Annotated in this window: 52 protein-coding genes (1 of these 52 running past the window's edge); 34 read left to right on the top strand and 18 right to left on the bottom strand. The window is 64.9% G+C overall.

Annotated features, from left to right (window positions below):
• Positions 1 to 1,275 carry the 3' portion of an NAD(P)/FAD-dependent oxidoreductase gene (locus CH296_RS01915; protein ID WP_094683898.1) on the top strand. The gene continues 411 nt to the left of window position 1, outside the view, so the window shows 1,275 of its 1,686 coding nt (coding positions 412-1,686); the start codon falls outside the window, past its left edge; its stop codon occupies positions 1,273 to 1,275.
• A gap of 5 nt (positions 1,276 to 1,280) precedes the next feature.
• Here the strand turns inward: CH296_RS01915 and CH296_RS01910 are convergent, their stop codons facing one another.
• Together CH296_RS01910 and CH296_RS01905 are read right to left on the bottom strand one after the other, a co-directional pair.
• Positions 1,281 to 1,991: a YoaK family protein gene (locus tag CH296_RS01910; RefSeq protein WP_094656479.1), complete on the bottom strand. Its 711-nt coding sequence runs from the start codon at positions 1,989 to 1,991 to the stop codon at positions 1,281 to 1,283.
• A 28-nt stretch (positions 1,992 to 2,019) separates the two neighbouring features.
• Positions 2,020 to 3,516, bottom strand: a complete 1,497-nt coding sequence (locus CH296_RS01905; RefSeq protein WP_094683897.1) for a PucR family transcriptional regulator — start codon at positions 3,514 to 3,516, stop codon at positions 2,020 to 2,022.
• A 130-nt stretch (positions 3,517 to 3,646) separates the two neighbouring features.
• On the opposite strand from CH296_RS01905, the gene gabT reads away from it, so the two are divergent.
• Positions 3,647 to 5,011: a 4-aminobutyrate--2-oxoglutarate transaminase gene (gabT, locus tag CH296_RS01900; RefSeq protein WP_094683896.1), complete on the top strand. Its 1,365-nt coding sequence runs from the start codon at positions 3,647 to 3,649 to the stop codon at positions 5,009 to 5,011.
• A 1-nt stretch (position 5,012) separates the two neighbouring features.
• The gene (locus tag CH296_RS01895; RefSeq protein WP_094683895.1) at positions 5,013 to 6,464 is read left to right on the top strand and encodes an NAD-dependent succinate-semialdehyde dehydrogenase; all 1,452 of its coding nucleotides are present in this window, start codon (positions 5,013 to 5,015) and stop codon (positions 6,462 to 6,464) included.
• Positions 6,465 to 6,548: 84 nt separating this feature from the next.
• Here the strand turns inward: CH296_RS01895 and CH296_RS01890 are convergent, their stop codons facing one another.
• Genes CH296_RS01890 through CH296_RS01870 form a run of 5 tightly spaced genes read right to left on the bottom strand, consistent with a single transcriptional unit; the run spans position 6,549 to position 12,883 of the window.
• On the bottom strand, positions 6,549 to 7,781 hold the full coding sequence (locus CH296_RS01890; RefSeq protein WP_094629369.1) for an NADP-dependent isocitrate dehydrogenase: 1,233 nt from the start codon (positions 7,779 to 7,781) through the stop codon (positions 6,549 to 6,551).
• 41 nt (positions 7,782 to 7,822) lie between these two features.
• Complete coding sequence (locus tag CH296_RS01885; RefSeq protein ID WP_094645430.1) at positions 7,823 to 8,944, bottom strand: ABC transporter substrate-binding protein; 1,122 nt, start codon at positions 8,942 to 8,944, stop codon at positions 7,823 to 7,825.
• A complete protein-coding gene (locus tag CH296_RS01880; RefSeq protein ID WP_094683894.1) occupies positions 8,945 to 10,708 on the bottom strand; it encodes an iron ABC transporter permease in 1,764 nt (587 codons plus the stop codon).
• Complete coding sequence (locus tag CH296_RS01875; protein WP_094683893.1) at positions 10,705 to 11,820, bottom strand: ABC transporter ATP-binding protein; 1,116 nt, start codon at positions 11,818 to 11,820, stop codon at positions 10,705 to 10,707. Before CH296_RS01875 ends, CH296_RS01880 begins: the two co-directional genes overlap by 4 nt.
• Before the next feature lie 28 nt (positions 11,821 to 11,848).
• Complete coding sequence (locus CH296_RS01870; protein ID WP_094683892.1) at positions 11,849 to 12,883, bottom strand: Ldh family oxidoreductase; 1,035 nt, start codon at positions 12,881 to 12,883, stop codon at positions 11,849 to 11,851.
• Between the two features lie 173 nt (positions 12,884 to 13,056).
• Here CH296_RS01870 and CH296_RS01865 point away from each other — a divergent pair, with 173 nt between their 5' ends.
• Positions 13,057 to 13,974, top strand: a complete 918-nt coding sequence (locus CH296_RS01865) for a LysR family transcriptional regulator (protein ID WP_094683891.1) — start codon at positions 13,057 to 13,059, stop codon at positions 13,972 to 13,974.
• A 49-nt stretch (positions 13,975 to 14,023) separates the two neighbouring features.
• Here the strand turns inward: CH296_RS01865 and CH296_RS01860 are convergent, their stop codons facing one another.
• A complete protein-coding gene (locus tag CH296_RS01860) occupies positions 14,024 to 15,139 on the bottom strand; it encodes a Glu/Leu/Phe/Val dehydrogenase (protein WP_373453518.1) in 1,116 nt (371 codons plus the stop codon).
• Between the two features lie 168 nt (positions 15,140 to 15,307).
• Positions 15,308 to 15,787: an Lrp/AsnC family transcriptional regulator gene (locus tag CH296_RS01855; RefSeq protein WP_032397602.1), complete on the bottom strand. Its 480-nt coding sequence runs from the start codon at positions 15,785 to 15,787 to the stop codon at positions 15,308 to 15,310.
• 134 nt (positions 15,788 to 15,921) lie between these two features.
• Between CH296_RS01855 and pdhA the strand changes: the two genes are divergently transcribed.
• Genes pdhA through CH296_RS01835 form a run of 4 tightly spaced genes read left to right on the top strand, consistent with a single transcriptional unit; the run spans position 15,922 to position 21,522 of the window.
• Positions 15,922 to 17,004: a pyruvate dehydrogenase (acetyl-transferring) E1 component subunit alpha gene (gene pdhA, locus CH296_RS01850; RefSeq protein WP_094683890.1), complete on the top strand. Its 1,083-nt coding sequence runs from the start codon at positions 15,922 to 15,924 to the stop codon at positions 17,002 to 17,004.
• Entirely contained in the window at positions 17,001 to 17,996 is a 996-nt protein-coding gene (locus CH296_RS01845; RefSeq protein ID WP_032397600.1) for an alpha-ketoacid dehydrogenase subunit beta, read from the top strand. The genes pdhA and CH296_RS01845 overlap by 4 nt, the downstream gene beginning before the upstream one ends.
• A 48-nt stretch (positions 17,997 to 18,044) precedes the next feature.
• Complete coding sequence (locus tag CH296_RS01840; protein ID WP_094681563.1) at positions 18,045 to 19,337, top strand: dihydrolipoamide acetyltransferase family protein; 1,293 nt, start codon at positions 18,045 to 18,047, stop codon at positions 19,335 to 19,337.
• Between the two features lie 37 nt (positions 19,338 to 19,374).
• A complete protein-coding gene (locus CH296_RS01835; RefSeq protein WP_094683889.1) occupies positions 19,375 to 21,522 on the top strand; it encodes a thiamine pyrophosphate-dependent enzyme in 2,148 nt (715 codons plus the stop codon).
• Between the two features lies 1 nt (position 21,523).
• On the opposite strand, the gene CH296_RS01830 is transcribed toward CH296_RS01835, so the two are convergent.
• Positions 21,524 to 22,993 carry an MDR family MFS transporter gene (locus CH296_RS01830; protein ID WP_094683888.1) on the bottom strand — a complete coding sequence of 490 codons (1,470 nt, stop codon included), beginning with the start codon at positions 22,991 to 22,993 and terminating at the stop codon, positions 21,524 to 21,526.
• Positions 22,994 to 23,140: 147 nt separating this feature from the next.
• Between CH296_RS01830 and CH296_RS01825 the strand changes: the two genes are divergently transcribed.
• Positions 23,141 to 23,758 (top strand): TetR/AcrR family transcriptional regulator, encoded by a 618-nt coding sequence (locus tag CH296_RS01825; protein WP_094683887.1) that lies wholly within the window; start codon positions 23,141 to 23,143, stop codon positions 23,756 to 23,758.
• 68 nt (positions 23,759 to 23,826) lie between these two features.
• Here CH296_RS01825 and CH296_RS01820 read toward each other — a convergent pair whose 3' ends face one another.
• Both CH296_RS01820 and CH296_RS01815 read right to left on the bottom strand, forming a co-directional pair.
• Positions 23,827 to 24,972 (bottom strand): FAD-binding oxidoreductase, encoded by a 1,146-nt coding sequence (locus tag CH296_RS01820; protein WP_094683886.1) that lies wholly within the window; start codon positions 24,970 to 24,972, stop codon positions 23,827 to 23,829.
• Complete coding sequence (locus CH296_RS01815) at positions 24,969 to 25,460, bottom strand: Lrp/AsnC family transcriptional regulator (RefSeq protein WP_094629356.1); 492 nt, start codon at positions 25,458 to 25,460, stop codon at positions 24,969 to 24,971. The genes CH296_RS01820 and CH296_RS01815 overlap by 4 nt, the downstream gene beginning before the upstream one ends.
• Before the next feature lie 171 nt (positions 25,461 to 25,631).
• On the opposite strand from CH296_RS01815, the gene CH296_RS01810 reads away from it, so the two are divergent.
• From CH296_RS01810 to CH296_RS01800, 3 genes are read left to right on the top strand one after another with little or no spacing between them, the layout of a single operon-like run.
• Positions 25,632 to 26,204 carry an antibiotic biosynthesis monooxygenase gene (locus CH296_RS01810; protein WP_094683885.1) on the top strand — a complete coding sequence of 191 codons (573 nt, stop codon included), beginning with the start codon at positions 25,632 to 25,634 and terminating at the stop codon, positions 26,202 to 26,204.
• Positions 26,205 to 26,229: 25 nt separating this feature from the next.
• Entirely contained in the window at positions 26,230 to 27,000 is a 771-nt protein-coding gene (locus CH296_RS01805) for a tyrosine-protein phosphatase (RefSeq protein WP_094683884.1), read from the top strand.
• Between the two features lie 16 nt (positions 27,001 to 27,016).
• Positions 27,017 to 27,541 carry a peroxiredoxin gene (locus CH296_RS01800; protein WP_032397591.1) on the top strand — a complete coding sequence of 175 codons (525 nt, stop codon included), beginning with the start codon at positions 27,017 to 27,019 and terminating at the stop codon, positions 27,539 to 27,541.
• 13 nt (positions 27,542 to 27,554) lie between these two features.
• On the opposite strand, the gene CH296_RS29395 is transcribed toward CH296_RS01800, so the two are convergent.
• Positions 27,555 to 27,677, bottom strand: coding sequence for a hypothetical protein (locus CH296_RS29395; RefSeq protein ID WP_254923930.1), 123 nt, complete (start codon positions 27,675 to 27,677; stop codon positions 27,555 to 27,557).
• Positions 27,678 to 27,759: 82 nt separating this feature from the next.
• Between CH296_RS29395 and CH296_RS01795 the strand changes: the two genes are divergently transcribed.
• Complete coding sequence (locus tag CH296_RS01795; RefSeq protein ID WP_045196032.1) at positions 27,760 to 28,887, top strand: methyltransferase; 1,128 nt, start codon at positions 27,760 to 27,762, stop codon at positions 28,885 to 28,887.
• A 4-nt stretch (positions 28,888 to 28,891) separates the two neighbouring features.
• Here CH296_RS01795 and CH296_RS01790 read toward each other — a convergent pair whose 3' ends face one another.
• On the bottom strand, positions 28,892 to 29,317 hold the full coding sequence (locus tag CH296_RS01790; protein ID WP_032397589.1) for a hypothetical protein: 426 nt from the start codon (positions 29,315 to 29,317) through the stop codon (positions 28,892 to 28,894).
• Positions 29,318 to 29,514: 197 nt separating this feature from the next.
• On the opposite strand from CH296_RS01790, the gene CH296_RS01785 reads away from it, so the two are divergent.
• Positions 29,515 to 30,363: a Bax inhibitor-1/YccA family protein gene (locus CH296_RS01785; RefSeq protein WP_094683883.1), complete on the top strand. Its 849-nt coding sequence runs from the start codon at positions 29,515 to 29,517 to the stop codon at positions 30,361 to 30,363.
• A gap of 67 nt (positions 30,364 to 30,430) precedes the next feature.
• Here CH296_RS01785 and CH296_RS01780 read toward each other — a convergent pair whose 3' ends face one another.
• Both CH296_RS01780 and CH296_RS01775 read right to left on the bottom strand, forming a co-directional pair.
• Positions 30,431 to 31,651 carry an acetyl-CoA C-acetyltransferase gene (locus CH296_RS01780; RefSeq protein WP_032397587.1) on the bottom strand — a complete coding sequence of 407 codons (1,221 nt, stop codon included), beginning with the start codon at positions 31,649 to 31,651 and terminating at the stop codon, positions 30,431 to 30,433.
• Between the two features lie 71 nt (positions 31,652 to 31,722).
• Positions 31,723 to 32,736, bottom strand: coding sequence for an SGNH/GDSL hydrolase family protein (locus CH296_RS01775; protein WP_094683882.1), 1,014 nt, complete (start codon positions 32,734 to 32,736; stop codon positions 31,723 to 31,725).
• Between the two features lie 96 nt (positions 32,737 to 32,832).
• Here CH296_RS01775 and CH296_RS01770 point away from each other — a divergent pair, with 96 nt between their 5' ends.
• Complete coding sequence (locus CH296_RS01770; protein WP_032397585.1) at positions 32,833 to 34,218, top strand: cystathionine beta-synthase; 1,386 nt, start codon at positions 32,833 to 32,835, stop codon at positions 34,216 to 34,218.
• 60 nt (positions 34,219 to 34,278) lie between these two features.
• Here CH296_RS01770 and CH296_RS01765 read toward each other — a convergent pair whose 3' ends face one another.
• Positions 34,279 to 35,451 (bottom strand): acyl-CoA dehydrogenase family protein, encoded by a 1,173-nt coding sequence (locus CH296_RS01765; protein WP_094683881.1) that lies wholly within the window; start codon positions 35,449 to 35,451, stop codon positions 34,279 to 34,281.
• A gap of 81 nt (positions 35,452 to 35,532) precedes the next feature.
• Between CH296_RS01765 and CH296_RS01760 the strand changes: the two genes are divergently transcribed.
• The 12 genes from CH296_RS01760 (at position 35,533) to CH296_RS01705 (ending at position 49,976) form a co-directional block, all read left to right on the top strand.
• A complete protein-coding gene (locus CH296_RS01760; RefSeq protein ID WP_032397583.1) occupies positions 35,533 to 36,705 on the top strand; it encodes a cystathionine gamma-synthase in 1,173 nt (390 codons plus the stop codon).
• A complete protein-coding gene (locus CH296_RS01755) occupies positions 36,702 to 37,478 on the top strand; it encodes a glutamate racemase (protein ID WP_094683880.1) in 777 nt (258 codons plus the stop codon). Before CH296_RS01760 ends, CH296_RS01755 begins: the two co-directional genes overlap by 4 nt.
• A 75-nt stretch (positions 37,479 to 37,553) precedes the next feature.
• A complete protein-coding gene (locus CH296_RS01750) occupies positions 37,554 to 38,786 on the top strand; it encodes an MFS transporter (RefSeq protein WP_032397581.1) in 1,233 nt (410 codons plus the stop codon).
• A 199-nt stretch (positions 38,787 to 38,985) separates the two neighbouring features.
• Complete coding sequence (gene mdo, locus CH296_RS01745; protein WP_032376592.1) at positions 38,986 to 40,257, top strand: NDMA-dependent methanol dehydrogenase; 1,272 nt, start codon at positions 38,986 to 38,988, stop codon at positions 40,255 to 40,257.
• Positions 40,258 to 40,339: 82 nt separating this feature from the next.
• Positions 40,340 to 41,377 (top strand): MoxR family ATPase, encoded by a 1,038-nt coding sequence (locus tag CH296_RS01740; RefSeq protein WP_094683879.1) that lies wholly within the window; start codon positions 40,340 to 40,342, stop codon positions 41,375 to 41,377.
• Entirely contained in the window at positions 41,374 to 42,891 is a 1,518-nt protein-coding gene (locus tag CH296_RS01735; protein WP_094683878.1) for a VWA domain-containing protein, read from the top strand. Before CH296_RS01740 ends, CH296_RS01735 begins: the two co-directional genes overlap by 4 nt.
• Positions 42,892 to 43,088: 197 nt before the next feature.
• Complete coding sequence (locus CH296_RS01730) at positions 43,089 to 44,276, top strand: iron-containing alcohol dehydrogenase (protein WP_256980304.1); 1,188 nt, start codon at positions 43,089 to 43,091, stop codon at positions 44,274 to 44,276.
• Positions 44,273 to 45,661, top strand: a complete 1,389-nt coding sequence (locus CH296_RS01725; RefSeq protein ID WP_179272936.1) for a GAF domain-containing sensor histidine kinase — start codon at positions 44,273 to 44,275, stop codon at positions 45,659 to 45,661. The genes CH296_RS01730 and CH296_RS01725 overlap by 4 nt, the downstream gene beginning before the upstream one ends.
• Positions 45,658 to 46,338, top strand: coding sequence for a response regulator transcription factor (locus CH296_RS01720; protein ID WP_303396071.1), 681 nt, complete (start codon positions 45,658 to 45,660; stop codon positions 46,336 to 46,338). The genes CH296_RS01725 and CH296_RS01720 overlap by 4 nt, the downstream gene beginning before the upstream one ends.
• A gap of 120 nt (positions 46,339 to 46,458) precedes the next feature.
• Positions 46,459 to 48,639: a molybdopterin-dependent oxidoreductase gene (locus tag CH296_RS01715; RefSeq protein WP_082322638.1), complete on the top strand. Its 2,181-nt coding sequence runs from the start codon at positions 46,459 to 46,461 to the stop codon at positions 48,637 to 48,639.
• 36 nt (positions 48,640 to 48,675) lie between these two features.
• Positions 48,676 to 48,990: a ferredoxin gene (gene fdxA / locus CH296_RS29280; protein ID WP_094683876.1), complete on the top strand. Its 315-nt coding sequence runs from the start codon at positions 48,676 to 48,678 to the stop codon at positions 48,988 to 48,990.
• Positions 48,987 to 49,976: an NAD(P)/FAD-dependent oxidoreductase gene (locus CH296_RS01705; RefSeq protein WP_218828393.1), complete on the top strand. Its 990-nt coding sequence runs from the start codon at positions 48,987 to 48,989 to the stop codon at positions 49,974 to 49,976. Before fdxA ends, CH296_RS01705 begins: the two co-directional genes overlap by 4 nt.
• A gap of 18 nt (positions 49,977 to 49,994) precedes the next feature.
• Here CH296_RS01705 and CH296_RS01700 read toward each other — a convergent pair whose 3' ends face one another.
• Entirely contained in the window at positions 49,995 to 51,020 is a 1,026-nt protein-coding gene (locus CH296_RS01700) for a helix-turn-helix domain-containing protein (protein ID WP_082322636.1), read from the bottom strand.
• A gap of 247 nt (positions 51,021 to 51,267) precedes the next feature.
• On the opposite strand from CH296_RS01700, the gene CH296_RS01695 reads away from it, so the two are divergent.
• From CH296_RS01695 to CH296_RS28500, 7 genes are all read left to right on the top strand, one after another.
• Positions 51,268 to 51,828, top strand: coding sequence for a molybdenum cofactor biosynthesis protein MoaE (locus tag CH296_RS01695; RefSeq protein WP_179277607.1), 561 nt, complete (start codon positions 51,268 to 51,270; stop codon positions 51,826 to 51,828).
• Positions 51,795 to 52,850, top strand: a complete 1,056-nt coding sequence (moaA, locus tag CH296_RS01690; protein WP_094632335.1) for a GTP 3',8-cyclase MoaA — start codon at positions 51,795 to 51,797, stop codon at positions 52,848 to 52,850. The genes CH296_RS01695 and moaA overlap by 34 nt, the downstream gene beginning before the upstream one ends.
• Before the next feature lie 18 nt (positions 52,851 to 52,868).
• Positions 52,869 to 53,111, top strand: a complete 243-nt coding sequence (locus tag CH296_RS01685; RefSeq protein ID WP_045196011.1) for a MoaD/ThiS family protein — start codon at positions 52,869 to 52,871, stop codon at positions 53,109 to 53,111.
• On the top strand, positions 53,108 to 54,370 hold the full coding sequence (gene glp / locus CH296_RS01680; RefSeq protein WP_094683873.1) for a gephyrin-like molybdotransferase Glp: 1,263 nt from the start codon (positions 53,108 to 53,110) through the stop codon (positions 54,368 to 54,370). Before CH296_RS01685 ends, glp begins: the two co-directional genes overlap by 4 nt.
• 133 nt (positions 54,371 to 54,503) lie before the next feature.
• Positions 54,504 to 55,520 carry a helix-turn-helix domain-containing protein gene (locus CH296_RS01675; RefSeq protein ID WP_094683872.1) on the top strand — a complete coding sequence of 339 codons (1,017 nt, stop codon included), beginning with the start codon at positions 54,504 to 54,506 and terminating at the stop codon, positions 55,518 to 55,520.
• Positions 55,521 to 55,671: 151 nt separating this feature from the next.
• Positions 55,672 to 56,937, top strand: a complete 1,266-nt coding sequence (locus tag CH296_RS01670; protein WP_094632429.1) for an acyl-CoA dehydrogenase family protein — start codon at positions 55,672 to 55,674, stop codon at positions 56,935 to 56,937.
• A 291-nt stretch (positions 56,938 to 57,228) separates the two neighbouring features.
• Positions 57,229 to 57,516 (top strand): hypothetical protein, encoded by a 288-nt coding sequence (locus tag CH296_RS28500; RefSeq protein WP_179277606.1) that lies wholly within the window; start codon positions 57,229 to 57,231, stop codon positions 57,514 to 57,516.
• Positions 57,517 to 57,671 lie beyond the last annotated feature (155 nt).

Here is a 57,671-nt window from a genome sequence, read left to right as displayed (position 1 = left end):
AGTACGGTGATCGACCTCAAGGGCGAGAGCCACTACGCCCAGAAGCTCGAGGATCTACCGCCGGTGTTCGCCGAGGTCGCCGATGCGTGGAACCGGACGCTGGAGGAACACGCCGAACTGATCCCACTGCAGCGGGCCATCCGCAGGCGCGACGTTGCCGAGATCAAGCGAATCTGGAACGAGCTGATCGTGAAGTTCGACGACCAGACCTTCTACGGATTTCTCGCTGCATCCGAACACTTCTCGTCGTTTCGGATGCGAGAGCTGTTCGGCCAGGTCGGTTTCGGAACGGGCGGATGGGACACCGACTACCCCAACTCGATCCTCGAGATCCTTCGAGTCGTCATCACGGCGGCGGACGACCACCACCGCGGAATCGTCGGCGGCTCACAGCAACTGCCGATGCGGCTGTGGACCGATTCGCCGGCGAAGATGGCACACTGGCCCGCGGGAACGTCGGTGGCGTCGCTGAACGGCGGCACCACGATGTCGCGTGTCACCGAGATCAGACGTACCGACGGCGGCACCACGATCCACGACGACCGCGGCAACATTCGTACCTACGCGGCCGCCGTCGTGACCGCCCAGAGCTGGATGCTGCTCAGCAACATCAGGTGTGACGACGATCTGTTTCCCATCGACCACTGGACCGCCATCGAACGCACCCACTACATGGGGTCGACCAAGGTGTTCGCACTCGTCGACCGGCCCTTCTGGAAGGACAAGGATCCGGTCACCGGCCGCGATGTGGTCAGCATGACGCTGACCGACCGGATGAGCCGTGGCACCTACCTACTCGACCAAGGGGAGGGCAGGCCTGGGCTGATCTGCCTGTCCTACACGTGGTCCGACGATTCGCTCAAGCTGCTGGCCCTGGACCCGACCGAGCGAATGAACATCATGCTGCGCTCGCTCGAGGAGATCTATCCCGGCGTCGATTTCCGCAGTCACATCATCTCCACGCCGGTCACGCTGTCCTGGGAAACCGAACGCGACTTCATGGGTGCCTTCAAAGCCAACCTGCCCGGTCACTACCGCTACCAGGAGAGGCTGTTCACGCACTTCGTGCAACACCGACTCGACCCGCGACATCGAGGAATCTTCCTTGCCGGCGACGACATCTCGTGGACGGCGGGGTGGGCCGAGGGTGCCATTCATACCGCACTGAATGCGGTGTGGGGCGTCGTGCATCATCTGGGAGGAAAGTCGGCAGAGGGCAATCCGGGACCGGGCGACGTCTTCGATGCCATCGCACCACTTCGATTGGGTGACTAGGTCGCTCAGTGTTTCGGCGATCGCGGCCGGGGAGAGCGCTCGTCGAACACGAACAACGCCAGGGCGATCGTCAGCATGAGGGCAACCACCCAGATCGCCCGTAGCCCGAACAACTCGACCGCAACCGCCCCGAGCAGCGCCCCGCCGAAGAATCCCGAGATCACCGCGCCGAACCGTCGGGCGCGGGTTCCGGCCTCCAGATCGTGTTCGACCACCCGATGGAATGCGGCCATCGCCATGCTGCGGAGATTCCCGGTCGTCATGGTGGTGTTGTACGGCGAATCCACCAGTACGCGAAAGGTGGTCACCTGCACGCCGGCAACGTGAGCGAGAATCACCGAGACCACCGCATCGGGCACGGTCGCCGGCAGAAAACCGACGACGAGGACCACGAGGATCTCGAACACCAGCACCGCCCGTACCGGTCGTCGCACGATCTTCGCAACCGCGGGCAGCGCGATGAACTCTGCGGTCGCGACGCCCAGGACGAAGGCAGCCAACGGCGGCAGAAAAGCCAGCGCCTCGACCCACCGGCCACCGGCGACATCGACGCCGAGCAGCACCACGTTGCCGGTCTGCGCCCCGGCGAACACCCCGCCACGGGTGATGAAGGTGTACGCGTCGAGGAATCCACCGACTGCCGCCAGCAGAACACCGAGTCGGACCGATTTCGCAGTTGCGACGGCGATGTGGGGTTCGGGACGAGGCGTGGTCATCGGGAGATCCTGACACGATCGCCGATAGTCACGTTGTCGAGGCAAGCAGTGAGAGCAACAGTTCGGCTCGTACCCGCGCCGACGTCAGATCCACCGCGAGCAGTTCCTCGCACCGCGTGATGCGGTTTCGCAGCGTATGACGATGAACGGACAGATGCGCCGCAGCGGTTTCCCAATGCCCGTTCGCCTCGAGGAACGCCCGAAGCGATCCCACCAGATCGGCGGAATGGGTGCGGTCGTACTCGGCCAGTACCGCGATGGTGACTGCAGCCATGGCACGCAACGACTCCTGCACCGGTTCGGACGCCAACAGCATCGATCCGGTGAACTCGACGATCCGATCGCTCGCGCCGGCTGCGGCGCACGCGAGCGAAGCCTGCTGCAGAGCAACAGGGGTCTCGGAGATGTGTCGGCTGGAACTGAGGCCGACGCACACCGACCTCGGCAGTGAATCAAGCAGTCGAGCAACGACATCGGAGTCATCGCTACCGCGCAACAACACCGCGACACCGGCGTCGGTCGTGCGCGCGAACGTGGGCCGCGCCCGGGCCCGGCACTCGGCATCGACCGCCTCGACGACGCGCTCGGCGGGTCCGCGGACCATCGCAACCCTGACGCGAGAGTCGTCGTCGGCCGCGTCCACGAGGTAGCTCGGTAGCGCGGTGCCGTCGGGGGCAGGCAGATGGCCGTCCAGTAACAACCCGAGCGCGAGCGTGTTGAGTCGGGACTGTTCGGCGCGCAGACGTGTGGGCTTCTCGAGCTCGAGGGTCACCAGCGACACCGCGTGCCCCAGCAGGATCTGCTCGACACCCGTCACCGGGCCTGCGGTACGGATGGCGAGAAAGCTCGACGCCCCGCCGGAGATCGCGACGGAGTGCAGAGTGACGGTGCACCCCGGTTCGCTGACCGAGACCGTGGCCGGTGACGACGACGGGCGAATGCTGCGGGCGACCTCGCGGGCGCGCTCGACGAGATCGGCTGCGGCGGCGGGATGAAACGATTCGGTGCGATTGCCGATCAGCGCCACCGACGTGGACGTGGCGACGGCCAGTTCGCGAACGATCGCGTCGACGCCGCCGTGCAACGCTGCCCGAGTGATACGGGTCTGGACCGAGGCCGCACGAAGAACCTGCTCGTATTCCTGCTCGGCTATGCGCTTCATGACCGCCCTGATCACGGCGGCGAACGGGGTGTCGTACGGGACCTCGACGACGGGAAGGCCGACGGCCTCGGCCGTGTCGAGAATGTGACGCGGGATCGTGCTGTGGGACAACCCGACTCCGAATCCGAGGCAGGCGACACCCGCGGCCGCCAGGGTCCGGACGTAGGTGGCGAGAGCCGGGCCGTCGGCGTCGAAGCCGAGCCCGGTCGTGAGAATCAGTTCACCGCCGGACAGCCAGGGGCTCGGATCGGTGAGCTCGGTCGCCTGCGCGAACGTGATCGGCACAGTGCTGCGCTCCGGTCCGCCGCGATGACTCAGGCGGAGGTGTTGCTGCCTCAGCAGCCAGGACATCTGCACGCTCACCTGTGGAACTGTAGCGCTGTGTGTGCCGAAATGGAGTGTGATCCAGCCCTGATGTGTACGAAATGGCGTCGCGCTGTCTCGCTCGGAGAGTCGCATACTGACTGCACAAGCCCACACGAAAGGTGCGACCATGGCCTCGATCGAGTACCGACTTCCGCAGGAACGCAAGATCGTCACCGCCTTCCCCGGTCCGAAGTCGGCGGCGTTGGCGCAGCGCCGCAAGGCCGTCGTCGGTGCAGGCGTGGCGTCGACGCTGCCGGTGTACGTGGCCGATGCCGACGGTGGCGTCGTGGTCGATGTCGACGGGAACTCGCTGATCGACCTCGGGGCCGGAATCGCAGTGACGACAGTCGGTGCCTCGAACCCGGCAGTCGTTGCTGCAGTGCAGGATCAGGTCTCACACTTCACCCACACGTGTTTCATGATCGCGCCGTACGAGGGGTACATCGAGGTCGCCGAGAAGCTCGCCGAGTTGACGCCGGGGGATCACGACAAACGCAGCGTGCTGTTCAACAGTGGTGCCGAGGCAGTCGAGAACGCCGTGAAGATCGCACGGCACGCCACCGGGCGGTCGGCCGTCGTCGTGTTCGACCACGCCTACCACGGTCGTACCAATCTGACGATGGCGCTGACCTCCAAGTCGATGCCGTACAAGAGCGGGTTCGGGCCGTTCGCCCCCGAGGTCTATCGGGCCCCGATGTCCTACCCGTTCAGGGAGGGCCTGAACTCCGACGGTTCCGCGGTCACCGGTGCCCAGGCGGCGGCGCGAGCGATCTCCGTCATCGACAAGCAGATCGGCGCGGGCAATCTGGCCGCGATCCTGATCGAACCCATTCAGGGTGAGGGCGGCTTCATCGTGCCCGCAGAAGGATTCCTGCCTGCACTGGCGGACTGGGCACGCGAGAACGGCGTGGTGTTCATCGCCGACGAGGTACAGGCCGGATTCACCCGCACCGGCGCGTGGTTCGCGAGCGAACACGAGTCCGTCGTGCCGGACCTGATCACCATGGCGAAGGGGATAGCAGGAGGAATGCCGCTGGCCGCGGTCACCGGCCGGGCCGATCTGATCGACGCCGTGCATCCCGGTGGACTCGGTGGAACCTACGGCGGAAACCCCGTCGCCTGCGCCGCGGCCCTGGCGTCCATCGAACAGATGGAGACACTGAACCTCAACGCCCGAGCCCGCGACATCGAACGAATCGTGTTCGAGCGACTGAATGCGTTGAGTGCCGAGGTCGGCATCATCGGTGAGGTGCGTGGCCGGGGAGCCATGCTTGCGATCGAGCTCGTCGTGCCGGGTGGACGTGAGCCCAACCCCGAGGCCACCAAAGCCGTTGCGGCGGCGGCACTCGCGGCCGGGGTGATCGTGCTGACGTGCGGTACCTACGGCAACGTCATCCGGTTGCTGCCGCCACTGGTGATCTCCGACGAGTTGCTCGGTGAAGCGCTCACCGTGCTCGAAGACGCGCTGCGCGCCGTGGCACAGGAGAACTGACATGTCGGCTGTCGACCTGATCTCCAAGCTGCCCACCGAACTGTGGCTCGGTGGCGTGCAGACTCCCTCTGCGTCGGGCGCGCGATTCTCGGTGCTGAACCCGGCGACCGGCGAGGAGTTGACCACTGTCGCCGACGCCACCGCAGCCGATGGCATCACCGCGCTCGACCTTGCCGCCGAGGCGCAGCCGGGGTGGGCGGCGACGCCCGCTCGTGAGCGAGCCGAGGTTCTGCGGCGCGCCTTCGATCTGCTGCAGGAGCGTGCTGCCGACTTCGCTCTGCTGATGACACTCGAAATGGGAAAGTCGTTGGCGGAGAGCCACGGCGAGGTGAAGTACGGCAGCGAGTTCCTACGCTGGTTCGGTGAGGAGGCCGTCCGGATCGGCGGCCGGTTCACCCCCGCCCCTGCGGGCAACGGCTCGATCCTGGTCACCAAGTCGCCGGTCGGTCCGGTCCTGGCGATCACCCCGTGGAACTTCCCGTTGGCCATGGGCACACGCAAGATCGGGCCGGCACTGGCGGCGGGGTGCACCGTCATCGTCAAACCGGCCGAGGACACCCCGCTGACGATGCTTCTGCTCGGGCAGGTGTTCGCCGACGCCGGGTTGCCGCGTGGCGTGCTGTCGATACTCCCGGCCTCCGACGCCGCGTCCGTCACCGGACCGTTGATGGACGATCCGAGGCTGCGAAAGATCACGTTCACCGGTTCCACCGGAGTGGGAAAACTGTTGGTGCGCAACGCTGCCGATCGTCTGTTGAGGACGTCGATGGAGCTCGGTGGCAATGCCCCGTTCATCGTGTTCGACGACGCAGACGTCGACGCCGCTGTCGACGGAGCGATGCTGGCCAAGATGCGCAACGGCGGCGAGGCGTGCACGGCAGCGAATCGTCTGTACGTCGCGAACTCGGTGCGCGAGGAATTCACCGCGAAGCTGACCTCACGGATCGACGCGCTGACCGTCGGTCCCGGTGATGCGGACGGTACCGACATCGGGCCGCTCATCAACGACAAGCAGCGTCGAACGGTCACCGCACTGGTCGACGACGCCGTCGCGAAGGGAGCCCGAGTGCGCACCGGCGGAGCCGCACCCGAGGGACCCGGATTCTTCTACGCGCCGACGGTGCTCGACCGAATCCCGGCCGACGCGAATCTGTTGCAGGACGAGATCTTCGGGCCCGTCGCGGCAATCATCGGATTCGACACCGAGGACGAGGCCGTCGCCGCAGCCAACGACACCCGGTACGGGTTGGTGGCCTACTTCTACACCGAGAGCCTCGACCGAGCACTGCGGGTGTCGGCAGCACTGGACACCGGCATGGTCGGGGTCAACCGCGGTGCGATCTCCGACGCGGCCGCCCCGTTCGGTGGGGTGAAGGAATCGGGTTTCGGACGCGAGGGCGGGTCGGAGGGCATCGAGGAATACCTCGAGACCAAGTACATCGCTCTACGGTAGAGCCGCACGTTTCGCTCCACCCCAGGCCGTGGGTGCAGGATGCCCCTCGATCCACGACCGGGAGTGGAGCGTCGTGTGCCGAGATCATCGCCGCATTTCTCGGTCCAATTCGTAGCGGACCGCGTCGAGGAACTGCTCGGTGGTCAGGTAGTGCTGGTCTTCACCGATCAGTGTTGCGAGGTCCTTCGTCATTCGACCGTCTTCGACGGTCCTCACGACGACGTGTTCGAGTGTGCGGGCGAACCGGCCCACGTCGGGCGTTCCATCCAACTTGCTGCGGTGTTCGAGGCCGCGAGTCCAGGCGAAGATCGACGCGATCGGGTTGGTCGACGTGGGTTCACCGGCCTCGTACCTACGGAAGTGGCGTCGCACGGTTCCGTGGGCAGCTTCGGTCAGGCATGTTCTGCCGTCCGGTGTGAGCAGGATGGACGTCATCAAGCCAGGTGAACCGAATCCCTGTGCGACCGAGTCCGATTGCACGTCTCCGTCGTAGTTCTTGCAGGCCCACACGTACCCGCCTTTCCACTTCATGGCCGACGCGACCATGTCGTCGATGAGGCGGTGTTCGTACGTCAGTCCGGCTGCCTCGAACTCGGTCTGGAACTCGGTCCGATAGATGTGCTCGAAGACGTCCTTGAATCGGCCGTCGTACGCCTTCAGGATGGTGTTCTTCGTCGACAGGTAGACCGGATAGTTCTGCTGCAAACCGTAGTTCAACGAGGCCCGCGCGAAATCGATGATGGACTGGGTGAAGTTGTACTGACCCTGCACCACTCCGCCGAGGCTTTCGTCGGTGAACCTCACCAACTCGTGCTGTATCGGTTCGCCTCCGTCGTCGGGGGTGTAGGTGATGGTGACGGTACCCGGCCCGGGCACGGTGAAATCGGTGGCGCGGTATTGGTCGCCGAAGGCGTGACGCCCGATTACGATGGGTTCGGTCCACCCGGGCACGAGTCGGGGAACATTCGAGATGATGATGGGGGCTCGAAAAATAGTCCCTCCGAGTACATTCCGAATGGTGCCGTTGGGCGAGCGCCACATCTGTCGCAGAGCGTACTCCTCCACTCTGCCGGCGTCGGGTGTGATGGTGGCGCACTTCACGCCGACACCGTGGTTCTCGACAGCTCGTGCAGCGTCGACGGTGATCTGATCGTCGGTGGAGTCGCGGGACCGTATTCCCAGGTCGTAGTACTCGAGGTTCACGTCGAGATACGGAAGGATCAGATGATCCCTGGTGTAGTGCCAGATGACTCGGGTCATCTCGTCGCCGTCCAGTTCGACGACGGTGCCCTCGACTCGGGTTTTCGGCTTCGGCATGAGAGGTAGGTCCCTTCAGTGGACTCTGCACTGCGGCAGGGTCATTCGTTGTATCCGAAGATCGAGTTCCACGCAGTCTGATCCTCGGCGGAGTGGGTGGTCGATTCCTCCGGGGTGATCCGGTGCACCTTGGGATCGGTGAAGTCGGGGAGCTGAACACCGAGAATGTTCGGCGGATCGACGTCGGTCCGTACCGAGTATTCGCCGAGGTCGGTGAACACCCGCTGGCCGCGGGTGGAGAGGTTCCAGTTCATGAATACCTGTGCGGCAGCAAGATTGCGTGCGGTGTCGGCAACTCCCGTGTAGTAGTCGTACGAGGTGACTCCCTCGTCCGGTACGACGAAATCGACAGGAGCGTTCTCGTTGTTCGCGATGTTCACGCTGCTCACGACGACGGTGCCCGCGTTGATCTCGCCGCGGGCCAAGGCATCGAGCTGGGCACCGATCGAGTCGAACACTCGCGCCTCCGAGGAGTATCTGCGGAGGTAGTCGTCGCCGAGAACATCGCGCTGAAATCGAGTCAGAGCGAGCGCGCTTCCGCCCGAACCGGCCTGCGCGATACCGAGTTTGTCGTCCCAACGATCCTCGAGAAGAGAATTCCACGACGTGGGGGCGTCGGCGTCGTCGACGACAGCGCGGTTGTAGCCGAAGGTGTAGATCGGGTTGAACGTGCGGAAATATCGGTTGTCGTCGAACGAGACGTCATCCTGCAGATTGTCCGCAGTACCGGGCAAGTAGGGCTGGAACAGTCCGCGCTCGGCCAGACCCCGAACGAATCCGGGGTCGGAAATCCGGATGACGTCTGCATCGAGGCGACCGGTACTGTATTCGGCCGTGAGGCGTTCGTAGAGCCGATTGGAGGTCAAGCGAACGAGTTTCACCTCGATACCGGTGTCGGCCTCGAACTGTTCGAGCACCTCGGATTCGGTGTCCTGGGTGTATCCGCTGTACAGCGTTATCGTGCCCTCGGATTCTGCGCGCGACCACAGATCCGGGTCTGCGATCTGCTCGCCGTCGATCACCAGAGCCCCACCTGGTTCGGTGATGGACGCGGCCGACCGTGCCAGCGATGGGGCCTGCGGTGGTGGACTGCATGCGGTCACCGCGGCGACCGCGATCGCGCACACTGCGGCCCCGAACCGCCGGATCGTCGATGTGGTCATCTACTTGGACTCCTTTGCGCCGAATCGGCGGGACAGTGCAGCAAGAACGCCGATCACGACGCAGTAGAGCAACCCGAGTTCGGCTGCCGATCGGATGGATCCGTTGTCGTAGGCGTCGAAGATCGCTATGGACAGCAGTCTGGTGTCAGAGGTGAAAAGGAACAGGGCCGCAGTCAATTCGCGCATCGACAACATGAGCAGCAGCAGAAAGGTCGAGGACAGCCCGATTCGGAGCAGGGGCACTGTCACGAATCGGATGGCCTTTGCTCGGCTCGCGCCGAGCATCACTGCGCTGTCCTCGAGGTCCTGGTCGAGCTGAACGATGGAGGAGGACACTCCGCGGTATCCCTGCGGCAGGAAGACTGCGATGAATGCGACGACGAGGACGGCGAGAGTTCCGTAGATCGGCACCGGCAACGCCAGCCAGGTCCAGAGCAAACCCAGCCCGAGCACGATGGCGGGAACTGCCAACGGCAGCATTGCCAGGTACTCCAGCACCGATCGTCCGGGCGACCTGGTCCGGTACCGGGTGTACGCCAACGCAAAACAGAAAGTCGTGCCTATGGCCGCGGTCGACACACCGACGATGACACTGTTGAGCACAACGTTGTGGAAGTCCGGGTCCTGAACTGTTTGCCCCAGGCTCCACAGGGACAATGCGCCTGCGTCGAACAACTCCCCGAATCGGGCCAGGTACGGGCTGGTCTGGAGCGACGCCACCACGAGGGCTCCCATCGGGAGTGCCACGGCGAGAACGAAGTACAGCCATGCGAGAGCGGCGGCCGGCCAACGCCAGCCCCGAAGTGGCACCTGTCGTGCGCGCACTCCCTTGCCGCTGACGGTGGTGTATTCCTTGCTGCCGGTCACTCTGTTCTGCAAGGCCACGACGATCACGAGCAGAACGGTGAGGACGACGGCGATGGCTGCCGCGTCGTTACTGCGGGCAGGCGCAGCGTTCATGAGTCGATAGATGAGGGTGGGCAGGGTGTCCACGCCGCCGGGTACACCGATGACCTGTGCGACGGCGAAGTTCTCGACGGTCAGGGCGAACACGAGTATGCCGGATCCGATCGTGGCAGGAAGCACGAGCGGAAAGGTGATCTTGCGGAGCATCTGGGTGAGCCCTGCCCCGTGCAGGCTGGCTGCATCTTCCAGATCCGGATTCATCAACGACAACGCCGAGTGAATCATCAGGAACGGATACGGAGCGTAATACAGGCCGAGAACGAAGATCATTCCGGCGAAACTGTAGATGTCGACGAATCCGCGGAGTCCGAGGGCAGTCAGGGCGAGATTGAGGTAACCGGTTGCGGGGCCGGCGAGCAGAGCCCACGCCAGCGCACCGACGAGCGACGGCAGGAACAGTGGAGCAATTCCGATGCCGTAGATCAATTTTCGACCCGGGATGTTGGTTCTTGCGGCCAGGAACGCCAATGTCGCACCGATGAGGAGGGCGAGAATCGACGATCCGATTCCGACGATCGCGGAGCTCCACATCGCCTCTCGAGCCGACTGGCGTCCCAGTAGAGCGAAGTTGTCGAAAGTGAAGTGACCGAAGTCGAAGACGTTGCTGCGGTCGGGATTGTCGGTGAAGGCACCCATGACGATGAAGAACATCGGGCACAGGACGATGAGCGCGAGAAGCGCGAGTTGGACGAGTGTCGGAAGGCTCCGCCGCAGCCGACGGTTGCGGGTGCGCGACACCGAGACGCTCGGCGTCGGTGCCGGTGCGTGCCGCGGACGGTCGGTGGTGGGGGCGCTCACGAGTGAGCCCCGACGAGTTGCGTGCGGTCGTCGACCAGCAGCTGTGCGGCTCCGGGTGTGATGTCGACGGCGACCCGTTCTCCCACGTGCAGCGCCCGTTTCGCGGCCCCGGTGGCGAGGGCCTCGATGTTCGGCCCGCCGTCGAGAGTGATGCGGTAACGAATGGACGCCCCCTGGTAGCTCGCGACGTCGACACGCCCTGCCCAACCCACTCCCGTAGCCGGCTCGTCGTGTACGGGCGTGACGGTCATGTCCTCGGGACGCAGGCACACGAGCAGTCGGTCGGCATTGTCGGGCACGGTGGCATCGATTCGGACCGTGAAGTCGTGGTCGGTGAGCGTGACTGCTCCGGACATGCCAGGAGTGGGTGAGCACGCGAACAGGTTGCCCACGCCGAGGAACTCTGCGATCGACCCACTGGCGGGCGCGGTGTAGATCTGATCGGGTGCGCCGCTCTGGACGATTCGGCCGTTCTGCATCAGCGCGATGCGGTCGGCCAAGGCGAATGCTTCCACCTGATCGTGCGTGACGTAGATCGTGGTCAGGCCGAGTCGCAGTTGTAGTTCACGTAGTTCCATTCGCAGGCGTTCGCGCAGACGCGCATCGAGATTGGACAACGGCTCGTCGAGCAACAGGACGTTGGGGCGCATGACCAGGCTCCGTGCGAGGGCTACCCGCTGCATCTGGCCACCGCTCAACAGGCTGGCTCCGCGCTCGGCCAACTCACGCAGCCCGACCAGATCGAGTGTCTCGTACACGCGGGAGACGAGTTCGTCCTTACCGACTTTCTGCATCTGCAGCGAGAATGCGACATTCTCGAACACGGTGCGATGAGGCCATACCGCGTACGACTGAAACACCATTCCGACGTTGCGCTTGTTGGGCGGTACGGTTCGGCCACTGGATGAATCGTGCATCACGTTGTCGCCTATGGTGATTCGTCCTTCGTTCGGACTTTCGAGACCTGCGACGCAACGCATGGTGCTGGTCTTGCCGCAGCCGGATTGACCGAGTAACACGAGCGATTCTCCGTCGGCAATCTTGAGATCGAGGTCGCGGACGACGGTGTTCTGTCCGTAGGCGAGGGTCAAATTCTCTATCGATACCTTCATGGGAATTCCTTCGACTTGTCGGTTCTTCTCAGACCCGAGACTCGACGAGCTGATGCAACGCTCGAATATCACTGTCGTCGAGCGTGATCCCGTCTCGGATCTGCTCGTGGTAACGCGCCATCTCGTATTCGCCCGGTAGTCGAACGGGATCGGCGGGATCTGTTGCCGGAACCGAATGCAACCGATCCCCGAAGTCCTGGACGCGCTCGTGCAGATCGGGCCCGGAGAGCAGCAGCTCGGTGTCGACGAGGACGAAGAAGTGCCCCAGGTTCTGGGCCCGCTCGGGTGAGACGCTCCATGAGCTGACCTTGTCCAGATATGCCGCACCGGAAAGTAATCCGGCGAACAGGTCGACCATGACCGCCAGCCCGTATCCCTTGTGGCCCGCGATGGGCTGCAGGAACCCCGAGAGCGCAGCGCTCGGATCGGTCGTGGGGTGGCCTGCGCTGTCGGTGGCCCACGTGGCGGGAATGGTGCGGCCATCGGTTTGCGCGGCCCGAATCTTCGCTCGTGCTGCGACGCTCAACGCGATGTCGAGAAGAATGGGGTCGCCACCCGGATTGGGGACACCCCATCCCATCGGGTTGTTGCCCACCCGGGTGGCCTTCCCTCCGGACGGTGCGATGGTGGTCGTCGCATTACTGGCGATGATCGCCGCGAATCCCTCCGAAGCAGCCTTGAAAAGGTACGGCATGACCGGCCCGAAATGGTTGCTGTGCTGTGCGAACGCCGCTCCCACACCGCATGTTCGGGCACCGTCCATGGCTGCGGTGAGTGCAGCACTACCGACCAGAGGTCCCACTGCGTTGGCACCGTCGATCAGCGCGAGAGCGGGGGCAGGTCTGGTGGTGGTGACGTCGGCGCGCGGATCCATGCCCCCGATCGCGGCGCGGTCGAGGTACTGGGGGACCCGTTGGATTCCGTGTGTGTGGATGCCGAACAGGTCGGCCAACACGAGGACTTCTGCGATGGTCCGAGCTGACGCCTCGGACATGCCGCACGTGATCAGTGCTCGCGATGCGAGATCTTCGAGTTGGGCGGCGGAAACCGTAACTGTCGACATGGTGCCATGGCTTTCTGTGCAGTCGGGGAGTGTCGAGGAACGTTCGCGGAACAGGTCCGGTGAACGGTGGCCTATGGCCTGGATCACTCTCGAAAGCCACTATGGCAGCGCCGATAGATAAGTAGTAGTCAAGGTTTCTTGAGTCCGACATAAGTGATGCTAAAGTTGGGTAGATGAGGGCCGATTTGACCCGGCTGCAGATCTTGTCGGCTGTCGGACGACACGGATCTATGGCCGCGGCAGCCGACGAGCTGAGATACACCTCGTCGGCCATCTCGCAGCAAATCAGCAAGTTGGAGTCCGAACTCGCCGTCGAGCTCGTCGAGCGACATGCACGCGGTGTGCGCTTGACCGAGGCCGGGCGAGCGGTTGTCGTGAGGGCACGCGCCATCGACGAGCAACTCGACGGGATGAAAGACGATCTCCGTGAGCTCGCCGAAGGGTTCACCGGGACAGTTCGCTTCGGAGTATTTCCCACGTTTGCCGCGTCGTTGTTGCCCGACGTCGTCATCGGACTACGTGAGGCGCACCCGGGAATTCGTCTGTCGATACATTCGAGCCGAATCGCACCTTTGCGGGAGTTGCTCGAGACGCGGCAGCTCGATCTGGCGCTGACGTGGGACTATCCGTGGAATCGAACCGTCGACGAAGGTCTGACCGTTCGCGAAATTCTCAGCGACTCAACGGTATTGATTGTTCGGCGTGATCACGAACTGTCGCACGCGGATACGGTCGAGCTCTCGGATCTGAGCAACGACGACTGGATCGTGCGAGCTGGAGGTCACCCCACCACAGAGCATCTCTGGCGCTGTGCCGACACCGCCGGCTTCACGCCGACGGTGGCGGTCGAAGCGAGCGACTATCAGGAAACGCAGGCCATGGTCGCCGCGGGTCTCGGTGTCACGCTGTGCCCCCAACTCGCCACCAGCTACGTCCGCGGCGAGGTCGTCGTCAAGCGGCTCGCCGCGTCCGTACCGGCACGGCGGATCTGTACGGCTCGTCCGTCGGACGTCAAACCGTCCGTTGCCAGTCTCCGCCTGGAAGGGCTGCTTCATCGGGTCGTGAAGGGATACAACCTTTCTCAGGGGTAGTCCTCCGACAGGCCGTCGTCGGTGCGGGATGCCGGAGGGATACCACCTCTCAGCCCTGGGCGGCCGCGATTCGATCCTCGGCCAGACGATCGGCCGCTGCCCCGAGCAGGATGCCCTCGGCGCGGGCGATGGCGAAGATGCCCGTGACGGTGTCGCGGATCTTGCCGATCGTGGCCATCACCTGAGCCGAATCCTTGCCGCGCAGTTCGCCTTCCACCTGGATCAGGCCGCCGGCGTTGGCGACGTAGTCGGGTACCCACACGATTCCGCGGGCAGCCAGCATCGCTTCGACGTCGGGTGTGAGCAGTTGATTGTTGGCCGCGCCGCAGACGATGGACGCCGACAACCGGGCCACCGAGGACGCGTCGAGAGTGGCACCCATGGCGCACGGCGCATAGACGTCGATGTCGGCACCGATGATGTCGGATCCCACGGTGACACCGGGGAAGTCGGCGACGATGCGATCGAGGGCAGGCGGATAGGAGTCGCTGACGACCACCTCGGCACCGGCTTCGCGAAGCAGTGAGACGAGGTTGTAGCCCACCTTGCCCGCGCCCTCGACGCCGACACGCTTGCCGGTCAGATCGTCCGAGCCCCATGTGGATTCGGCTGCGGCCAGGAGTGAGAGAAAGACTCCGAGCGCAGTCTGGGGGCCGCTGTCGCCGGTGCCGCCGGCGGTGGTGTTCTTGCCGACGACGTGCGCCGTCTCCTCGGCGATGATGTCGAGATCGTCGCTGTTGGTGCCCACATCGCCCGCGGTGACGTAGGTTCCGCCGAGCGACTCGACGAATCGGCCGTACGCGCCCAGTAGCGTCGGGGTCTTGATGGCGTTGGGGTTACCGATGATCACTGCCTTTCCGCCGCCGAGATCGACTCCCGCGACGGCCGCCTTGTACGTCATTCCGCGGGAGAGGCGCAGCACGTCGGTCAACGCTTCCTGCTCGGAAACGTAAGGGTAGAAGCGAGTTCCGCCGAGAGCCGGACCGAGGACCGTGGAGTGGACCGCAATGATCGCGCGCAGACCGGTGTCGGGGTCCTGGCAGAACACGACGCGTTCGTGTGCGCAGTCGCGTGGCATGTCGGGACGATCGAAGACGCCGGTCGCGGCGGGGAAGGAATCGGACGAGGTGCTCGATGCGGCGGGGTGGTCGGCAACGACGGACACAGGCGGTCTCTTTCGGGTGATGAGGCGGCGGTACCGGAAATGGGTGGTATCCGGAATTCGTGTCCCCGAAGGGTGTCGTGAACGTGCACGCTGGTCAACCGCTGTTGCCGAGAATGTGCATGTTGCACGGTGCATCTCGGATCGACCGAGCCGGGATGGTCGGGCTGCTCAGCGACGACCGTCCTCGGCGAGTTGTTCGAGCAACGGCTTGGTGCGGTACTGGATCAGCTCGCTCATCGCGATGGACATGTTGGTGCGCTCCACCCCGGGGATGTCCAGAATGAGACCTGCGATGCGGTACAGGTCGTCGGCATCGACGGCCGCGATGCGGATGTGCATGTCCGCGGCCCCGGACAGCCCGAACACTTCGAGCACTTCCGGGATGGTGCGAAGGTGTTGGGTCACTGCGGCGAGCGTGTGTTGGTTGACCTGCGCGGTCACGAACGCCTGCAACGGGCGTCCCAACGACTTCGGTGGGATGCGGTGATCGATGGGCGTGAGCGATCCCTTGTCGTCCCAACGGCCGAGGCGCGCCTGCACGGTGTTGCGGGACAGCCCCAACGTGGTGGCGAGTTCGACGCCGGTGGCGCGCGGTTTGGCGCAGAGGGCGAGGAGGAGTCGGGCGTCGGTCTTGTCCAGATCGGTCATTGCGCACTTCCTGTCGCTCTGTCGTTACCCAATATTGTGCACACTGCGCAGTTGTGAAGTCATCACTTGTGCAGGGTGGATGTCGGTGGTGTTCTTGTGAAGGACATCACATCACGACGGAGAGTGCGACGATCATGACTACCACCTCGCTGGTACAGCTGATAAAGGAATCTGGGACGGTGGTCCGCAACGAGACCTACTCGCCGCTGGTCGCCGACATCGACACGGCCGCGATGATGGACTTGTACCGAGATCTCGTGGTCGTTCGCCGCATCGACACCGAGGCGACCGCACTGCAGCGACAGGGCGAACTGGGGTTGTGGGCACCGCTGCTCGGTCAGGAAGCGGCGCAGGTCGGTTCGGCCCGCGCTCTCGACACCGAGGACTTCGTGTTCGCCAGCTACCGCGAGCACGGGGTCGCCTATTGCCGGGGCGTCGACCCGACGCAGATGCTGCGCTTCTGGCGCGGATCGACCCTCTCCGGTTGGGACCCGTACGAATACCGCATGACGACGCCGGCGATCATCGTCGGATCTCAGGGCCTGCACGCCACCGGGTACGCCATCGGCATGCAACTCGAGGGGGCCGAGGGCGCAGCCATCACCTACTTCGGCGACGGCGCGACCAGCCAGGGCGATATTTCCGAGGCACTCGGCTTCGCCGCGAGTTTCCACGCACCGGTGGTGTTCTTCTGCCAGAACAACCAGTGGGCCATCTCCGAACCGGTCACGGTGCAGACGAAGGCCACGATCGCCGCTCGCGGTGAGGGATACGGCATCCCGTCGGTGCGCGTCGACGGCAACGACGTTCTCGCCGTCCTGGCTGTCACCAGGGCAGCGCTCGCCCGCGCCCGCGAAGGTAGCGGCCCGACGCTCATCGAGGCCGTCACCTACCGCATGGGCCCGCACACCACCTCCGACGATCCGACGCGATACCGCTCGGGTGCCACCGACGACGAATGGCGTGCCAAGGATCCGATCGATCGAATCGAGAGGCTGCTCAGGCGAATCGGCGTGTTCGACGACGCATTCGCCGCCTCGGTGAAGCGCACCGCCGACGAGGTCGCAGCCGAGCTTCGCCGCGGCTGCCTCGAAACCGTCGAGCCGACCGCGATGTCGGTGTTCGACAACGTCTACGCCGATCCCCACCCCCTACTCGACGACGAGCGCGCCCAATTCGCCTCGTACCAGGCCGGATTCGAAGGAGCTACGTCATGACCACCCTGGAACGGCCCACCAGTCTCCCGTTGGGCAAGGCCATCAATGCAGGTCTGCGACGAGCGATGGAGAACGACCCGAAGGTCCTGCTGATGGGCGAGGACATCGGCAAGCTCGGCGGTGTCTTCCGCATCACCGACGGCCTGCAGAAGGACTTCGGTCCCGGTCGAGTACTCGACATGCCGCTGGCGGAATCGGGAATCATCGGCACCGCCGTCGGCCTCGCGATGCGAGGTTTCCGGCCGGTGTGCGAGATTCAGTTCGACGGTTTCATCTATCCGGCGTTCGACCAGATCGTCTCGCAGGTGGCGAAGTTGCACTACCGCACCAGTGGCAACGTCAAGATTCCGATGACCATCCGGGTGCCCTACGGCGGCGGAATCGGTGCCGTGGAGCATCATTCGGAGTCTCCCGAAGGATACTTCGCGCAGACCGCGGGTCTTCGCGTGGTCACCTGCAGCAACGCCGCCGACGGCTACTCGATGATTCAGCAGGCCATCGCGAGCGACGATCCGGTGTTGTTCTTCGAGCCGAAGCGTCGGTACTGGGAGAAGAGCCCCATCGACCTCGATGCCGACGCGTCGTACCCGCTGCATCGGGCACGGGTGGTCACCGAAGGCACCGACGTCACCCTGATCGCGTACGGACCACTCGTCGCCACCGCACGCAAGGCCGCCGAAGTCGCTGCCCACGAGGGAGTGTCGATCGAGGTCATCGATCTCCGCTCGCTCTCGCCCATCGACTTCGAGACCATCGAGGCCTCGGTACGCAAGACCGGGCGTCTCGTCGTCACCCATGAGGCACCGGTGTTCATGGGACTCGGTTCGGAGATCGCAGCTCGAATCTCCGAACGGTGCTTCTACAACCTCGAGGCGCCGGTGTTGCGCGTCGGTGGCTTCGGCACTCCGTACCCGGCATCGAAACTGGAGCGATTCTTCCTTCCCGATGTCGACCGGATTCTCGACGCAGTCGACCGCTGCCGCTCGCACTGACCTCGCGCTCACCGACCGCCGCCGATACGTACCGAACAGGATTCGACGATGCCCACCATCAAGAGCTTTCCGTTGCCCGACCTCGGGGAAGGACTCACCGAAGCCGATCTGCTGACCTGGCTCGTCGCCGTCGGTGACACCATCGAGCTGAATCAGAACATCGCCGAGGTCGAAACGGCCAAGGCCGCCGTCGAACTTCCCTCACCGTTCGCCGGGGTCGTTGCCGCCCTTCACGTGTCGGAGGGTGACACCGTCGAGGTCGGCGTACCGATCATCGACATCAGGGTCGGTGGCGACGACGAGGGCGGTGTCGAGCCGGAGCCTGCCGTTCCCGATGTGGACATGACGGTTCCCGCCGAAGACGGGGACGAGCGTGTTCCGGTTCTCGTCGGCTACGGCGTGGCGAAGGAAGGCTCCAGTCGACGCGGTGGCCGAGGTGCAGCACCGGCCACCCCGACACCGACCGGACAGAACGGGAAACCGCTGGCTGCGCCACCGGTGCGAAAGATGGCCAAGGACAACGCCGTCGACCTCGCCGAGGTGCCGGCCACCGGAGACCGCGGCGACGTCACCCGTGAGGACATCGACACCTACCTCGCGGGTGACAACCCGGTCGAGGAGCGGACAGCGGAACGGGCCGGTCGCGAAGAACGGACCCCGATCAAGGGAGTGCGCAAGCACACGGCGGAGGCGATGGTGCGCAGCGCGTTCACCGCTCCGCACGTCACCGAGTTCGTCACCGTCGACGTCACCGAAACTCTCACTCTGCTGGACTCCCTCCGTGCGTCCGCTCACTTCGCCGACGTTCGTCTGACCCCGCTGGCTCTGGTCGCCAAGGCGGTTCTCGTTGCGCTCAAATCGAATCCGTCGCTCAACTCCTCGTGGGACGAGACGAGTCAGGAGATAGTGACCAAGCATTACGTCAACCTCGGTATCGCCGCCGCGACTCCGCGCGGGCTGATGGTGCCGAACATCAAGGACGCTCACGAGAAGTCTCTGGTGGACATCGCCCGCGCGCTGTCGGATCTGACGCGGACGGCCAAGGAAGGCAAGAGCAGTCCTGCCGATCTCGCCGACGGCACGATCACCATCACCAACGTCGGGGTCTTCGGAGTCGACGCCGGTACGCCGATCCTCAACCCCGGCGAGGCTGCCATCCTCTGTTTCGGCTCGATTCGCCGCATGCCGTGGGAGCACGAGGGCCAGATCGCACTACGGTCGGTGACGACACTGTCGCTCTCGTTCGACCATCGCCTCGTCGACGGCCAGCAAGGATCGCAGTTTCTCGCGCTCGTCGGCCGGTTGTTGAGCAGCCCGGTGGATATGATCGCGCTGGGCTGATTTCCCGGCTCGTACCGTGTGAAGAAAAGGGGCTTGCGTGGCGGAAGCGATCGACACGCATTTCCTGGACCGGATTCGGGTCGCGGCGACGGGTGGGCCGGAGCTCGCCGATCCGGATCGTGTGCTGAGGTACTTCGATGCTCAGCTCGCCAGTCGGCACCTGGACTTCGCAGCCCGCTGGTTGCAATCGACGGGCTTCGGCTACTACACCATCGGATCGTCCGGGCACGAGTCGAATGCAGCGGTCGGTGCCGCGACGACGGTCACCGACCCGGCTCTGCTGCACTACCGCTCCGGCGGCTTCCATGCCGCACGCGCACAACAGCATTCGGGGTCGAATCCGATCCGCGACGTGCTGGCCGGCTTGGTCGCCTCCACCCGCGACCCCATCTCCGGCGGGCGGCACAAGGTGTTCGGGCACCCCGATCTGGGCATCGTGCCGCAGACGTCCACCATCGGGTCGCAGGTCCCGCGCGCGGTCGGTCTGGCATTCGCGCTGGGGCGAGCGAAGGCGCTGCGCCACCGAACGCCATGGCCCGAGGACGCCATCGCGGTGTGCAGCTTCGGCGATGCCTCCGCCAATCATTCGACGACGGTGGGTGCGCTCAATTCGGCTGCGTACTGTGCCTACCAGTCGATTCCGATGCCGATCCTCCTCGTCTGCGAGGACAACGGCATCGGAATCAGTACCCGGTCACCGCGGGGCTGGATCGAGCGGTCGCTCAGCCGATTTCCGTCGATCGAGTACGTGCGAGCCGACGGGACCGACCCGGTCGCGCTGATGCGAACCGTGGACGCCGCTGTCGCCGCGGTGCGGTCGGGGCGTCGGCCGGTGATGGTGCATCTCGAGACGGTGCGGTTGATGGGCCACGCCGGATCCGACGCCGAGCTTGCGTACCGCACCAATGCGGACATCGTCGGCGACTATGCACGAGATCCGTTGCTCGCCTGCGCACGTGCGCTGATCGGGGCCGGTGTGCTCTCGGCAGCCGACGTCGAGGGCCGCTACGAGGCAATGCGCGAGACCGTGATGAGCGAGGCCGAGGCGATGGTCGAGTCGCTGCGGTCCGGGGCGTCGTCGCGCCTGGCCACCGCCGAGGCGGTGATGGCTCCGCTCACCGAACGGAGACCGATCGCGGTGGCCGCAACCGAGCAGAGCCTACGACCGGCACAGGGCGGGCCGCGGCTGACACTCGCCGCCATGATCAACAGGACGCTCACCGACATCATGGCGGCGCGGCCGGAGGTCCTGGTGTTCGGGGAGGACGTGGCCGTCAAGGGCGGCGTCTACGGAGTCACGAAGGGTTTGCGCAAGAAGTACGGCGCAGCAAGGGTTTTCGACACGCTTCTCGACGAGCAGACGGTGCTCGGCACCGCCCTCGGTGCTGCGCTGGCAGGATTCGTCCCGATACCCGAGATTCAGTATCTGGCGTACCTGCACAATGCCGAGGATCAGCTGCGTGGTGAGGCCGCGTCGCTGAAGTTTTTCTCCGACGCCCAGTACACCAACGGGATGGTGGTACGCATCGCTGGTCTGGCGTATCAACGCGGTTTCGGCGGACACTTTCACAACGACAATGCGGTCGCTGTTCTGCGCGATATTCCGGGCATCGTGGTTGCGGTTCCGAGTTCCGCGGCCGAGGCCGCCGCGCTGCTGCGGACGTGTGTCGCGCTGGCCGTGGAGGAGGGACGGGTCTGCGTCTTTCTGGGGCCGATAGCGCTGTACCACCGCGTCGATCTGGACGACGGCGACGGAGAGTTGCGGTGCGCCGACGACGCGTCCGCCGAGTTCGCCACCACCGCAATCCATTCGGACGGTGACGATCTGGCCATCGTCACCTTCGGTAACGGGGTGGTGATGAGCAGGCGTGCGGCATCGAGGTTGCGTGAGCGCGGGATCGGCGCGACGATCGTCGATCTGCGCTGGATCGTTCCGCTGCCGGTCGACGACCTTCTGCGCCGGCTCGACGGCTTCGATCGCGTGTTGATCGCCGACGAGACCCGGCACGACGGGGGAGTGGGAGAAGGCGTCGTGACGGCGCTCGTCGAGGGTGGCTACGCGGGTACGGTCCGCCGAGTGGCGAGCAAGAATTCGTTCGTACCGCTGGGCGCCGCAGCCGATCTCGTCCTCCTGTCGGAAGACGAGATCGTCTCTGCGGCGTTGGAGATGGTCGAATCGGATTGACTCAGTGCACCGGCTGTACGGGAGCGACCTCGTCGACATCCTTGCGTGCCGTAGCGCGGATGAAGAACGACGCCGCCACCGCCATTAGAGATACCGCGCCGCCGTAGAGGAACGCGGCATGGATGCCGGCCTCCGAACCGCCGAGCTGGGTTGCGCCGTCGGAGATTCGGGCCGCCGCGGTGTTCGACATCACGGTGACGAAGAGCGCGGTTCCGGCAGCGCCTGCCAACTGCTGCACCGTGTTGAAGATTGCGCTTCCGTGCGAGTACAGCGGGGTGGGCAGCGAACCCAGTGCCGATGTCATCAGTGGCGTCATGATGAAGGCGAGTCCCGCCGAGAGAAGCATGTGGATGCCGATCACCACAGGCAGGGCGGTCTGCGCGTCGAGCACGGTCATCGACCACAGGGCGGCGCTCATCACGATGGCTCCAGGAATCACCAACGGGCGCGGCCCGACTCGGTCGAAGATGCGGCCGACGAACGGAGCGAGCAGGCCCATCAGCAATCCGCCGGGGAGCAGCATCAGGCCGGTGTCGAGTGTGTCGAGGCCGCGGACGTTCTGCAGGTACATCGGCAGCAGGATCAGCGCACCGAACAGGGCCATCATCGAGATCGCGATCATGCCGAGGCCGATGCTGAACGTGGTGGTGCGGAACGGTCGCATGTCCAACAGTGCGCCGCCACGGTCCTGGCGCGAGATCTGACGCAGCACGAACACCAGCAGTGCGATCACACCGACCGCCAGTGGTAGCCATACCGGTACCACCGATTCTTCGGCCGAATGTCCCAGGCTGCTCAGGCCGTAGACGATGCCGCCGAACGCCAACGCGGACAACACCACCGATGGGGGATCGAACGAAGGCCGACCGGTTTGCGTCACGTTCTTCACCAGCGTGGTACCGATCGCGAATGCGATCAGTGCGATGGGGAGAACGAGCCAGAACATCCAACGCCAGTTCAGCGAATCGAGGATGACTCCCGAGATCGTCGGGCCGACGGCCGGAGCGACGGCGATGACGATCGAGATGATTCCCATCATCGCGCCGCGCTTGTGCGCAGGGACGACGGTGAGCACCGTCGTCATGAGCAACGGCAACATGATGGCCGTGCCGCTGGCCTGGGTGATGCGTCCGAGCAGGAGCAGCTCGAAGCCCGGGGCGGATGCCGCGAGCAGCGTGCCGACGGTGAACAGCGTCATCGCTGCCACGAAGACCTGACGCAACGTGAATCTCTGGAACAGATACCCCGTGATGGGAATGACCACGGCCATGGTCAGCAGGAATCCGGTGGTGAGCCACTGCGCCGTCGTTGCCGTGATGCTCAGGTCGACCATCAGGGTAGGGAGCGCCACGCTCATGATCGTCTCGTTGAGGATCATGACGAACGCTGCGATGACGAGGATGCCGATCAGCAACTTGCTTCCCGGCGCGAGCTGCGCGTCGGGTGCGTGGGCGGTCTCAGGTGTGGTCATGTGTCGGGAACTTTCGCGTATGGGTTCAAGTGTGGAGAAAAGGTCGTGCTGCGACAGCCTGACTCATTGTGACAGTGACTGTCAACTTGAACATTGCTGGTAAGTTGACGGCGAGAATACGAAGAAGTAGGCGATGGGTGGAGGACAATGAGCGAGCACGTGCCGGACCTGCGAGAGCGACGTCGCCGGGAAACCCAGCTCGAGATCACCCGTGCCGCGCTCGAACTGTTCGAGACGCAGGGTTGCGCAGCAACGACGGTCGACCAAATCGCACGTCGGGCCGGAGTATCGCCCAGCACGTTCTTTCGTAGCTTCGCATCCAAGGAAGAGTCGGTTCTCGGGCTCGCCCCGGAGTTCGAGCTCGACATCGACGTCTGGCTGGCATCGACGGCCCCCGCGAACATCACCCTTGCAGCTATCGAAGCACTGTACGAGCGATCCGTCGAACGATTATCCGCGGCACCGCACGAAGCGCGAGATCGACTACTGCGTACCCGACGGCTGATCGGGCGCGACGATCACCTGCGGTCCGCCGCCTTCGCGACCGACGCCATGACGCTGTGTCGCGTCACCGACTCGGTGGCCGCCAAGCTCGATGGCCACGAATCACGTTCGTACGCACGATTGCTGATCGAGGGTGCCGGGATGGCCATGCGAATCGCCTTCGACGACTGGGCCGAGCGCATCGATGCCGGGCAGGACGCCGACCTGGTGGATATCTACCGAACCACGCTGCGCGATCTACGACGCGTAGTCGCCGGCTGACGGTAGACGTCGTGAGTGGAACTTCGTAGCAGGGGTCGAGTTTTCGTGCACGTGGCGCGTAGCGCCTCTCACCCGAAGCGCTGCGGAGCCAAGTCGTCCACCCGTAGTCCGCGCGCAGTCACGTCGATCGGAAGCGGTTCTCCGCGAACGATTGCCGCGCCGACTCGTGCCAGTGCCGCACAGGTCTGGATTCCGTACCCACCCTGACCGGCGCACCAGAAGAAGCCTTCGATGCTCGGGTCGAAGCCCACGACCGGGGTGCGATCGGGAACGAAACTGCGCAGACCCGCCCAGGACGAGCGCAGATGCCGGCCCGTCAATGTGGTGGCCTCGGCGATGTCGTCGAACGCCCGCGCGATCTCCAACTCGTCGGGGCGCGCGTCACTCGGCTCGGTGGGCGTCTCGTCTGCAGGGGAGCACAAGAGTTGTGCACCTTCGGGTTTGATGTAGAACTTCTCGTCCATATCGCTCAACGTCGCCAGATTCGCGGTGTCGAGATCGTCGGGCGCGGCGACCATGAACACCGACCGACGCATCGGGACGAGTCCGATAGGATCGGCACCCGCCATGCCGCCCACGACGTCCGCCCACGCGCCTGCTGCGTCGACGACGAGGGGAGCAGTGTGGACCGACCCGTCCGTGGTGTGCACGTGCCACAGTCCGTCGACGCGTCCGAGCTGCGTCACGCCTGTCCCGGTGTGGACCTGTCCCCCTCGATCGCGCAACCCCCGTACGAAACCCTGGTGCAGCGCGTGGACGTCGACCTCCATCGAATGTGGTTCGTAGAGTGCACAATCGACCAGGTCGGGGCGCAGCGGCGGAAAGAGTGTGCACGCGTCGGTCGGGGTGACCAGTCGGGCGTCGGGTGTCAGTCGGCTGACGTCCGCATACATTGCCTCGAGCGCGTCGCCTCGCCCGATGGCCGCGAACTGCAACAGCGGACGCGGGGCCAGCAGCTCGGTTCGGAAGTGCTCCGGCGGGTCGACCAGAAAGGCCCGGCTGGCCGTCGTCAGGGCCCGAATGGTGCTGTTGCCGTAGGTTTCCAGGAACAGGGCGGCCGAACGTCCGGTGGTGTGAAAGGCCAGGGTCGATTCGCGCTCGAGCAGTGTGACGCGTCGGTCGCTCGCGAGTTCGTAGCCGAGCGAGACACCGCCGATTCCGCCGCCGATCACGATGACGTCGGTGGAGTTCCGTTGCCGCTCGGACGTGGTCATGGATTGCTCCCGTTCGTTGTCTCTGCAGTCCACTGCGCGCCGGGTCCGATCGCCTCGTCGAAGATCAGCCAGGTTCGCGTCGACAGTATCCCGTCGAGTCCCTGCAGTTTGTCGAGCACCAGGTGTCGTAGCGCCGAGGTGTCCGGAGCTCGCACCAGAACGAGGGCGTCGAAGTCGCCGCCCATGAGGCTGACGTGTTCGACGAAGGGGAAGGTGCTCAGATCGTCGGCGACGGCGCGCCAGGAATCCTGCCGAATGGACAATGCCACATACGCCGACGCGCCGAACCCCGCTTTCTCGTAGGCGATGCGTGCGGTGAATCCCTCGATGACCCCTTCGTCGACGAGACGGTCGACGCGCACGTAGGCGTGTGCTCGCGAGATGTGGGTGGCCTCGGCCAGGGCGCGCATGGACATTCGGCCGTCACGGCTGAGCTCGGTGACGATACGTCGGTCCACATCGTCGAGCTCGTATTCCTTCTGTGCCATCCGTCCACTCCAGCCGGTTCGTCAGGGGTCTGTGTGGACGAATTGTCACATTCTTTCCAGCATCGAGCCATCGATCTCTGATTCGGCTCCCGATTTGAATGTCGGTCCATATGGCCGCACTCTGTGTAGAACACATCGATCCGCGAGGAACACGCGCAGGAGGGGTACCGCATGACCACGACCGACACGCTCGATCACGTCACGACCTCGGTCGCGCGACGCGTCCGCCGGGGATACGAAGCCGACTTCGTGGAGTGGACCGATCGCGGGATGGACATCGTCCGAACCTTTCCCGGATTTCTCGGTGGCGGTTGGCTGCGCAGTTCCGGCGATTCCACCGACTACCACGTGGTGTATCGCTTCGAGACACACGCCGACCTCGACGCCTGGCTGCGCTCGGATGCCAGGCGCACCTGGCTCGGCACCGGCCGTCCCATCGCCGACGACGTTGCGACACATCGACTCTCCGGTGTGGAGGGATGGTTCGAGCCGCAGTCCAACCTCACCGACGCCGTCCGGGTGATCGGTGGTCCGCCGCCGCGGTGGAAGCAGGCGGTCTCGATCGGGGTTGCCTTCTACGCCGTCAGTCTGCTCGTCAACATCGTTGTGACGCCACACCTGACCGACCTGAACGTGGCCCTGCGTACCGCGCTGGTGGTGCTGATGTGCACGCCGCTGATGGTGTACGTGGTGATGCCGTTCGTCACTGCCCGGCTGCGTCGCTGGCTGGTACCGCGCTCGTAGCCTCGCTTTCGATAGGGTCGAACCCATGCCCGACGCCCCGGTACACGATCAATTCGCCCTCGACGGGGCCTGGAACTTCCGTGATCTCGGCGGTGTGCGCACCACGGACGGGGCGACGGTTCGGCCTGGATTGTTCTATCGCGCTTCCGAATTGAGCGCGCTGTCCGAGAGCGGCCAGCGTTCTGTCGGTGACCTCGGGATCCGCACGGTGTTCGATTTTCGTAGCGGTTCGGAGATCGATCGCAGTGGCGCGGACCGAGTTCCGCCGGGCGTCGAGTCGATCTCGGTTCCCTTCGAGATCGTTCGAGGAGTGCGCGCCCCCCACGAAGCTCCCATGCAGGACGAGCGGAGCCAAGTCGAGTACATGATGCGGGCGTACGCGTCCTTCTCGGCTCTCGACGGGGCGTCGCACGCGATCAAGCGGGTGGTCGACGCGATCGTCGAGGGGCGCGGTGGCGTCCTGGTGCACTGCGCAGCGGGCAAGGATCGGGCCGGGTGGACCGTCGCGACGGTGTTGCGGGCGGCCGGTGTCAGCGAGGACGACATCGTCGCGGACTACCTACGCAGCAACGACGGGATCGAGCCCCTACTCGCTCACGTGCGCCGAACCTGGGTGGGGGCGGCCGACACGGAGGTCCGACCCACCGAGGCGATACTGGGAGTTCGCGCGTCCTACCTGGAGCACGGGCTGGACGTCATGAAGTCGACACACGGATCGTTCGACGGGTACCTGACGCACCTGGGTATCGATCGGGACCTCCGGCATCGCCTGACCGCCGCCCTCGTGAACGACTGAGCGGTAGCCTCGCCCCATGCGTATCGGACATACCGCCCCGGATTTCGAGCTACCGGACCATTCCGGGGAACTGCGTGCGCTGACCGACCTGACTGCGTCGGGCCCGGTCGTTCTGTTCTTCTACCCGGCGGCCAACAGCCCCATCTGCACGGCCGAAGCGTGTCATTTCAGGGACTTGGGCACGGAGTTCGAGAGATTCGGCGCGCAACGTGTCGGCATCAGTACCGACACCCGAGATCGCAACCAGCATTTCGCGCTGCAGAGGTCGTTCGACTATCCGTTGCTGTCCGACTCCGACGGTGCGGTGGCCGAGCAGTTCGGAGTGCGACGAGGCGGGTGGTTCACCCGGCGGCGTCGGCTTCGTGAGCTCGAACGCGGGCGGGCGCATGCAGCCAACCGTGGGTACCTGCGGCAGCTACTGTCCGTGAAGCGGACGACATTCGTGATCGATCGGAACCGAGTGGTGCGGATGGTGGTGCAGAGCGAACGCGGTCACGTACATGCGACCAAGGCGTTGGAGTACCTGCGCTACCTGTCGTGAAGGGCTGTTCTCGCTATTCGTTCGCGCCGCTGAACAGGGCGGTGTAGACGGCAGGCTTCGATGTTTCGGCGTGCGCATCGGTCGATGCGTCGTCGGGATGGCTGAAGAGCGCCTCGTTCTTGTCCTTGTGTTCCATTCCCCGAGCATGCCCCTGATTCGCGGCAATAGCCACTCGCCGCGCGGGCTGTCCGGGCTCGGCCGGGTGGGATACTGCTCGAGTGCCCGATGAATCCCTGTTCGACGCCCTTCGTCGCGAGCCCGACGCCGAGGCACCCAACCTTCACGCCGTCGACGCCGCGGACCGCCTCGTCCTCGATACCGTCGACGAACTGACCGGAATCGACAGGACCAGGCCGATCGCGGTGATCGGCGACCGGTACGGAGCCCTGACCCTCGGGGCCGCCTCTGTCGGGTTCTCCGCGATACGCGTGCATCAGGACGCCGTCACCGGAGTGCGCGCGCTCGAGCTGAACGCCGCGCGGGTCTCGATGGCCGGGACTTACACCCAGCACGCGCTCGGTGCCGAACTTCTCGACGGCGTCGGCGTGGTGCTGATGCAGTTGCCGCGAGGTCTGGCCGAACTCACCGAGATCGCCGAGCACATCGCCGCACACGCATCGTCGGACGTCGTCGTCCTCGCGGGGGGACGAGACAAGCACATGACCCCGGCGATGAACGACGTCCTGCGGAAGTCGTTCGAGACGGTGACGGCCGGCCGCGGACGACAGAAGGCCCGAGTGCTCACCGCACGTGGGGCGGTGGCGTCGGGAATGACGTATCCGGTGAGCAAGAGGATTGCCGACCTGGACTTGACGGTGGTGGCGCACGGGGCAGTGTTCGCAGGTGCGGGCCTCGACATCGGGACCAGGTATCTGCTCGAGTTCGTTCCGAAGATGCTCCCGCGAGCTCGGGTTGCCGTCGACTTGGGCTGTGGCACAGGAATTCTCGCCACCGAGCTGGCGCGCACCAGGCCCGACCTCGAGGTGATCGCCACCGACCGCTCGTCCGCAGCGATTGCATCGGCGGCGGCCACGGCCGAGGCCAACGGGACGCGTGTGTCGGTGCTCGCCGACGATGCGATGTCCACGGTCGAATCGGAGTCGGTCGATCTGGTGGTGTGCAACCCGCCCTTCCACGAGGGTGCTGCGGTGCACACGGGCGGCGCGAGCAAGTTGTTCGCGGCGGCGGGCCGCGTGCTGAGGCCGGGAGGACAACTGTGGACGGTGTTCAACACCCATCTGAACTATCGGCGCGAACTGGCCGACGCCGTCGGCCCCACCGACCTGATGGGGCGCAACGGCAAGTTCACCGTTGCTCGCTCGGTGCGTCCGAGCGAGCAACGGTAGACGGTCAGGTGACCGGGCCGCCGTCTTCGGGAGCTCCGTCGATCTGTCCTCGGTTGCGTCCGAGGTCCTCGACGAGAGTGCCTTCGACTATTTCGGCCTGACGCTGGCCTTCTGCGTAATCGACGTCCGGATCCTCGTCGGATTCCTCGATGACGTGGTCGACCAGTTCCTCGGTCAACTCGTCGTCGGGGGTCTCGGTGATCGGGCGGTCGAGATCGTCTTCGACGGCGATGTCGGGTTCTTCCTCGCTGAGCTTGAGGTCCAGACTCTCGCCCTCGGCTGCTTCGCGAGCAGTGGTGCCGAAGCTATTGGCCTCGCTCCAGTGATCGGGGGGATCGACCACGGTGTCGCCGTCGTCGTTGCGCACCTCGTCGGAGTCGACGCTCTCGCTGGGGTCCAAGGTCTGGTCGGGTCCGTCTTCGATTGCCATTTCCTCATAGTGCCCGTTTCGATTCGGTGTCACACACGCCGTCGTCTCCGCGTGTCGAGCCCCCACCCGGTAGAGTCCGATTTGTCCGTCGTAGAAGTTCTCCTCCTGGGAACTTTTGTCCGGATGTCAGACGTTCTACTGATGACCGACGGGGAGATCCCCGGTGGGGATCAGAACTTACGAAGGGAAGAGACACGGTGCGCACCTCCAGCAACCCGGTGTTCCGCAACCTGCCCAAGCAGCAGGGCGGCGGCTACGCCACATTCGGATCTGCGACGGCTGGAGCCTCGCAGGCCGCCACCTTCGGCCAGCATCCCGGAACGCAGGCCGACCCGTACACCACCCAGCCCGCACAGCGGGCCATGACCATCGACGACGTGGTCACCAAGACCGGCATCACCCTCGGTGTGCTGAGCGTCACGGCGATCATCTCGTACCTGCTGGTCTCCAACAACACCGCGTTGGCCGCTCCGTTCGTCATCGGCGGTGGCTTGATCGGCTTCGGCCTGGTCATGTTCGCGACCTTCGGTCGCAAGATGGACAACAAGGCCATCGTCCTCGCCTACGCCGCAGCGGAAGGCGTGTTCCTCGGCGCACTGTCGCTGATGTTCACCGGTGTCGAGTTCGGTGGGGTCGGCGGATCGGCCCTCATCGGTCAGGCCGTCCTCGGCACGTTCGGCGTGTTCTTCGGCATGCTGATCGTCTACAAAACCGGCGCGATTCGCGTCACCCCGCGCCTGACCCGCATGGTCGTCGGTGCCCTCATCGGTGTCGTCGTCCTCATGCTCGGAAACCTCGTCGCCAGCTTCTTCATGGAGGACGGTTTCGGTCTTCGTTCCGGCGGACCGCTGGCCATCATCTTCAGCCTCGTCTGCATCGGCATCGCCGCGTTCAGCTTCCTGCTCGACTTCGACCAGGCCGATCAGCTGATCCGCGCACAGGCACCGGAGAAGGCAGCCTGGGGCGTCGCCCTCGGTCTGACCATCACGTTGGTCTGGCTGTACGTCGAGATCCTGCGACTGCTGAGCTACTTCCAGAACGACTAGTACTCACGAGAAAAGCCCCGCCACTCCTTCGGGAGAGGCGGGGCTTTTCTCGTTGTGCTGTCTCGGATCAGCTGAGACGTTCCAGCACCATGGCCATGCCCATGCCGCCGCCGACGCACATGGTCTCGACGCCGAACGTCTTGTCGTGTGTCGTCAGGTTGTTGAGCAGCGTGGTGGTGATCCGGGCACCGGTCATACCGAACGGGTGGCCGATGGCGATGGCACCGCCGGAGACGTTGAGCTTGTCCTCCTCGATGCCGAGGTCGCGCGCCGAACCGAGGACCTGCACCGCGAAGGCCTCGTTGATCTCGAACAGGTCGATGTCGGAGATCGACATGCCCGCGATCTTCAGCGCCTTGCGGGTGGCCTCGATCGGTCCGAGGCCCATGATCTCGGGAGAGGTGCCGGTGACGCCGGTGGAGACGATGCGCGCCAGCGGGGTCAGGCCCAGTTCCTTGGCCTTGGTGTCGCTCATGATGACGAGCGCTGCTGCGCCGTCGTTCAGCGGGCAGGCGTTGCCGGCAGTGATCGTGCCGTTGGGTCGGAAGACCGGCTTGAGCTGGCTGATCTTCTCGTACGTGGTGCCGGCGCGAGGGCCGTCGTCGGTGCTGACCACGGTGCCGTCGGCGAGGGTCACCGGGGTGATCTCCCGCTCGAAGAATCCGGCGTTGATGGCCTCTTCGGCGCGGTTCTGGCTGCGCACGCCCCAGTGGTCCTGGTCCTCGCGGGTGATGCCGGTCAGAAGCGCGACATTCTCGGCCGTCTGGCCCATCGCGATGTACGCGTCGGGCAGTTCGCCGTTCTCGCGGGGGTCGGTCCAGCTGTCCGCGCCCTCTTCCTGTGCCTTCTTGGTACGGGCCTCGGCGTCGGCGAAGATCGGGTTGTGGCTCTCGGGGAGCGAGTCGGAGCTGCCGTGAACGAAGCTGGACACGCTCTCGACACCGGCCGAGATGAACACGTCACCTTCGCCCGCCTTGATCGCGTGCAGCGCCATGCGGGTGGTCTGCAGCGAGGACGAACAGTATCGCGTGATCGTCGTTCCGGGCAGGGAGTCGTAGCCGAGCTGAACCGCGACGATGCGAGCGAGGTTGTTGCCCTGCATGCCTCCGGGCAGTCCGCAGCCCAGAAGCAGGTCGTCGATGTCCTTCGGGTCGAGCGAGGGCACCTTGGCCAGCGCAGCGGCGACCATCTGAGCGGTGAGGTCGTCGGGGCGAATGTCCTTCAGCGACCCCTTCATCGCCCTGCCGATCGGTGAGCGCGCGGTGGCGACGATGACTGCCTCTGGCATGAGATCTCCTTCGAATCGATACTGCGTACCTGCTTTGCTACCGCCGGGTAGGCGATGTCTCCTGACCGAACTTACAACCCCGCCGAATCGGCGCTGCCGCGACGTACGAGATCCTCCGACGCAGTGGTGATCTCGGCGTCGAGTTCTGCCGTTCGCCGGCGCAGAAATCGGTCGAGGGCTGCGGTGGCACGGGGGATCGGCTTGCGCGATTCGACGGCAGCAGACACCGTCGGCAGTTCGGGCAGCGGGCCACCGTGCCACACGCCGAGGGCGGAGGCGAGCACCGGCAGAATCTGCTGTGCGGCAAGCTCGTAGCCGGCCGCCGAGGGATGGAAGCGGTCCGCCGAGAACATGGTGTCGGGGGCCGCCAGGAACTCGGGAGCCAGCAGATCGGCCAGGGCCACCGGATGCCCGCCCGCGCCGAGCGTGCGGGCAGTCTGGGCGTGGGCGAGGCGTCGACCCCAATTGCGGACGACGGTACGCAGCGGCTGCGGAATGGCCGTCACGACACCGAGATCGGGGCACGTACCCACGGCGACGACGCAGCCCTTGGCGGTGAGCCGCTCCACCGCGTCGCCCAGTCGGGCCGCCGAAGCCGGAATGGAGAACTTCTTGGTGACGTCGTTGGCGCCGATGAAGATGACCGCGGCGTCGGGAGGGGGACCTGCGACGAACATGGCGTCGACCTGGCCTTCGAGTCCCTTGGATGTGGCACCGGCAATTGCCTTGGTGCTCAAGCGAATTCGTTGGCCTGTTTCCTCCGCCAATCCTCTGGCCAGCAGAACGCCGGGAACCTCGTCGGCGACGGTGCAGCCGACGCCTGCCGCGGTGGAGTCGCCGAAGATCATCAGATGAATATCTGCTGAACTTCCCAATCGCCACCGTTCCGGGGCCACGCAGCCCGCTGTGTAGACGCCGTCCGCCTCCGGTGGTTTGGCCGTGGTGCGCCCGATGACGCCACGCGCCGCAGCGGCCTGCGCCATCAGATGTCGGTACGCGGCCCAGGACGCCGTCCCTGCTCCCGAGCCTGCCAGCACTGTCGCGGCGCTCGCTTTCGCAGCGGTACGCCATCCGCTCGCCGTCACAGATCGATCCCTCTCCTCATGCCTTCCTCACCATCGTATGCGGGTGTCGACGGCCGTGACCGAGAGTCGAATACCTGCATCTGGGAAGATGGAGCAATGCGCATCGCACAGCACATCACCGAACTCATCGGCAACACCCCGTTGGTGAAGTTGTCCACCGTCATCGGCGACGGCGCCGGCACTGTCGCGGCCAAGATCGAATACCTCAACCCGGGTGGTTCGTCCAAGGACCGCATCGCCGTCAAGATGATCGACGCGGCCGAGGCGTCCGGCGAACTGAAGCCCGGCGGCACCATCGTCGAACCCACGTCCGGCAACACCGGCGTCGGTCTCGCACTGGTCGCGCAGCAGCGTGGTTACAAGTGTGTGTTCGTGTGCCCCGACAAGGTCGGTGAGGACAAGCGCAACGTGCTGCGCGCGTACGGAGCCGAGGTCGTCGTCTGCCCCACGGCCGTCGCGCCCGAGGACCCCAACAGCTACTACAGCGTCTCGGATCGACTCGTTCGCGAGATCGAGGGAGCCTGGAAGCCCAACCAGTACTCCAACCCGGCGGGCCCGGCCAGCCACTACGAGACCACCGGTCCCGAGATCTGGGCCGACACCGACGGCAAGATCACCCACTTCGTCGCAGGCGTCGGCACCGGCGGCACCATCTCCGGCACCGGCAAGTACCTCAAGGAGGTCTCCGGCGGCAAGGTCAAGGTCATCGGCGTCGACCCCGAGGGCTCGGTGTACTCCGGAGGTACGGGACGCCCGTACCTCGTCGAGGGCGTCGGCGAGGACTTCTGGCCGACCGCCTACGACCCGTCCATCCCGGACGAGATCATCGCGGTCTCCGATGCCGATTCGTTCGACATGACCCGTCGCCTCGCACGGGAGGAGGGCCTGCTGGTCGGCGGCTCGTGCGGCATGGCTGCCGTTGCTGCTATCCAGGTCGCCGAGCGTGAAGGTCCCGACGCGCTGGTCGTCGTGCTGCTGCCCGACGGCGGACGCGGCTACCTGGCCAAGATCTTCAACGATTCCTGGATGTCCTCGTACGGATTCCTGCGTTCACGCCTGGACGGCACCACCGAGGAGACCTCCGTCGGTGCAGTGCTGCGCGGCAAGTCCGGCGCGCTCCCGGACCTGGTGCACACCCACCCGTCGGAAACCGTGCGTGACGCCATCGAGATCCTGCGCGAGTACGGCGTCTCGCAGATGCCCGTGGTCGGTGCCGAGCCGCCCGTCATGGCAGGCGAGGTTGCCGGCAGCGTCACCGAGCGCGATCTGCTGAGCGCCGTGTTCGAGGGACGGGCCGCGTTGGCCGACCCCGTCGCCAAGCACATGAGCGCGCCGTTCCCGCTGATCGGTGCCGGAGAGACTGTCTCCGACGCCACCAAGGCACTCGGCGAATCCGATGCGCTGATGGTCGTCGAGGAAGGCAAGCCCGTCGGCGTCATCACCCGCCACGATCTGCTCGGATTTCTCAGCAAGGGAGCCTAGGCATGTGAGTGGAACTTCGTAGCAGGCTACGAAGTTCCATTCACATGCGGCGCAGCCGCTTCATCGGAAAGCGCTGGTGCCGGTGAGCGCCTGCCCGATCACGAGCTGATGGACCTCGGACGTGCCCTCGTAGGTGAGGACCGATTCGAGGTTGTTGGCGTGTCGGAGCACCGGGTATTCCAGCGTGATTCCGTTGGCGGCCAGGATCGTTCGGCATTCACGAGCAATCTTGATCGCTTCGCGCACGTTGTTGAGCTTGCCGAGCGACACTCGCTCACCCGGTAGCCGACCCTTGTCCTTCAGTCGGCCCAGGTGCAGCGCGAGCAGCTGACCCTTGCCGAGTTCGAGGGCCATGTTGGCGAGCTTGGCCTGGGTGAGTTGGTACCCGGCCAGCGGCTTGTCGAACACCGCGCGGGTCTTGGAGTACTCGATCGCCGACTCGATGCAATCCCGCGCCGCGCCCATCGCGCCGAAGACGATGCCGAAGCGGGCCTCGTTCAGGCAACTCAACGGGCCGCTCAGGCCGCGGGCTTCGGGCAGCATCGCGTCGGCAGGAAGCCGGACGTCGTCGAACACCAACTCGCCGGTGATCGACGCGCGGAGCGAGAGCTTCTTCTTGACCGTGTTGGCGGTGAATCCGGGGGTGTCCGTGGGGACGACGAAACCCCTGACCTTGTCGTCGGTCTGGGCCCACACGACGGCGACGTCGGCGACCGGCCCGTTGGTGATCCACATCTTGCTGCCGTTGAGGATCCAGTCGTCACCGTCGCGCTTGGCGCGGGTGAGCATGCCTCCTGGGTTCGATCCGAAGTCGGCCTCGGTGAGCCCGAAGCAGCCGATCAGCGAACCCTCTGACATGCCCGGTAGCCACTGCTGCTTCTGCTCCTCGGAGCCGTACTTCCAGATGGCGAACATCGCCAGTGAGCCCTGCACCGAGACCAGCGATCGAATGCCGGAGTCGATCGCCTCGAGCTCGAGGCAGGCCAGGCCGTACGCCGTCGCGGAGGTTCCGGCGCAGCCGTAGCCCTCGAGATGCATGCCCAGCAACCCGAGCGAGCCCAGTTCCTTGGCCAGGTCACGGGCCGGCACAGTGCCTTCGTCGAACCAGTCGGCGATGTGTGGACGGATGCGCTCGTTGCCGAACTTGCGGACGGTGTCTCGGATCTGACGCTCCTCGTCGTCGAGGAGTGAATCGATCGCGAACAGTTCGTCGACGCTCTGGGAGTTGGCCACGGTGCCTCTTTCCGCTGGGGGTTGTCTTCGCAGGTTACCCACGACCCCGCCGGGCGACGCAGGCCGATTAGGGTGGAGGGCATGAGTGAGCAGCGCAGCAAGGCAGACAACACCTCCTGGCAGGGCTTTTCCACGAAGGCGGTGCACGCCGGCTACGAGCCGGATCCGCTGACCGGCGCGGTGAACGTGCCGATCTACGCCAGCTCCACCTTCGCTCAGGACGGCGTCGGCGGTATGCGCAGCGGTTTCGAGTACGCGCGCACCGGCAACCCGACGCGTCGGCCGCTCGAAGCCAACCTGGCGGCCATCGAGTCCGGCACCTACGGGCGCGCGTTCTCCTCGGGCATGGCGGCGACGGACTGCCTGCTCCGCTCGGCGCTTCGCCCCGGTGACCACCTCGTCATCCCCAACGACGCCTACGGCGGCACGTACCGATTGATCGACAAGGTCTTCACCCAGTGGGGCATCGAGTACTCGGTGGCTGCGGTGTCGGATGTCGACGAGGTCCGCGCGGCGATGCGCCCCAACACCAAGCTGGTCTGGGTCGAGACGCCCACCAACCCGTTGCTCAACGTCGGTGACATCGAGGCGCTCTCGGGCGTCGCGCACGAGGGCGGGGCGAAGCTGGTCGTCGACAACACGTTCGCGTCCCCGTACCTGCAGCAGCCCCTGAGCCTCGGTGCCGACGTGGTGCTGCACTCGACCACCAAGTACATCGGCGGACACTCCGATGTCGTCGGCGGCGCGCTGGTGACCGACAGCGAAGAGCTCGATACGGCGTTCGCGTTCCTGCAGAACGGCGCGGGCGGTGTTCCGGGACCGTTCGACGCGTTCCTGACCTTGCGCGGCATCAAGACTCTCGCGCTGAGGATGGAGCGTCACAGCGACAACGCCGAGAAGATCGTGGAATTCCTCGAGGGGCATCCGGCCATTTCGCAGGTCATCTATCCCGGACTCGAATCGCACCCGTCTCATGCGGTCGCGGCGAAGCAGATGCGACGGTTCGGCGGCATGGTGTCGGTGCGGTTGGCCGGCGGCAAGCAGGCTGCACTCGACTTCTGCGCGAAGACCGAGATCTTCACCCTGGCGGAGTCCTTGGGCGGCGTCGAGTCGCTGATCGAACATCCCGGCGCGATGACCCACGCCTCGACGGCCGGTTCGTTGCTCGAGGTACCCGACGATCTCGTGCGGCTGTCGGTCGGCATCGAGGACGGTGCCGACCTGGTCGGCGACGTCGAGCAAGCATTGGCATGATCGTCGCACTGATCGACTCGGGCCTGGGGATGCTCCCTACGGCTGCGCGGCTTCGCCAGGTGCGTCCCGAGCTCGATCTGGTGCTGATGATGGATCCCGACAACGCTCCCTGGGGACCCAAACCGGATCGGTGGGTGATCGACCGGGTGGTCGCCACCGCCGAGCACGCCGTCGGTCTCGGTGCCGAGGTGGTCGTGCTTCCGTGCAACACCGCCAGCGTGACGGCGCTGAGCCACGTTCGGGCCGCGCTCGGTGACCCGATCCCGGTGGTGGGTACCGTCCCGGCGATCAAACCCGCTGCGGCGCAGAGTGATCGGATTGCGATCTGGGCAACGGCAGCAACGACGGCCAGTGCCTATCAAGCGCGGTTGATCGAGGAGTTCGCCTCGCATCGGACGGTGACGAGCGTGGCGTGCCACGGTCTGGCGGATTCGATCGACCGCGGAGACGAGCGGGGGATCAGCGCTGCGATCGCCGCCGCCGTGGCTGCCACGCCCGACGACGTCCAGTCGGTCGTGCTGGGGTGCACGCACTACCCGCTGGTGCGGGGCGAGATCGTTGCGCAGCTGCCCACCGAGGTGACGATGTTCGACAGCGCCGAGGCCGTGGCCAATCAGACCGTCCGACGCGTCGACGAGGTCGGCTCGAGCGGTTCGGGTACCGGCCGCGTCTCGGTGTGGCTCAGCGGAATCGAGGGCGGGTTGCCTGCGAGCGCGCAGCGGTATCCCGAAGGAAAGCTGCTACTCGACGACCTGCGAGCAGAGCAGCACTGACCCGTCGGGGAATGCAGGACGCTCCCGAGCGTTGTCTTTCACTGAGCTAACGGTCACTGCGGTGAAGGGAAACACATGGTCGGCGTCGAAGTGCGCGGTAGTGCCGGAAGGACCGCGGCGAGGATGCCGCATCGGTACGCCTTCTGGGTGGTGGGCGTTGCCTTCATCGTGCTGATGGCGTCGTCGGCAGCACCGTCTCCGCTGTATCCGGTGTACCAGCAGTCGTGGGGATTCAGCGCGATCACACTCACGCTCATCTTCGCCGTCTACGCGGTGGCGCTCCTGGCGACGCTGCTCACCGTCGGCAGCCTGTCGGACCACATCGGTCGTAAGCCGATTCTGATTGCGTCGCTGCTGATGCTCGTGGTGAGCCTGGTGCTGTTCATCGTCTCCGACAGCGTGCCGCTCCTCATCGCCGCTCGGGTGGTGCAGGGGATTGCTGCAGGCGCGGCCACGGGTGCGATGAGTGCGGCCATCATCGATCTCCAGCCCGACGTGTCCACCGGGCCGCTGCTCAACAGCGTGGCACCTTCGTTCGGTCTGGCGGCCGGGGCGCTCGGTGCCGGGTTGCTGGTGCAGTTGGCTCCGGCACCGGAGATCCTCGTGTTCGTTCTGTTGATCGGCGCGGCGCTCGTCCTCGCGGTGGCGCTGCTGTTCGTCCCCGAGACATCGGCGTTGCGCGGCTTCGATTCCCGACGCCACCTCGCGTCGACCCTGCTGCCGAGAATGTCGATCCCGAAGTCGGTGCGGGCACCGTTCCTTCTCATCGCTCCCGCCCTGTTCGCCACGTGGTCTCTCGGTGGTTTCCACCTCTCGCTCGGTCCGTCCATCATCGGCACTGTCTTCGGTGTCGACAACCACATCGTGGGCGGATTGGAGATCTTCGCATTGTTCGGTTCCGGTTCGATAGCAGCTGCCGTGGTGCGCAACGGATTTCCTCGCAGGGTGATGATGATCGGCGCGTCCGTGCTTGCGATCGGTGTGGCGCTGACCTTGGTATCGGTCGAGATCGGCTCGATCGGGCTGTACTTCGTCGGGGCTGTCATCGCCGGGTCGGGTTGGGGAGCAACTTTTCTCGGCGCGATGCGCACGCTCGGTGCCCTGGTTCCCGCAGCGGAGCGAGGCGGGGTGTTCGCCACGACGTTCGTCATCAGCTACCTCGCCTTCAGCGTGCCCGCCGTGGTCGCCGGTCTGTCGGTGCATCGGCTGGGGTTGAGCACGACGGTGGAGGTGTACGGCGCGTTCGTCATCGCGATGGCGTTGTTCTCGGTTCTCGGATTCTCGCTGGCGCAGCGCCGAGATCGGTAGTGCGCCAGAGTCTGTGGTTCTTCCTGTGCCGAGGGTGAGCGAGTACTCCTACCCGATCGGGTAGTTCGGTCGGGTCGTTGGCAGGGTTCCCGCCTCGAGGTGTTCCCAACGCGGTGTGCGGCGGTGGAGTGTGGTCATCAGTGAGACGCCGATCACAGCAGAAGGCGTCTTGTCACTCACACTCACCGAGGAGACACCGATGGTTATCGAGCTCAATCAGATCTGGGAATTCCCCATCAAGGAGTTTCATCCGCTGCCGCGCGCCAAGCTGGGAGTCGGTGCCCACGACATGATCGGTGTCGAGGCCAAGGAACTCGGGTTCAAGCGCTCGCTGCTCGTCACGACCGGTCTGCGCGGTTCCGGAATCATCGAGGAACTGATCGGCAAGATCGAGTACCAGGGCGTCGAGGTGGTCCTCTACGACAAGGTCGAGTCCAATCCCAAGGACTACAACGTCATGGACGGTGCCGCGCTGTACCAGAAGGAGAAGTGCGACAGCGTCATCTCCGTCGGTGGTGGTTCGAGCCACGACGCGGCCAAGGGCATTCGCGTCGTCGTCGCGCACGACGGACGCAACATCAACGAGTTCGAGGGATTCTCCAAGTCCACCAACAAGCAGAATCCACCTCACATCGCGGTATCGACCACTGCAGGAACGGGTTCGGAGACGTCCTGGGCCTACGTCATCACCGACACCTCGGACATGGAGAAGCCGCACAAGTGGCTGGCGTTCGACGAAGCGTCGACACCGACTCTGGCACTGGACGATCCGCTGCTCTACTACACCTGCCCGCAGCAGTGGACCGCGTTCTGCGGCTTCGACGTTCTCGCCCACGGTGCCGAGCCGTACGTCTCGCGTCTCGATTTCGCGCCGTCGCTCGGCAACGCCATCTACTCGATCGGCCTGGTGTCCAAGCACCTTCGTGAAGCGGTGTACGACCCGGGCAACCTGAAGGCTCGCGAGGGCATGATGAACGCCCAGTACATCGCCACGCAGGCGTTCAACTCCGGCGGACTCGGTGTCATCCACTCGATCTCGCACGCGATCAGCGCGTTCTACGACAGCGCTCACGGCCTCAACAACGCCATCGCGCTGCCGCGCGTGTGGGAGTACAACCTGCCCTCGCGCTACGAGCGTTACGCCGAGATCGCCGTGGCCATGGGCGTCGATACCAAGAACATGACCACCGTGCAGGCGGCCGATGCTGCCGTCGAAGCCGCCATCAGGCTCGCCAAGGACGTCGGAATTCCCGACAACTTCGGCTCCATCCGTTCGGCGACGTACGACAAGAACAGGATGAACACCGGCAAGTACGCGGGCAAGGGCGACGTGATCAAGGGCGACGAGAAGTCGGTGCTGAAGATCTCCGAGCACATCCAGGAGGACTGGTGCACCCCGGGCAACCCCCGTGAGGTGACCGTGGAGTCGATGATCCCCGTCGTCTCGCACGCGATCAACGAGTCGTACTGATGCTGCGCAGTGGTGCGGTTATGTGCCCCGGGCGGCGCATAACCGCACCACTGCGGCTCCGCCGCACCACGAAGGGAAACACATGACCTCGCTGTCGACAGTGCCTAGCGACGACACCGGCACCGTTCGATTCACCGACGCCGCCGATCTGCAGCGCGCGCTCGGTGAGCAGGACTACATCGCCGACGACGACCTCGCCACCGTGGTACATCTGGCGACAGCGCTCGATCGCCCACTGTTGCTCGAAGGCCCTGCGGGCGTGGGCAAGACCGAGTTGGCCAAGTCTCTCGCTGCGGCGAGCGGACGGAAGCTGGTTCGGTTGCAGTGCTACGAGGGCCTCGACGACAACCGAGCCCTCTACGAGTGGGACTACGCCAAGCAATTGCTGCATGTGCAGATGCTGCGCGAACACATCGGCGCGCTCACCCAGCACGTCACCGATATCGACGACGCATCGAAGCTGCTCGCCGCCAAGGACTTCGGCCTGTACTCCGAGCCCTTCCTCGCCGTACGCCCATTGCTCGAGTCGGTGCTGTCCGAGGAGCCGGTGGTGCTGCTGGTCGACGAGGTCGATCGCACCGAGGAGTCGATGGAGGCACTGTTGCTCGAAGTGCTCGCCGAGAAGCAGGTGACGATCCCCGAGGTCGGCACCTTCACGGCGCGCAGCGATCCGTGGGTGATATTGACCTCCAACGACACTCGTGAGCTGTCCTCGGCGCTCAAGCGACGCTGCCTGCACTTCCATCTCGATTACCCGACGGCTGCGCGGGAGCGCGAGATCGTCACCGCTCGTGCGCCCGAGGTGCCCGCGCACATCGTGGTCGAGATCGTCGATTTGGCAACCGAACTGCGCGAACTACCGCTGCGCAAGAGCCCGTCGATCTCGGAAGTGATCGACGCGGCTCGTATCGCGTCGGTTCTCGGACACTCCGAGGACACCCGCAAGTATCTGCTCGCCGCGCTGGTCAAGTACTCCTCGGACATGAAGATCGCCTTGGCCGGTCCGGTGGCCGAAACGACCTCTGCCGCAACGTCACTGGGAACGATCGTCAACACGACCGCGACGGCCTTTCGCGGACACGGTGGACGCGACAAGGGCGGCATCGGAATACGACGATGACCGGGCACGAATCGTTCTCGGCATCGTTGGTGCTCGACGTGCTGGCCGCTGTCTTCGGCCGGACGCTGCGGCGCTTCGGAGTAGCGGCGTCGCCGGCCGAGGTGATCGAGGTACGACGCGTCCTCGGTCTCCTCGGGGGCCGGGACCTCACGATTCTGCGTGCGGCCCTGCGCGCGACGTGCGCCAAGTACGACCACGAACAGCACGGATTCGATCTCGCGTTCGAGTCGATGTTCGAGGCCGCCATCGACAGTGCCGTGGACGAGCATCGATCGCCGTTGGGTGCGCAGGTCGCCGGCGGACTTCCGACGGACCTCGAGGTGGGAGCGGACCAGGAGGCCGCCAAGTACGCCGAGTACAACGAACGGGCCGTGGAGATCGGGGATCTGCTCGACGCGCCCGAAGCCGACAAGGGCTTCAACCCGCACAAGGACGACGACGACATCAGCCTTTCGTCCGAGGATCACGATCTGTCGATCGACACCGACGGCGACATGGGCCGTCGCGGGGTCACCTACACGGTCGACCTGGAGCGGTCCGGATCGACGGCGGCAGGGGAGTTGGCGTCGAGTACCAGCGGAGCGGTTGCGGGACAGCTGAACTGGGAAGATCCGGCGAGCGTGCTGGCGTGGTTCGACGCCTACGATCCGCGGAGCGTCTACGGCGACGGCGGTGATTCGGGTCCGCTGAGTGCCGCGATGCTGGATCGGATCACCGATGCCGTCGAGGCTTTCGTCGCGGCGTTGGGTGAGCTGACCGGCACCATGCCCTCACCGATACCGATCGACGGTGCGGTGCAGGTGATCGGCAGGCACGCCGAGATCGAGCGCGCGAGTCACGAACTGCTGCGGCACATGCGCGGCACCCCGCGCCCGCGGCCGCGCGAGCACTCGCGCGGGCCGCTGGACATGAGGCGCACCGTCCGGTCGAGTCTGCGAACCGACGGAATTCCGTTTCGCTTGGTGACGAAGACACCGGTACCGGACAAGGTCCGACTCCTCGTGCTCGCCGACGTTTCGCTGTCGGTTCGGCCGATCACGGCGTTCACCCTGCGCCTGGCACAGGCCATGCATGCGCGCGCGCACCGATGCACGGTGATGGGGTTCGTCGACGCGCCGGTGGACGTGACGACCACCTTGCTCGCCAGTACGGGGGACGGCGCGCTGGCGGCGGTGCTCGCGGATGCGCGTCTGGACCTCGAAGCCAGTAGCGACTACGGCAGCATGTTCGCCGCTCTGTTGGACTCGCATGCCGACGTGCTGAACAAGCGCACCGCGGTGATCATCGTCGGCGACGGCCGGTGCAACGGCCGCCCGTCGGGACTCGATGCGCTGAAAAGGATTCGGTCCAAGGTGCACCGCGTCGCGTGGATCACCCCCGAGGCGCGCCGCTACTGGGCTCAGGCTGCGTGTTCGATGGAGGACTACGAGCAGGTCTGCGACCGGGTCGTCGTCGCGAGGGACGGGGACCAGCTGACGGCGCAGGCGGCCGAACTGGGGCATGCGCTGTCCTGAGCAGCCTCCGACCCTGACCGTCGGGGTTCGGGTACCTACCCGATCGGGTAGGTGGGAACCTGGTCCGGTGCTGGTGGGATTCGACGGGCCCCCCTCGTAGGGTTGTAACCTGAATCACATGCCCGGATGTCTCGGGCCGATGGACAGCGAGGGTGTGAACGGTGGACCAGGCAGCTACTGCGAACGTAGGCAAGGCGCTGCACGACCTCGAAGATCGACGCAGCCGCCCGGAGGCACCGCGCGTGCTCAAGTTCCATGCCCCGGAGATCGTGTTCGGTCAGGATTCGTTGGGTGAAGTGGCGCACGCGACGCTTCGGCTGGGCGGAGTGCGTCCGCTCGTGGTGACCGATGCCGGTCTGATCGACAGCGGGTGGGCGGGTCAGCTGATCGATCTGCTCACCGCACAGGGCCTGTGTCCCCAGGTGTGGAGCGAGCTGACGCCCAATCCCAAGGATGTCGAGATCGAAGCCGGGTATGCGGTCTACACCGAGTCGGTCTGCGATGTGCTGGTGGCCATCGGCGGGGGATCGGTGATGGATGCGGCCAAAGGCATTGCGATCCTGGCCGGTAACGGCGGCAGAATCCTCGACTACGAAGGTGTCGATCAGGCCACGCGCCCGATTCCACCCTTGGTCATGGTGCCGACGACGTCCGGTACGGGTGCCGACGTGTCCCAGTTCTGCATCGTCACCGATACGGCGCGCTCGACGAAGATCACCATTCTCGGCAGAGCTCTGGTCCCCGATATCACCGTGATCGACCCGCGACTGCTCACCACGATGCCCGAATGGCTCAACGCAGCAACGGGTTTGGATGCCCTGACTCACGGTATCGAGGCCTTCGTCTCGCTCGGACACAACCAACTCACCGATCACCATGCGCTACGGGCCATCACCATGGTGATGTCGCAGCTGGCACGCACAATCGACGAACCCGCCGACATGGTTGCGCGCGGATCGATGGCCCAGGCGAGTCTCGAAGCCGGCCTGGCTTTCACCAACGCGATCCTCGGTGCAACGCATGCCATGAGCCATCAGGTGGGTGGACTGCTCGACCTGCCGCACGGTGTGATCAACGGCGTACTGCTGCCTCATGTCATCCGCTTCAATGCAGCCGAGGATCCGCTGCCGTACGTGGCCATCGCGACGAGCCTCGGACTTCCCGAGGGCAGAGCCCGGCCGGAGGAGGCCGCGATGGCCGTGGCAGACCGCGTCGACCGCCTCGCGCGACAGGTCGGTGTCCCGTCCGGCCTCGCACAGATCGGAGTCAGTGAGTCGGATCTCGATGTGTTGGCCACCAACGCTCTGCACGATGCCTGCATGTCCACCAATCCGCGCTCGGCGACGCACCTCGAGATGGTCGAACTGTTCCGGAGTGCGCTGTGACGTCGGGACCCGATGTGACGTCGGGCCCCGATCTGTCGCTGCTGACGGGACTGCGGTCGGGCAAGAACACGTTCTACCCCCAGTATCGCGGCGCGGCCGAACGGCTCGAACGCGTCGTCTATGCGCTGGAACTGATTTCGCGGGCGCTGGTGCGGACGGTCGACGGCCCCGAGACGCTCGTGTGCGCGGTCGCGGAAGCAGCTCGTGCTCATCTGAGCGCACAGTGGGTCGTGTTCGCGCTCGCCGACGGTGCACTCCCGGATGCCGGTCCCCGGCGACTGGTGCTCGGACCGGACGCCACGCCGTTCCTTGTCGACAACGTCGAGGGTCCGCCGCTGCCGGACGACGTCATCGACTGCCTCGAGTCGATTCGGACGTCCACGTGCGGTGACGGGCAGACTCCGGTCATCTCGGCCCATCACGCTTTCGTGCCGATTGCGTTCGACGGTGGCGTCGTCGGCGCGTTCGCGGCGTGGACCGGCGACCACCGGGTGCTCGACGCGACCGACGCGGCTGTGTTGAGCATTCTGGCGAGTCAAACGGCTGTGGCACTGCAGAATTCGGCTCTGTTCCAGAGTCGTCGACAGCTGCTGGAACGCACCGAGAACGCGTACGCGCAGGCCCACCGCACAGCAGCGGATCTGGCGGCCCGCAACGCCGAACTCGAGGTGACTCAGCGGCAGCTGGGCGCCGCGCATCGACATCAGGTGCTCGACGACGAACGCCATCGCATCGCCCGCGAACTGCACGACAGCGTGACGCAGGCGGTGTTGTCGGCGGGTATGCAGATCGAGGTGTGCCGCAGCGACATTCCGGCCGAGGAACGCGGTGAACGGCTCGATCTGGCCAAGGAGTTGACGCGTCGAGCCGTCGAACAGTTGCGGTCTGCGATCTATGCGCTCAACCATCCGCAGGATGCCGATCGAACGTCCCTGCCCGAGATGCTCGAGCAACTGTCGGTGGTACACATGCCCGACGAGTTGCAGGTGTCGTTGCGAGTGGAGGGAACTCCGGTCGAGCTGAGCAGCGAATGCGAGCACGCTCTGCTGCGCATCGCCGGCGAGGCACTGTTCAACACCGCGGTGCACGCCCATGCGTCGCGAGCAATTCTGAGACTGACCTACTCGCCCGATCAGGTGCAGTTGTCGATCGCCGACGACGGGGACGGCGATCCGGCCCATCTGCGGATGATGCTGCATCTGTCCGAGTCCACCGACGTCGACGGCAGGCATCGAGGATTGGCGAACATGGCGGCCCGGACCCGCGAGCACGGTGGCGTCTTCGAGATCAGGCGTGCCCGTACCGGAGGAGTGCGAGTGACCGTGCGAATCCCCCTCGGGAGCGATCCCCTCGGCAGTACATCGGAGAAGGGCGACACCCTGTGAGCGTACCGACGATCCGCGACGGCCAAGGGCATGTGGCTGCACCCACGGTGCGCATCGTGCTGGTCGACGATCACGCGATCCTGCGCGAAGGGCTACGGTCGGTGCTCGAACGCGAGGCGGATCTGACGATCGTGGGGGAGGCGTCGACGCGGGAGGAGGGACTGGCCGTCGTCGCGCGGGTGGAGCCCGACATCGTGCTGATGGATCTCAAGCTGTCGGCCAGTTCGGATTACGAGGGTCTTGCCTTGTGTGCGCAGTTGGCGAAGGCGCACAACGGAATCGGACTGCTGGTGCTCACGACCTTCCTCGACGACCGGCTCGTGGTGGAGGCCGTGCATGCGGGAGCGCGGGGATATGTCGTCAAGGACGTCGACACCACCGAGTTGGTACGCGCGATCCGTGCGGTCTCGCGCGGCGAGAGTGCCTTCGACTCGCGGAGCGCCTCGGCTGTCGTTCGCTCTCTCAACGGCACACCGAGCAGCATCGAGCGCTTGACCGAGCGCGAACTCGAGGTCCTCAGGCTGCTCGCGACGGGCCTGTCCAACAACATGATCGGGGCGCGCCTGTTCATCTCGGCGACGACGGTCAAATTCCACGTCAGCAACATCATGCGCAAGCTCGCGGTGTCCAGACGAGCCGAGGCCGTGTACGCGGCGAGTAAGCAAGGCTTGATCTGACTGCAGAGCCTTCGGGCGCAGAGTGCAAAGTAGACGGCGCTCGGTGTCCTGTCGAGAGCGTCTGGGCGGTGCAGGCTTCGGATAACACATACCAGTGATATCCATGCCGAGGAGCACCCCATGACGACTGTTCAAGAAGGCACACGCCAAGACGACGCTCCCGCAGACCGCCCCGCGGAGCTCACCGTTCTCGGAGCCTGCGGCCAGGACTGTCCGGATTCGTGCTCGATGGTGGTCACCGTCGCGGACGGTGTGGCGACCAGCGTCAGCGGTAGCAAGACCAACCCGTACACCAACGGTGGATTGTGCGTGAAGGTGGACAACTACCTGGACAAGGTCTACAGCCCCGATCGAGTTCTGTACCCGCTCAAGCGATCCGGACCCAAAGGCTCCGGTCGCTTCGAGCGAATCTCGTGGGACGAGGCCGTTGCGACCATAGCGGAGAAGTTCACCGCCATCGCCGAGGAATTCGGCCCGGAAGCGATCATGCCGTGCAACTACCTCGGCACCCAGGGGATCACGCAGGGGCTCAACGTCGGCGACGCATTCTTCAACCGTCTCGGGGCAACCGTTGCCGAGCGCACCTACTGCGACGCAGGGTCGTGCACTGCGTACGCGATGACGGTCGGCGATACGGCGGGCGTCGACCCGGAAAGCTTCGTCCATTCGAAGTTCATTCTGATCTGGGCGTCGAACATCATGAGCACCAACCTGCACCTGTGGCCGTATGTGGCCGAGGCCAAGAAGCGCGGGGCCAAGGTCGTCGTGATCGACCCGGTCAAAACGAGGACCGCTAAGGCTGCGAGTTGGTACATCCCGATCCGGCCGGGCACCGACGGCGCGCTCGCGCTGGCGATGATGCACGTCATCATCGACGAGGGGTTGACGGACGCGGACTACATCGAGCGTCACACCATCGGTTTCGACGAGCTGGCCGAGCGGGTGAAGCAGTACACCCCGCAGTGGGCATCGGAGGAGACGGGCATCCCCGTCGAGGACATCTACACCCTGGCGCGGGAATACGCGCAGAGCCAGCCGGCCGTGATTCGCATCGGTGTCGCGATCGAACGGAGCGCCGGCGGCGGTCAGAGCGTCCGAGCCATTTCCTGCCTGCCGTCCTTGGTGGGTGCCTGGCGCAAGCCAGGCGGCGGAATCCTGCAGCTACCCCTGTGGGCTTTCCCGGTGAACTGGCCCGAGTTCCTGCAGACGGATCTGCAGACGCCAGGCACGCGGGTGATCAATCTGTATCAACTCGGCGAAGCGCTGACCGGCGGGCTGAATCTGGACACGCCCCTCAAGGCCCTGATGGTCTACAACTCGAATCCGGTGGTGGTGTGCCCCGATCAGAAACGAATGATCGACGGGCTCAGCCGCGAGGATCTGTTCACCGTCGTCAGTGACCATTTCATCACCGACACAGCCGATTACGCGGACATCATCCTGCCGGCGACCACACAGCTCGAGCAGGACGACATCAACTTCTCGTGGGGGCACCTGTTCGTCACCTACAACAATCGGTCGATCGAGCCGATGGGAGAAGCGGTCCCCAACACCGAGCTCTTCCGGCGACTGGCCAAGGCCATGGGGTTCACCGAGCCGGTGTTCTCCCGAACCGACGAGGAACTCATAGCCCTGTCGTACGACTGGAATGCGCCTGCCATGGAGGGCATCTCGATCGACTCGCTCAAACAGCTCGGGTGGCAGCGGCTCAATCTTCCCGGTCCCGACGAGTACGCACCCCACGCCGAGGGCAATTTCCGGACGCCGTCCGGCAAGACCGAGTTCCTGTCCTCGGCAGCGGCGGGCGGCAACTTCGTTCTGCCCCTCTTCCGGCAGGGATCGAACGATCACCAGCCGGGCCAACCGGTGGATCCGCTTCCGCACTACATTGCGCCGCGCGAATCGTCTCGCACCAACCCCGAACTGGCGCAGAAGTATCCGCTCAACCTGCTGACGCCCAAGTCGCACGCCTACTTGAATTCGAGCTTCGGAAATCTCGACATGCATCGCAAGGTGCAGAAGGAGCCGACCCTGCTGATCAACCCAGCCGACGCCGAGCGGCGGGGTGTCGCCTCCGGTGATGTGGTTCGAGTGTTCAACGACCGCGGTGAGTTCACCGTCCTGGCCAAGCTGGACAAGTCCGTCATGGAGGGCGTGACGGTGTGCGCGATGGGCGCGTGGCGCAAGAACATGCTCTCGCTCTCGACCCCGGCCTCGCTCAACCCCACGGCATTCGCGGACCTCGGGAATGCCCCGACGTTCTCGGACACTCTGGTCGACGTGCGACCACTCGACGCCTGACAACACCTTCCCTACTACGAGAACGAGGATTTCGAGATGGCCTACGTCGTCACCGAACCGTGCATCGACCTGCTGGACAAGGCATGCACCGAGGAGTGCCCCGTCGACTGCATCTACGAGGGTGCTCGGATGATGTACATCAATCCCGACGAGTGCGTCGACTGCGGCAAATGCATGCCCGCGTGCCCCAACGACGCGATCTTCTGGGAACACAAGATCCCGGACGAGCAGAAGCGGTTCGTCGACATCGCAGTGGAGTTCTGCGAGTATGCCGATGCGTCGGGTGGCGCGGAGGATCTCGGTCCGGTCGGACACGACCACCCGGCGATCGACGAAGTGGCGAAGAAGTGAGTGACGCAACCGATTTCGAGTGTGACCTGATCATCGTCGGCGCGGGCCCGGCCGGCCTCTACGGTGCGTACTACGCGGGCTTTCGTGGGCTGACGGTCACCGTCGTCGACGCCTTACCGCATCCCGGTGGTCAGCTGGCCGCGCTGTACCCGGAGAAGAAGATCTTCGACGTCGCCGGCTTTCCGGCAATCAAGGCGCAGCATCTGGTCGACGCCTTGGTGGAGCAGGCAGAGCAGGCGAAACCGACGTATCTGATGGGACACGTCGCGACCGAGCTCGAAGAATCCGAGGAGGCCGTCCGGATCACGACGGACAAGGGTGTCACCGTCGTCGGGAAGGCGGTTCTGGTGGCAGCGGGGATCGGCAAATTCACGCCGAGACCGCTGCCGGCGGGTTCGGAGTTCCACGATCGTGGGCTTCGCTACTTCGTGCCGAGACTGAACGAGTTGGCCGGCGAACACGTGATGATCGTCGGGGGCGGTGATTCGGCGGTGGACTGGGCTCTGAGTTTGGAGCCGATCGCGAAGTCGGTGGTACTGGTGCACCGCCGCAACGAGTTTCGGGCTCATGCTCACAGCTTGGGACTGTTGGAGCGGTCGAGTGTCGATGTACTCACCCCGTACGAGGTCGAGGAGATCGCGGGCTCGGACGCCGTCGAATCGGTGACGATCGTCGACGGAGCCGGAACCGAACGCCGTCGACTCGCAGTGTCGAGTGTGGTTGCCGCACTGGGCTTCAAAGCGGCATTGGGTCCCATCGGGACGTGGGGTCTGGACAAGCACCAGCGCGATATCGCCGTCGACCGGACGATGCGGACCAATCGTCGGCGAGTATTCGCGGTGGGTGATGTTGCCGGACACCAGGACAAGGTCAAGCTGATCGCGGTCGGATTCGCCGAGGCCGCCACGGCGGTCAACCACATCGCACCACTCGTCGACGGTTCGGCACCGATCGTGCCGGGCCATTCGAGCGACTCGATCCACTGACTCGAGTCGCTCGTCGCGTCAGTACCTCTGTTCTCGGTCGGTCGGCCGTGTCGAGCGCGTCACCGCACGCGGGTCGTCCGACCGGGCACAGACGCTGGCGCGGTACTGCCGCGGACTCATGCCGTACTGCTCACGAAAGGCGCGGCTGAAGACGGCGAGGTCCGCGAAGCCCCATCTCCGGCTGATCTGCCCGAGCGACTTGTCCAGCGTGATGCTGCCGACGATCTCGCGGCGGCAGCGCTCGAGCCGTTTGGTTCTGATGGTGCGGGCCACCGTCGTGCCGCTCGAGGCGAACACACGATGCAACTGTCGCGTCGAGACCAACATCGCCGACGCCACCGAGGTGGGTGAGAGCTCGGTATCTGCGAGGTGGTCCTCGATGTACCGCTGCGCTGACCGAACCAGAGCTGCGCTGGGCGAGTCGACGGTCGAGTTCGTGGTGGTGTTGCGGGCGATCACGCTGACGAGATCGCCGACCTCGTCCGCTATCGCCTGCGCTCCGGTGATGTCCAGTGACGAGCGCGTCGAACTCAGATCGTGAAGAAACCGGCCCAGTAGCCCACTGAATCCGGCGGATCCGTCGAATGCCATCGCCGTCATGTCGCTGGACTCACGGGCGTCGAGCCGAAGCATGTGACGGGGCCAGGTGAAGACCTCCAGTTCCCATTGATCGTCGTCGGGGTGGCCGTCGATGATCCAGTCGAACGGGCGTGAGGTGTCGTAGATCGCGAAGTCGCCCCGCGTCAGAGTGCATTCGCGGCCGTCCTGCACGACGATGGCCGAGCCGCGTCTGATCATTCCGATCTGGACGTACTCGATGCGATCCCGATCGATCAACGAGTCGGTACGCGCGATGTGCTGCGTGGTGGATCTGACACTCGAAACCTGAAGGTGTGCAAGCGACATCGACCGGACGGCCCCGGTGAATCGGCTGTCGGCCACGTCCGCGACGTCCAGTGCGACGAAATGCTCGCTGAGCATGTCGCACCAGTCACTGCGGCTGGTCGTCCGAGTCGGGATCGAGAATCCGGATCTGGACAGCATGGGAACCCCTTTTCGTCGAAGCCCACCGTCGTCGGTCCTGGTGACCGTGTCGTCACTGCGATGCAGGAGCTTTGTTCGAGGTTAGCGCGCAATGTTTCCGGTTGATTCGCTGTTCGTAACATTGCCGGAAAGTCCGATCCGGACGGCGTGGCGAGGTCTCTGCAGGTCAACTAACGGTCGCTGGCGGTCAAATGCACCGCACCCCTCTGGACCAAGCTGGAACCGAATTCGACGAAAGGGGTGCACCATGGGCGACGTCGACACAGTCGTGCAGCTGGACGGGAACGACAGTGAATCCTGCGCGAGCGGGGTGCGAGTCGCAGTCACCTCCGACGCGTTGTCGGTCGAGGCGGCGACCGCCTGGGCCACCATGCCCCAGTGCGGGGCCGTTGTCACCTTCACCGGGGTTGTGCGCGAGTATTCGAGGGACTCCGCAGGTCAAAGGACCGACGGGGTCGTGTCGATCGACTATCAGTCCTACGAGTTGGTCGCGCGCGGACGCCTGTTCGAGATTGCCGAGACGGCGCAACAGCGTTGGCCCGACATCGGCCGTATCGCCCTGCTGCATCGGACCGGATCCGTCGCGGTGGGTGAAGCCAGTGTCCTGGTCTGTGTGTCCGCGGGTCATCGCGTCGCCGCGTTTCTGGCTGCTCAGTTCTGCATCGACATCGTCAAGGCATCCGTTCCGGTGTGGAAGCTCGAACAGCGGGACGCCGTGCAATCCTGGGTGGAGACCGGTGTGCAGATCGAGAACGTCCACCATGCAGCCTCGCAGTGGTCGCCGCTCACCTGCGGTGCCGCCTCGTGAGGGATGTCGTGACCGACGCGAGAGACGTTCGGGGCCGGCCACTTCGGGACCTGCGTATTTCCGTCACCGACCGGTGCAACTTCCGGTGCGTCTATTGCATGCCGCGGTCCGAATTCGGTCCCGACCACGAATTCTTGAAGACCGCGAAACTGCTGTCGTTCGAGGAGATCGACAGAGTCGCCCGAGCTGCTGCCGACATCGGTATTCGCAAGGTGCGCCTGACCGGTGGAGAACCGCTGCTGCGAACCGGAATTGTCTCCCTCGTCGAGCGACTGAGCGCCATCGACGGTATCGATCTGGCGATGACCACCAACGGTTCTCTGCTCGGCGCACATGCTGCGAAGTTGGTCGACGCGGGGTTGGGGCGGGTGACCGTCAGCCTCGATTCGACGGACCCGGCAACGTTCGCTCGCATGAGTGACACTCGGGTGCCCGTGCAGACCGTACTCGACGGCATCGACGCGGCGGTTGACGCCGGGATGTCGCCGGTGAAGGTCAATGTCGTGGTGCGTCGCGGGGTGAACGAGGATTCGATTCTGACTCTGGCGGAGCGGTTCAAGGGCACCGGCGTCGTGGTGCGCTTCATCGAGTACATGGACGTCGGTGCTACGAATCGGTGGGAGTTGTCCCAGGTCATGGACGTGCAAGCGATCGTGGAGACGATCGGCCGCGTCCACCCGCTGGTGCGGGTCGAGGCGGTGTACGACGGTGAGGTGGCGACTCGATATCGATACCTCGACGGCAGTGGAGAGATCGGCGTGATCGGGTCGGTGTCCGAGCCGTTCTGCGGAACGTGCACGCGCGCGAGGCTGTCTGCCGACGGCAAGGTGTACACCTGTCTGTTCTCGTCGACCGGAACGGACCTGCGCGCGTTGCTGCGCTCGGGGGCGTCGCAGGACGAACTCGTATCCCGCCTCACGGCGTTGTGGGTGCGACGGGACGATCGGTACTCGGAACTTCGAGCGGAAACGAACGAGGATCCGGTGCGAGATCGGATCGAAATGTCCTACATCGGTGGATGATCGAAGGGGGCTGATCGTATGGCCGAGTTGGTGATGTTCGCTGCGGCACGACAGATTGCCGGGGAGGCGTCGAACAGCATGTCGGGATCGACCGTCAGAGAGGTGCTCGATACTGCGGTCGAACGATACGGTGCGTCGTTCGCGGAGGTATTGGCGGTGTCGCGCATCTGGATCAATGGACGATCGCTGGCACGCGACGAGGATTCGCCGTGCTCCGATAGGGACGAGATCGCGGTCCTGCCTCCGATCTCCGGCGGATGATGTCGACGACAGTGGACAGCGTCCAGGTCCATCTCCGAACGGTGGACCAACACCGCTGCGCGATAAGAAAACTGGGAGTATCGGCGTCGGTGCGTTCGGTGCCGATCGGCAATGCGGTAGGGGCAACGCTCGCCGAGGATGTCGTTGCCGACCACGCACTGCCGGCCTTCGACAATTCGGCGGTCGACGGATTCGCCGTTCGCGCTGCCGATGTCATCGGTCCGGAACATCTGCCCGTACGTCTGCTCGTCTCCGCGCGCAGTGTCGCAGGTGGACAACCGGCACCGCTGCACCTTCATCCGGGTGAGTCGGTACAGGTCATGACCGGTGCGGCAGTTCCGTACGGCGCAGACATGGTGATTCCGGTCGAGGGAACCAGCGGGTTCGTCGAGACATTCGGTATCGAGGAGGTGACGATCCACTCGGTCGGCTCGAAGAGCAACATCCGCAGTCGTGCCTCGGACTTCGAGGTCGGCGACGTCGCCGTCCGGGCAGGCACATCGGTCACGCCGGCACAGGTCGGTGTTCTGGCGGCGCTCGGTCGCACCCATGTGCTGATCGAGTCGGCTCCGATCGTGGCGGTGCTGTCGACAGGATCCGAGGTTCGGCCGGTCGGGACCGAACTCGCACGCGGCGAGTGTTACGACGCGAACTCGGCGATGATCGTCGCGGATCTGCTTCGGTGCGGTGCCGACGTTCACCTCGAACCGGCCGTCGCCGACGACGTCGATGAGTGTCGGGCGGCACTGGCCCGATGCGCGGCGGTTGCCGACCTCGTCGTCACGACCGGTGGGATCAGCGCGGGCACCGAGGAGGTGATCCGGCTTGCGCTTGCAGACCAGGACGTCGAATTCGTTTCGGTTGCAGTCAAACCGGGCAAACCGCAGGGATGCGGAAAGGTCGAGGGAACTCCGATCGTCTGTCTGCCCGGAAACCCTGTCAGCGCGTTGATCTCGTACGAACTGTTCGTCCGGCCGATCATCGTTGCGGCACTGCGAAACCCGCGAGCAGAGCGAACGATCAGAACGGTCAGGGTAGCGGGGGAGGCCGTTTCTGCCTCACCGGTACCCCGGGTCATGCTGGGCATCGTCGACGGTGAAGGGGCCAGAATCATCCGATCGCATTCTGTCGGTGCGCTCGCCGACGCCAACTGTGTGATCGTGATCCCGCCCTCCGACGGCGACCTCGGGCCGTCCGGTGAGTACCCCGCGTGGATGCTCGACTCTCTCGCCTCGTCGCGGCGAGGCACGTGCATCTGAAGATCCGAGAAATTCTCTCGGCGCACCACTCGTCGATGTGAGGAGAGTGCACGCATTTCGTAACGCAAACGCCTCGGATGGCTTACGCCAAGGGCCTACCGTTGGTGCACTCGAACCTATCGCGGAGTGCATCATGACGTCATTTTGGACAACCCGGGGACTCGGCCATGCCGATCAGATGAGCTACTGGGCCGACGTCCTGTGTCAGGCATTCACCCCACTGGCACCGTGGCGATCCCGCGATCACGTCGAACGCAGTTCGTCCCGGTCCGGACTGCCCGGGTGGGTGCGCTCTGCGGCTGTCGGAGGTGGCAATGCCGCGGAGATCGCCTCCTGCACCCAGCGAATCGACCACGGAAAGCGCGAAGTCGCCCGCGCGGACGAGGACGTCGTCTTCGTCAACCTCCAACTGGATGGGCACTGTACGACCACCCAGGACGGGCGGCAGTGCACCGTCTCCCGAGGCGACTTCGCCGTCGTCGATTCGACCCGCCCGTACCGCCTCGAGTTCGTCGAACCGGGCAATGACGAACTGTGGCGGGTCCTGTCGTTCCGGCTGCCACGGCCATTGCTGGCAGACGTCGTCGCACCGTCGGCGGGGACCACTGCTCGGCGCTTTTCGAGCTCGTCGGGCTCGGCTCGCTTGCTCGGCTCACTGATGGTCGAGACCTGGCGGAGCGATTCCTCACTGCACCCCACCGAGCGGCAGATGATCGGTGCCGCCCATGTCGATCTGCTCCGCGCGGTGCTGGGAGCAACGGCCGAGCGGGACACCGCGTGCTCGTTGCAGACCGACGAAGCACTCCGGGTGTCCGCGGTTCGGTTCATCGACTCCCGGCTTCCCTTCGGCCGAGTTCCCGCCACCGAGGCAGCCCGCCACGTAGGGGTATCGGTTCGCACTCTCCATGCACTGTTCGAGAGGGCGGGAACGACTTTCGGTGCCGTGGTACGTGAGCATCGAGTCGAGGCGTGTCGTCGTGAGCTTGCCGATTCGCGCGACGATCGGTCGATCGGAACGATCGCTGCAGCGTGGGGATTCTCGGATTCGGCGCACCTGGCCAAGTCGTTTCGATCGCACTTCGGATGCAGTCCGGTCGAATACCGAGCGTCGGTGAAGACCAGGGAACTGCCGCAGCGGGTGCAGCGGTAGCGAAACGCTCTGTCCGAGTGTGCAGAACGGTACCGATCACGGCGCAGTCCGGTACAAGACCAGGACGACTCACCCGATGAAACTGGTGTGCAGGGCAGCGTCGCCCGATTCCGTTCTTCACCCCACCAGGACAGACATCGAGGAGTCCCACATGACCTTGAGTTTCGAGCTCAGCCCCGAGCAGATGGCCGTGCGCATGCAGGCGCGGCAAGTGGCAGACGAGATCCTGAGCGAAGTAGCAGCCGCCATTTCGCCCTTGCCCCGGCCGGAGGATCGCTTCTACGCATTGCAGCCGGTATACAAGCAGCTGGCCGGGCTCGGATTCGTCAAGGGACTGGTTCCCGATCAATACGGCGGCGCGTACTTCGACAACCTGACGTTCGCCCTTGCGGCCGAGGAACTCGCTCGGGTCGACATCAACACTCCGACAGCGTTGCTCGGCACCGGATTGGGACTGAATCCGATCATCAATTTCGGCACCGAGGAACAGAAGAACCGCTGGCTCCCGCTGTTCTGCGACGGCGAGCCTCGGCTGGCTGCGATCGCATACACCGAGGTGACCGGTGGGGCCAACTACGACTCGGAGGACCCGACCGTCGGAATTCGGACCTTCGCGCGACGCGAAGGCGACGAGTGGGTCATCAACGGTGCCAAGCACTACACCACCAATGCTTCGGGCTGGGACGGTCAGGGTGCCGACCTGATCAGCGTGGTGTGCCGCACCGATCCTGCGCTCCCGCCGTCGGAGTCGCTCGCGGTCATCGTCGTGGAGAAGGGGACGCCGGGGGTCGAGATCACCGACATGATCGACACCATCGGACACCGCGCCACCAACTCGCCGCGAGTCGAATTCCGCGACGTGCGAGTGCCGGTCGGCAACCTCATCGGTAAGCCGGGCGACGGGTTGGACATCGTCGCCACCGCCTTCTCCTGGACCTGCTCGTCCATCGCCGCCGCGTGCGTGGGCAGGATGAGGGCTGCATTCGACTACTCTCTGCAGTTCGCCAAGACCGACCACCGGTCCGGTCCGGTACCCGTCATCGAGTACCAGAACGCGGGATACATGTTGGTGGACATCAAGACTCGGATCGAGGCGGTCCGCTACTTCGCATGGAAGGCTGCCGATCACTTCGATCGCACCGGTGGACGCGACCGTGAATTGGCCAACGAAGCAAAGATATTCGCGTCCGAGACGGCCGTGCAGGTGGTGTACGACGCCATGCGTCTCGTCGGCGTCGATGCGTACACGAACCTGACCCCGATCGCTGCGATCATGGAAGACGTCCTCTGCTTCCCGGTGTACGACGGCGGAAACATGGGCGTTCGCCGGCGCAACGTCCACAATCTGCTCAAGGCAGACGGATTCGACTCACTCGCCGCGGCAGAGAATCGACTGTCGGTACCCGAGCACGCCTAGGCCGATGGCGCTCGTGGTGTCAGGATTCGATCGATCCTGACACCACGAACGGGCTCGCGCGCCGATCCGGCTCGTACTCACTGGCGAAAGTGCAACGAGACCAATGGTTCTCGGTCGTTTGGCCGGATGATTCTAGGAATGTTGCGATGCTGACCGATTGTCGGGTCGTCACGGACCGTGAGGTAGTCGGGCACCTGCGGCATCACGTCTTCGACGCTGCGCTGGACGATATGGCCGCGGGTTTCGAGACGGAGAGATCTACGACATGTACGCATTCGGCTCGCGTACCCGGTGCACCGGGCAGCTGACTTCTTGTTCTGCACGGCAGACGTGGTACCCGTCGGCAAGGATCTTCCACACGTCGACGTTTCCAGGGTCATCGCGCGGCGATTCAACGACCGTTACGGCGCAGTGTTGGAGAAACCGCACGCCCTACTGACGTCGAGACATCTCCTATGGTCGGGCTCCACAAGGCCAGGGTATCGGCACTGCTCACTGTGGTCGGCACCGCACGACCGCGGCTCAGATCACGACATTCCGAGTTCGAGCTCGGCTGATTTGTGCTGCTCGGGGTGGTGAGCACGAGCAGCCGAGTCTGCGCTTTCGTTTCTTGTCGGTGGCCCGGGTTAGTCTTGTTTCAGTTCGAACGCACGTTCTGAAATGTTGCTCACCGGGGGGTGAAAGATGGGTGCACTGCCAGCTGTGTCACTGGAGGCGTTGACCGCTGCCGCGTG

Origin of the sequence: Rhodococcus sp. 14-2496-1d, from assembly GCF_002259365.1 — a bacterium.
GTDB lineage: Bacteria > Actinomycetota > Actinomycetes > Mycobacteriales > Mycobacteriaceae > Rhodococcoides.
The sequence above is the reverse complement of the archived record's forward strand: the minus strand, read 5'-3'. Positions and strand labels throughout refer to the sequence as shown.

Bases quoted from the DNA above. Each gene is read 5' to 3' on its own strand.
- CH296_RS01715 (WP_082322638.1), top strand. From the start codon at position 46,459: ATGACGACTGTTCAAGAAGGCACACGCCAAGACGACGCTCCCGCAGAC.
- CH296_RS01865 (WP_094683891.1), top strand. From the start codon at position 13,057: ATGAGGGCCGATTTGACCCGGCTGCAGATCTTGTCGGCTGTCGGACGA.
- CH296_RS01890 (WP_094629369.1), bottom strand. From the start codon at position 7,781: ATGCCGAAGCCGAAAACCCGAGTCGAGGGCACCGTCGTCGAACTGGAC.
- glp (WP_094683873.1), top strand. From the start codon at position 53,108: ATGATGTCGACGACAGTGGACAGCGTCCAGGTCCATCTCCGAACGGTG.
- CH296_RS01755 (WP_094683880.1), top strand. From the start codon at position 36,702: ATGATCGTCGCACTGATCGACTCGGGCCTGGGGATGCTCCCTACGGCT.
- pdhA (WP_094683890.1), top strand. From the start codon at position 15,922: ATGACTACCACCTCGCTGGTACAGCTGATAAAGGAATCTGGGACGGTG.
- CH296_RS01875 (WP_094683893.1), bottom strand. From the start codon at position 11,820: ATGAAGGTATCGATAGAGAATTTGACCCTCGCCTACGGACAGAACACC.
- CH296_RS01800 (WP_032397591.1), top strand. From the start codon at position 27,017: ATGCGTATCGGACATACCGCCCCGGATTTCGAGCTACCGGACCATTCC.
- CH296_RS01885 (WP_094645430.1), bottom strand. From the start codon at position 8,944: ATGACCACATCGACGATCCGGCGGTTCGGGGCCGCAGTGTGCGCGATC.
- CH296_RS01740 (WP_094683879.1), top strand. From the start codon at position 40,340: ATGACCTCGCTGTCGACAGTGCCTAGCGACGACACCGGCACCGTTCGA.
- CH296_RS01855 (WP_032397602.1), bottom strand. From the start codon at position 15,787: ATGACCGATCTGGACAAGACCGACGCCCGACTCCTCCTCGCCCTCTGC.
- CH296_RS01780 (WP_032397587.1), bottom strand. From the start codon at position 31,651: ATGCCAGAGGCAGTCATCGTCGCCACCGCGCGCTCACCGATCGGCAGG.
- CH296_RS01700 (WP_082322636.1), bottom strand. From the start codon at position 51,020: ATGCTGTCCAGATCCGGATTCTCGATCCCGACTCGGACGACCAGCCGC.
- CH296_RS01670 (WP_094632429.1), top strand. From the start codon at position 55,672: ATGACCTTGAGTTTCGAGCTCAGCCCCGAGCAGATGGCCGTGCGCATG.
- CH296_RS01805 (WP_094683884.1), top strand. From the start codon at position 26,230: ATGCCCGACGCCCCGGTACACGATCAATTCGCCCTCGACGGGGCCTGG.
- CH296_RS01675 (WP_094683872.1), top strand. From the start codon at position 54,504: ATGACGTCATTTTGGACAACCCGGGGACTCGGCCATGCCGATCAGATG.
- CH296_RS01685 (WP_045196011.1), top strand. From the start codon at position 52,869: ATGGCCGAGTTGGTGATGTTCGCTGCGGCACGACAGATTGCCGGGGAG.
- CH296_RS01760 (WP_032397583.1), top strand. From the start codon at position 35,533: ATGAGTGAGCAGCGCAGCAAGGCAGACAACACCTCCTGGCAGGGCTTT.
- CH296_RS01735 (WP_094683878.1), top strand. From the start codon at position 41,374: ATGACCGGGCACGAATCGTTCTCGGCATCGTTGGTGCTCGACGTGCTG.
- CH296_RS01830 (WP_094683888.1), bottom strand. From the start codon at position 22,993: ATGACCACACCTGAGACCGCCCACGCACCCGACGCGCAGCTCGCGCCG.
- mdo (WP_032376592.1), top strand. From the start codon at position 38,986: ATGGTTATCGAGCTCAATCAGATCTGGGAATTCCCCATCAAGGAGTTT.
- CH296_RS01790 (WP_032397589.1), bottom strand. From the start codon at position 29,317: ATGGCAATCGAAGACGGACCCGACCAGACCTTGGACCCCAGCGAGAGC.
- gabT (WP_094683896.1), top strand. From the start codon at position 3,647: ATGGCCTCGATCGAGTACCGACTTCCGCAGGAACGCAAGATCGTCACC.
- CH296_RS01770 (WP_032397585.1), top strand. From the start codon at position 32,833: ATGCGCATCGCACAGCACATCACCGAACTCATCGGCAACACCCCGTTG.
- CH296_RS01845 (WP_032397600.1), top strand. From the start codon at position 17,001: ATGACCACCCTGGAACGGCCCACCAGTCTCCCGTTGGGCAAGGCCATC.
- CH296_RS29395 (WP_254923930.1), bottom strand. From the start codon at position 27,677: ATGGAACACAAGGACAAGAACGAGGCGCTCTTCAGCCATCCCGACGAC.
- CH296_RS01750 (WP_032397581.1), top strand. From the start codon at position 37,554: ATGGTCGGCGTCGAAGTGCGCGGTAGTGCCGGAAGGACCGCGGCGAGG.
- CH296_RS01825 (WP_094683887.1), top strand. From the start codon at position 23,141: ATGAGCGAGCACGTGCCGGACCTGCGAGAGCGACGTCGCCGGGAAACC.
- CH296_RS01895 (WP_094683895.1), top strand. From the start codon at position 5,013: ATGTCGGCTGTCGACCTGATCTCCAAGCTGCCCACCGAACTGTGGCTC.
- CH296_RS01820 (WP_094683886.1), bottom strand. From the start codon at position 24,972: ATGACCACGTCCGAGCGGCAACGGAACTCCACCGACGTCATCGTGATC.
- CH296_RS01815 (WP_094629356.1), bottom strand. From the start codon at position 25,460: ATGGCACAGAAGGAATACGAGCTCGACGATGTGGACCGACGTATCGTC.
- CH296_RS01695 (WP_179277607.1), top strand. From the start codon at position 51,268: ATGGGCGACGTCGACACAGTCGTGCAGCTGGACGGGAACGACAGTGAA.
- fdxA (WP_094683876.1), top strand. From the start codon at position 48,676: ATGGCCTACGTCGTCACCGAACCGTGCATCGACCTGCTGGACAAGGCA.
- CH296_RS01810 (WP_094683885.1), top strand. From the start codon at position 25,632: ATGACCACGACCGACACGCTCGATCACGTCACGACCTCGGTCGCGCGA.
- CH296_RS01840 (WP_094681563.1), top strand. From the start codon at position 18,045: ATGCCCACCATCAAGAGCTTTCCGTTGCCCGACCTCGGGGAAGGACTC.
- CH296_RS01870 (WP_094683892.1), bottom strand. From the start codon at position 12,883: ATGTCGACAGTTACGGTTTCCGCCGCCCAACTCGAAGATCTCGCATCG.
- CH296_RS01910 (WP_094656479.1), bottom strand. From the start codon at position 1,991: ATGACCACGCCTCGTCCCGAACCCCACATCGCCGTCGCAACTGCGAAA.